The organism is Pseudovibrio sp. WM33 (assembly GCF_001623165.1).
Classification (GTDB): domain Bacteria; phylum Pseudomonadota; class Alphaproteobacteria; order Rhizobiales; family Stappiaceae; genus Pseudovibrio.
On the sequence record NZ_LMCK01000090.1, the window covers coordinates 316,749 to 368,375 of the forward strand.

The window sequence follows — 51,627 nt, forward strand, 5'->3', positions numbered from 1 at the left end:
GTAGCTTTGAGTCCTCGCGGACGCGTAGAGCTTAATGAGTGCACTCTTAATGAAGCTGCGCGTACGCGCGAGTGCGTTGTTTTAAAGGGAATGCAAGCTGAAGTGGTTGCCTGAGAGTTTAAGCTCTATTGAATTAGAGGTTGTGAGAGTGCGTTAACTTATCATATTGCGTGCAGGCAAAAGAAAAGGGCCCGCTGGGGCCCTTTGTATCTGAATAGCTGGCTTTATTTGGTATCGGCGACCAGCTCGTGCACGTTCCCGTCGGGGTCTGCAAAGAAGGCGGTGTATTCGCCCCAAGGCTGCTGCGCAGGTTCTGCGACGCCTTTTACTCCATTTTTTAGGAGGGCTTTGTAGGCGATATCAACCTGTTCCGGATTTTCGTATTTGAAGCCGATACCCAGTCCTGATCCGGTGCGTTTGCCATTCAGCGAGTTTGAGTCCAGGAAAGAGCTCAAGGTTTTATGGCTTGCAAGTGAAAGCCTGAGACCGTTGGACTGGAACTCTACAAACTCTCCGCTATCCGAAACCAGCTCCATCTTCATTTTGTCTTTGAAGAAGGTTTTCATCTCCGGAAAGTTCGCTGTGTGAATGGTGACCATATATATTGTTGGTTGAAGCACTTCAGCTTGAGCTGCAAACTGAGCAAAAAAGAGTGCGAGAATGGCGATAACACCGCGCTTAATGACTGTCATTTGCTGGTTTACCTTTCAGGGCCCAAAGCCACTGTGATTTTGTTGCGAGAAAGTGCTTTTCCAGATGGCTAAATGTTCCGCCTGCATCGGAGAGCTGCAGGCCGTATCCCTTGATGAAGTTTATCAGGTGCATTCTGAGAAAGCAGAGGGCTTCTTCCAGATTGTCCTGCTGCTTGCTTGGCATGCCATACCAAACTAAGGACATGCCTGACACAAAGGCCCAGATGCCTGTTGCAAGATGCTTTAGGTCAGCCTCTGGGCCTGAAATTTCCGAGCACACGCTTTGAAGAAACGAGGATATATCTTTGGCAACAGCTTGGTGACTTTGGTGCCTGAAGCTTTGTGTCTCTTCCCAGAAAGCGGGCGAGGCGCAAGCCATTTCTATCTGGAACACGTCAGGATGAGCGATGTTGAACAGGAAATCCAACATGATTACTCCAAGATATCGCTCGTCCGGCTCTTGAAATTGTTCTTTGACCAACTTCAACTTTTGATGACGCGCATCAAGGGCTCTTGATGCCAGTGCAGCTATGATGTCCTGCTTGCTTTCGAAGTGGCGATAAAGGGTGCCGACAGAGACTTGCGATAGCTTCGCGAGCTCTGGCATCTTCAGGGCACCAGTCCCTTCAGCGATAATGACTTCTCGTGCTTTCTCCAAAATAGCTTCTTCGCGAAGTTTGGTTTTTTGCTGTTTGCCGGAAGACTGCATGGGACTGCTTTCACCGATTTTGTGATTCTGGAATATAATTCGAATAATGTTTCATATTTGATTTTGATTGGGAACTCAAGCTTTAGGTCGGTCTGATGACCGACTGTCGGATCACATTCGAGTGAGGCGTGTTTGTCGTGCAGGCAAAAGAAAAGGGCCCGCTGGGGGCCCTTCGTGATCTTCGGAATGTGAGTGGCGCTAGGCCAGTTCTTCTTCCAGATTTTGGCGGGACAGGCCGTCCATGCTTGGCATCAGGGAGAGGAGCTCCCTGGTGTAAGCGTGTTGAGGTTTGTCGAAGAGGTCTTCGGTGTCAGCAACTTCCAGAAGCTGGCCGTGGCGCATAACGCCGGTGCGGTTACACATCTGCCGGATGACCGCGAGGTCGTGGCTGATGAACAGCATGGTCAGACCTAGCTCGTCCTGCAGGTCTTTGAGCAGGTTGAGGATTTGTGCCTGAATGGATACGTCCAGCGCGGAAGTTGGCTCATCGCAAACAAGGAAGCGAGGGCGTGTCGCCAGGGCGCGAGCAATGGAGATGCGTTGGCGCTGACCACCAGAGAACTCGTGCGGGAACTTGGCAGCAGCTGCGATGCCTAGGCCGACGTGCTCCAGAAGGTCATCAACGATCTGGTTCACTTCGCTGTTGGTGCTGGCGAGTTTGTGGAACTTGATTGGTTCAGCCACAATATCACGCACACGCATGCGGGAGTTCAGGGAGGAGAACGGATCCTGGAAAATCATCTGCATCTGGCGACGCATTGCCAGAACCTGCTTCTTGTCTTTCAGGCTGGTCAGTTCCTGTCCTGCAAAGTGGGCGGTGCCGCCTGCCGGGTGGTAAAGGCCAGTGATGACGCGGGCCATGGTTGATTTACCTGAGCCACTTTCGCCCACGAGGCCAAAGGTTTCACCTGCGTGGATGTCAAAGCTGACTTTATCCAGAGCGGTGAAGTACTGCCTGTTTTTAGAAATCCATGCGTCCTTTGTGAGGAACTTCATGGTGATGTCTTTTACATCAAGCAGTGGGCTATCGACGGATTTGTAGTCACGCGCCTTGCCTAGCCAGTGGGTGCCGATGTCGATTTGCTTGAAGGGCTTTGCTGAGCCTTCAATGTAATCGACCTGCGGGAAGCGGTGTACTTTTACGTCTGGACGCGGAACGGCGGCGATCAGGCTTTGGGTGTATGGGTGCTTTGGAGCGCCCAGTACCTGCTTGGATTCACCGTATTCAACCAGATCACCACGGTACATCACCGCAACGTGGTCGGTGAGGTCTGCGATCACACCCATGTCGTGGGTGATGATGACCATCGCCACGTTCTTCTCTTCACACAGACGCTTCATCAGCTTCAGGATCTGAGCCTGAATGGAAACGTCGAGCGCAGTTGTTGGTTCATCTGCGATGACAACTTCCGGGTCTGCGCAAAGAGCGAGAGCGATCACCACACGCTGGCGCATACCACCGGAGAACTGGTGCGGGTACTGCGCGATGCGTTCTTCCGGATTTGGAATGCCAACCTGATTCAGCAGATCAACCGCATGTGCGCGGGCTTCTGCTTTGGAAAGCGGCAAGTGCAGGCGGATGGTTTCGACCAGCTGGAACTCGATGGTCTGGAGTGGATCCAAAGAGGTCAGCGGATCCTGAAAGATCATGCCGATGCGCTTGCCGCGCAGTTTGCGCATGCTTTCAGCCGCGAGGTTGTCGATACGTTTGCCGTCGAGGTGGATTTCACCTTCGGCAATCCGGCCTGGATTTTCCAGAAGACCGATGACGGCGTTGCCGACGGTGGACTTGCCGGCGCCACTTTCTCCAACCACGCCGAGGATTTTACCGGCGTCTACGGAGAGATTGACATTACGGGACGCTGTGAAGACGTCTTTGCGGCTTGGAAACTCAACAGTGAGGCCGCGAATATCTAAGATGCTCATGGTCTGGCCTCCCTAGCGCAGTTTCGGGTTCAAAGCGTCGCGGAGCCAGTCGCCCAGCAGGTTTACTGCCAGTACGAGGATCGCGAGCGCCAGACCTGGGAAGATCGCGATCCACCACTCACCTGAGAACAGGAAGTCGTTGCCGATGCGGATCAGGGTGCCCAGAGATGGCTGTGTTGATGGAACACCAACGCCAAGGAAGGAGAGGGTTGCTTCTGTGATGATTGCCAGAGCAAGGTTGATGGTTGCAATAACCAGAACCGGACCAAGCACGTTTGGCAGCACGTGGCGGATCATGATGATCCATGCCGGAATGCCAATGACGCGGGCGGCCTGAACATACTCTTTGTTCTTCTCCACCAATGTAGAGCCACGAACTGTACGTGCGTATTGCACCCAGAATGACAGGCCGATGGAGAACGTTAGAATCCAGATTGCCCAGGTCTCACGATCGATGTTGCCAAAGATGCCGTTTGCAATGCCGTCGATGAGCAGTGCCAGCAGGATGGCCGGGAAGGTGAGCTGGACTTCTGCGATACGCATGATGATCGCGTCTGTGCGGCCACCGACATAACCGGAAATCAGGCCGAGGGAGATGCCGAGGACTGCGGCAAATGCCACAGACAGGAAGCCCACTGCCAGAGAAATACGCATTCCATACAGGATGCCAGAGAGCAGATCGCGGCCCTGATCATCTGTGCCCAGCAGGTAGCGTGGGTCGGACCATTCCATACCAATCGGTGGAATGCGTGCGTCCATGATGCTGATCTGAGCCAGATCGAACGGGTTGAACGGTGCGACAAGCGGAGCAAACAGGGCTGCGAGCATCAGCACTACCGTGGTGAAAGCCGCGAGGACTGTCACTTTGGAGCTGAGGAAGCTGTGCAGCAAGTCGCTGTCGAGGAAGCGGGCCATTGCGGAGCGCGGGGCTTCTGAAGCCTCACTGCCGGAAACGGTTGGTGTGTTATCTGTCATGATTATTATCCTTACCGTTTCTTATGCGCGGCCGCGTTCGGTGCGCAGGCGTGGATCAATCACGACGTAGAGAATGTCTACGATGAGGTTGATGAACACGAAGATGAAAGCGGTGAGCAGCAGGTAAGCTGCCATGATCGGAATATCCACGTTCTGCACGGCTTGCAGGAAGAGGATGCCCATGCCCGGCCACTGGAACACGGTCTCGGTGATAATCGCAAAGGCGATGATGGAGCCGAGCTGCAGACCGGTGATGGTGATCACAGGGACCATCGTGTTTTTGAGAGCGTGGATGTAATAGACAGACCGGTTCGGCAAACCGCGAGCGCGGGCGAACTTGATGTGGTCGGTCCGCATCACTTCCAGCATCTCAGCGCGGATCAGGCGCATGATGAGGGTCATCTGGTACAGCCCAAGCGTAATTGCCGGCAGGATGATGGCCTTCAGACCGCTGATGGTCAGGAAGCCTGTGTCCCAGAACGACCCCAGGGCAACGACCTCGCCGCGGCCAAAGCTTGGCAGCCACTGCAGTGTGACTGAGAAGAAGAAGATAAACAGGATGCCGATAAAGAATGTTGGCAGAGAGATACCTACTAGAGATACCGACAGGAACATCTTTGAGAGCCAGGAGTCGCGGTTCAGACCGGTGTAAACGCCCATTGGAATGCCCAGCAGCAATGCAAAAATTGCAGAGGCGAAGGACAGCTCCAGAGTTGCAGGCAGACGGCGACCAATCAGGTCTGCCACAGGCTGCTTGAACTGGTAGGAGTTACCGAAGTCAAACTGGATTGCGCCCAGGACATAACGGAAAAACTGAACGAGAACAGGGTCGTTCAGACCGAGGCGCTGGCGCAAGGCTTCACGCTGTTCCGGGGTGGTCTCAATGCCCACCATCTGGTTTACAGGATCTCCAACAAAGCGGAAGAGCAGGAAGGAGATTAAGGCTACGACAAACATGACCACGAGAGCCATGGCGATACGCCGGGAAATAAAGCCAAACATGGTGTTTTATAGTTGTTCCTGAGAATAGAGGCGCCTGGCGCCGAGGGCGCCGGGCTATTATTTTGTTGGCTAAGCCGTCAACTTAGTTCTTCACTACAAATTTGAAGTGGAACTCGTTATCCGCACGCTGCTTCAGAGTAACCTTGTCGGATACACCCCAAGCCAGACCCTGCTGGTGCAATGGAATGTGAGAAACTTCGTTGTTCAGGATTGTGTAGGCTTCGGAGATCATGCTGTTACGCTTCTCTTCGTCGTTTTCGGAGAGAACCATTTTTGTCAGCTCATCAACACGTGGGTTACAGTAACCACCGAGGTTGAATGGTCCACCAGCACCTTTGTCATCACGGCAGTTGTTGAGGTTGAGCAAAATGTTGTAGCTGTCGAATGAACCTGGGGTCCAGCCCAGCATGTAGAAGGATGTGTCAAAGCCGCCAGATGCCAGGATCTTAGCGAAGTACTTCGCTTTAGGCTGTGCATTCAGGTTTACTTTGATGCCTACGCGCGCGAGGAATGCAGCAGTTGCCTGACAGATTGCTTCGTCGTTGACGTAGCGATCATTCGGGCAGTCCATGCCAACTTCAAAGCCGTCTGCATAACCTGCTTCTGCGAGAAGTGCTTTCGCAGCTGCCGGATCGTACGGGTAGCGAGAGAAGTCACCGGAGTTTGCGAATAGGAATGGTGAGATCATCAGAGCTGCTGGCTCGGACAGACCACGCATGATTTTCGCTTTGATCGCATCAACGTCAATTGCCTGGTAGAACGCCTTACGAACGCGAACGTCCTTGAATGGGTTCTTGCCTTTGATGTTGGAGTAGGTCAGCTCATCACGCTTCTGGTCGAAACCGAGGAAGATGGTGCGCAGTTCAGGACCGGTCAGTGCAGATGTGCCTGCATTGCTGTCCACGCGCTTGATGTCCTGTACCGGGATTGGGAACGCCATGTCCAGCTCGCCGGAAAGCAGAGCTGCAACGCGGGTTGCATCAGATCCGATTGGAGTGAACTCAACGCCTGTCAGGTTGTGTTCTTTTTTATCCCACCAACCGTCGTTTACGGTGAAGGTGGTTTTTACGCCTGGCTCATGCGTTGCGATCTTGAACGGGCCGGTGCCGTTTGTGTTCAAAGATACATAGTTAGGATTGGTGTCAGAAGCGCTTGTCACTTTTACAGCGTTGTTTGCTTCAGTCCATTCCTTATCCATGATGTACCAAGTGGACCACTCGGAGTGCAGGATAGGGTTTGCGCCTGTCAGGACGAAATCAACGGTGTAGTCGTCTACTTTCTCAATCTTGACGTCCGCTGCGATACGGGTTGTCAGGTCAGAGCCTTCAGCGCGAACACGATTTGCAGAGAAAACCACGTCGTCAGCATTGAAGTCGTTGCCGTTGTGGAATTTTACGCCCTTGCGCAGGTGGAAGCGCCAGCGGGTTGGTTCAATAACTTCCCAGCTTTCTGCAAGTGCAGGCTCAATCTGGAGATCTGCTGTACGGCGAACGAGACCTTCATACACATTGCCGTGCATGGCCATGGTGAATGTTTCGTTCAAGCTGTATGGATCTAGCTGATTGTATGTACCTTGAAATGCGAACTTCAGCGTTTCAGCATTTACCTGAGTTCCAGCAGCAAGCGTCATTGCCAATGCAGCGGATGCAATCTTTAAACGCATTCTAAATTAACTCCCCTTTTCCCCTCATGCAGAAAATTAATTGTTCTGCAGGGCCCCTCTCGTTTCGCCGACCACTTATTAGGCGGATTCTGGCGTCTTAGTGATATTACCCATATGAATGAAAGCGTCTAGGGGGCATTGCGTAGTTGAAACGAGGAATTAATGTGGGCGCAGCGCAATTTCATAGCGTATTCAGGTGCTAAGGGATGTATTTCTTGCGGTTTAATGCGTGTCAGTTGAGAGACACATCAACGTTAAGCTGAGTATATTTCATCTAATGATGAGGAAATGAAGGGTTCTGATCTTGTTGATTATGTATGGTATTCGCAATTGCGACAGTGTTCGCAAAGCTCGTAAACTTCTGGATGAGTCTAAAATCAACTACAATTTTCACGATTACAAGAAAAGTGGTGCAGATGAAAATGCACTGATAGAGGCCTGTGAGCGGTTCGGTTGGGACGTTGTTTTGAATAAACGCGGTATCACATGGCGCAAATTGGATGATGAAACCAAGGCTGGTGTCACGGACCAGGCTAGCGCTATCGCCTTGATGGCACAGGAAACTTCATTAATTAAAAGGCCACTTATTACTGGTGGAAAACAGCTTTTGCTTGGATTTGATGCGTCTTTATGGGGCGAAATTTTGGAAAAAGGAGAGCTGTAGAGACAGTTAAACTGTTCTAAGCTCTCCTTAATTGGACGGTAAAGTTTAAGGGTTGGGATCCTTTAGGCTTAGCCATCCTTCCTATGGTATGAGGCGCTGGCAATCACGTAATCTGAAGCGTGGTTGCCAACCCGAAATCTTTTATCTGACGAAGTTTTCTCGAAGCTGACCGCGACATTGAGTAAAAATGCTGCGAGAATTCTTCTGCACCTGCCTCAAGCTCTTCACAGCTCATGTTTTTTGGCTGGTAGACCGCATGGGCACCATCAAATTCTCCCCAATTGTCAGAGAGCAATCTGTCCTCCTCTTCCAGCTGTTTGTAGAAGCGGGAGCCGGGGAAGGGGATGGCGATGGCCGGTGCGGTAATATCTACCCCTATGTCATGATAGAACTTGGCGGTTTCGATGAAAATTTCTGGTGTATGTTCGTCGAAGCCAAAAATAGCCGTGGTGTCGACAATAATTCCATGTGTATGAATGTTAGAAATTTGAGATTTTAAGTTTTCAGGTTTTACAAAACCCTTGCCAGCACGTTTGAGTGCTGCCTTGGATGGGGTTTTTATTCCAATGAGCAAGTACTTCGCACCGGACCTTGCTGCGGCTTCCAGAAGTTCCGGATCATCTGCTATGCGAATAGTGGTTTCGCCCACCCATCTAATCTTGAGCGTTTCTAATGCTTTGAATAATTCCAAAGCGTACTCACGATCCTCCGTCAGGTGATCGGCGTGAAGTTCGACCCAATCGGTTTCCATTTCGGAAATCTCATTGATTATGTCTGGGATCGGACGATAGCGGGTTTTTCCGAGCATGCCGGGGATGAGGCAGAAGCTGCAATTGTGTTTGCAGCCACGGCTGACCAGCACCGACCATTCCCAGCCATACTGCTCTGCGGTGATGAGGTGGCGCGGATATGGGTTAAGCTTGGACATGTCGGCGTAGGTGCCGGTGTATCTTGGTTTGAGGCTTCGGTTTTGCGCATCCTGCAGCAACTCATCCCAGACATTTTCACATTCTCCTGTCATCACCGCATCTGCATATTCGCTGGTTTCTTCTGGCATGAAGGTGGCGTGGAGACCGCCAATCACAATCTGACTGCCCTTTTCCGAGAAAGCTGAGGCGAGCTCGTAGCCTCGGTTGGCATCCGGGGTTGAGAAGAAAAGCACCACGAGGTCGGCGGTCACCTTACGGGGATCGACCATCCTGATGGTTTCGTCATGCATTTCCAGCTGAAAATGGCGGGGGGGTTGCTGCCGCAGCTGAGAAGATGGACTGAGGCGGGCCTCCACGCGCTTTCTTGTAATCTTTAAAATAGCTCGGTGCAGATGCTTTGATGAGACAGATCTTCATTGCCAACCTCTTGTTATAAATTGTCATAAATGACAATTTATAACAAGAGGAATTTTTATGAAGATCTATCTCATTGAAATTACGCCGTTAACTGAGGGTTCGTTCTAGCTTTTGTTGAAGGATGACATATCAAAACGTTGCACATCGCGCAGGAGTTTTATGAACTCCTGAGAGGCGTGAGTGAGGGATGCCTGGCCTTTTTCCGCTGTAGCGAGAGCCGCGTTGCCAAGAGCGCCGGTCTTGTTAAGGTCCTCGCTCATCCAACCATATTGATGGCGACCATGGGCCCGCAGGTAAGCATCATTGTTGATGTGGTCGGTTTGAGTGGAGGTGAAGTCTGTCGCCTGATCCATGCGTACCAGACCAGGACGTAAGGAGAGCATGATGGAGGTTTCGATATCTCCGCCGTGAATGCCGTAGGTGAATTCTTCCTCAGCATAGAGGCCTTCCGGTTGGCCGAAGCGGAGCCAGCTGGATTCCACGGCCAGCATGTTGTGTCTGAGGCGTAGCTCGCGGGTGATGATGTCCATCAGCGGTGAGTTGCCGCCGTGGGAGTTGGCCAGCACCAGCTTGCGGATGCCTGCTCTGGCAACGCATTCTCCAATCTCAATCCAGGCTTTAACGGCGGTTTCCCATGTAAGACTGAGCGTGCCCGGGAACGAGTGGTGCTCGTCTGATTTGCCGACAGCCTGAATGGGCAGGAATGTGACCGGTAAATCATCTGGCAAAAGTTCAATCGTGCGAGCGACTTGCCCCTCTGCGATGCAGGTGTCCGTGTAGACCGGCAAGTGCGGGCCATGCTGCTCAATCGCCGCAATCGGCAACACTGCGATCCACTCGCTGGTGTCATTCTCAGAGAAGTCAGTTGTTGTCATCTCGTGCCAAAAACGGCGGGGCAGGGCGCTCATGTGGTTTTCCGGTGCTTGTTGTCTTGTGTGCAGAGTAGCGTGTTGAAGCACGGACGTCATGGGGGAAGGAACGGGATGCTCTGGTTTTTCAGAGGTAGTGGGTAGTGAGGCGTTTACTCTGGTGATTGGCTGTTAGAGCTATTGGCTCACGTGAGGAGCAGTGCCTCGTCCTTCTTGGTGGCTAATAACAAGAAGGAGAAGCCGATTATGTTTTCTAAAAAGACACGAAAAGGATTGCTTGGCGGTATTGCACTGGCGCTGGCAGGGGTGATGGCTGGTGAGGCTGGAGCTGCGGGAGGAATGCTCATTACTAAAGCATACTGTGACAAATTTACAAATCCACGCGATATCCTATGGGCACATTCTCAGCGAGATCATAACAACCGTCGCGATTACACAAATCTTTTTTACATGAAGCCCAATGGAAACCTCATCAAAGTGTTTGGTGAGAATGCATTTGATGAAGTTGATAAGCTTTTCATCACATCACATGGGACCTGCGCTGGGGTTGGGCGTGTTGGAGGTATGGCAAATGCGGCTTTTGCGCAAAGCATTCGCAACGCGCAGGGTGGTCATGCACGACTGAATGAAATCTTGACGGTCTCGTGCCAGGCTGCGAGCAGAACGGTTGGTGGTCTGGGGCCAAGTTTCCTTAGGTCTTTGGCTGACAATGTGCGAACGAATGCAGCCACCACAATTTCCGGCTGGCCAGGCAATGTGGCGATGGTTGGCGGCAACGGATTGCTTGTCAATTCCATTTATACAGATCAACTTGCTGTGGCGCAGCCTCAAGACTTGGCAAACTTGATATTTGCTGCGTCGTCAATTTCAAAACGTTGGGACAATGAGATTGTACGCATGGAGCTTTTGCCTCAACGGATTTACACGAACTCATTCAGGACGCAGTGTGAAAATATGCTGACAACTTTCGAGGTAGATGGTCCGTCTGCTCTGACTGCAAATCAGCGGGAGCGCATGTTTGAAGAATTTAACAGTGTTGTCAGAACCAAGTTTCTTCCGGCTGATCCATATCGAAATCCGATCAGATCTTTTGCCTATCTTTCAGGCTTGACCAGGAGCACCGCAGACAACAAAGTCACCTGTGGACCAGGTGTTGGTGTAAACTGTCCATAATCATCGAAGAAACTGGCAGATGATGCTATGCGTCTATGATTGGCGCACAGCACTCCATGAAAGGTCATCCAAATGATAAACTCCCCCCTCCTGTCCCTAAATAACATTTCCAAGACCTTTGAGAATGGCACCACTGCTGTTGATGGGTTTAGTCTTGATGTACGGGCGGGGGAGTTTTTGAGTATTCTTGGGCCGTCAGGGTGTGGGAAGTCTACTATTCTGCGGCTCATTTCCGGGTTGGAGGAGCCAAGCTCAGGTGAAATTATCCGATCCGGGCAGGAAGAGGTTGGATTTGTTTTTCAGGAACCAACGCTGTTGCCGTGGGCCAATACCTTTGAGAATGTCTATTGGCCTTTGAAGGTGAAGGGTGTTTCCAAGCGTGATGCGAAGGATCGCGTTGACGAAGCGTTGGAGATGGTCGGGCTTTCCAATTTTGCAATGCATATGCCCTCTGAACTTTCTGGCGGTATGAAGATGCGGGTTTCCATTGCGCGGGCTCTTGTCACCAAGCCGAAGCTGTTGCTGATGGATGAGCCCTTTGCGGCGCTGGACGAGATCACTCGCAATAAGCTGAATGATGATCTGCTTGAGCTGAAGTCTGCCCATGACTGGACGATCCTGTTCGTGACGCATTCTGTTTATGAGAGTGTGTTTCTGTCTTCTCGTATCGTTGTGATGGCGGCGGGGCCGGGGCGTATTACCCACGATATGGCATTGGATGCTTCTTACCCACGCTCGCTGAACTATCGTATGGAATCACAGTACGCGTCGTATTGCCGTGAAGCGGTGGATGCGTTGGAGCGAGCGATGGGACATCGGGTAAAAGTATCCGCGTAACCTCAAAAATCCCACTGAGTAGAACTCAAAGAGCTTAAACGCCTAAGAAATCTCATTAGGTCACTAATTAATCGTCGAACTGTCATCTGGCTTATATATTCGGCGGCTATCATTGCTGTGCACTTGCCTTTTTCGGGCGTTTTACGTTGATTAGGACAGCAGCGAGATTAGTCAGACCATGGGTTTCAATTTTAAGAAAAGCACGACATTTCGTCTTGCGCAGGCAGCGAAGGCGCAGCGGGCGCGTTCTGGGGCACACCTTTCGCGCATTGGATTGCATCCGGGGCAGGAAGCTGTTCTGAAGGTTTTGAGCGAGACTGATGGCAAAACCATGAGCCAGTTGGCTCTGGCGCTTGGTGTTCAGCCGCCAACCGTGACAAAAATGGTGACACGCCTGACAGCCCAGGGGCTTGTGTTCCGCCGGATCTCGGAAACAGACGGCAGGCTTGCGCGCGTGTTCCTGAGTGAGGAAGGCCGTGACCGGATCTTACTGGTAGATCGTGCGTGGAAGCGTCTTGAGAAAGAAGCGCTTGCAGGTATGGATGACAAAGACCGCAAGAAGCTTCGTCGTTTGTTGCGTCAGGTTGAGAAAAACCTGTCGGCCAGTTTTGAAGATGATCCGGATTTGGAAGATGAGCTGGAAAACGAAGATAAAACTGCGCAAGAGCAGGCTGCGAAGAAGGTAGAGCTGGAAGCTGCTGATTAAGCTGAAGGCGCAAGGCCTGTGTTAAACACAGGCCAATGATTTTTTATTGATTTAAGAGTCCTGGCAGAGAAACAGCAGGTCTGTATCTGGTGTTTCCAGTCCAAACTGGGTGAGCAGAGTTGTTATCTGCCCTCTGTGGTGAGTTTGGTGGTTGAAGAAATGCAGCACCAAGTCCCCAAAGTTTTTCGTTGCGGGTATGCCTTTCATGTTGGCATAGGTGAGAGCGTTCTCCGCTTGGGTGGCGGTGATGTCCCCTGCAAATTCTTCAATGATCGCGTCCAGCTTTTGCCGCGCAGCCTTCAGGTCTGACCAGCTGTCGTATGGAATAGATGTGAGTGCTGTTGGCACTGGAAACTGATCAAGTTGCTGCAGGCTCTCATATGTTTGGGAATGCTTTGCGAAACGGCGCAGCCAGGCCAGATCTCCCACCACGATATGATTGAAGGTCGCGAAGACTGATTTGAAGAACGCACCGCGGTTTTCTTTGAGTTGCGCATCGCTCAGTTGTTCCGCGCATTCATAAAGCCGTGCATTCATCCAGGTGTTGTACTGGGCCAATAATTTGAAGTCTGAATACATTTTCTCGAAACCTGTCATCTGCTTATGTATTTCGCTAAAAAATATCAGCATGTTTGATAGGTTTGGCAAGTGGCTAAAACTTGAGAATTCATAATGAATTCTCTTTGTTGGCAGTGTGGAGTATTGCTATTTGCTAATGTTGCTGTGCATAAGTGCTTAAGAATACAAACTGGATCCGGCTGGATATGCGAGGACATCGGCATTGAGCGGCACAGGTAAACCATTGAGATTAGGAGATCTTGCTGAGAAACTGGGCGTTTCGACGGCTACGGTTTCTTTGGCTTTGAGAGATTCCCCTTTGATCGCTAAAGCCACGAAAGCACGGGTGAAAGCCTATGCTGAGGAAGTGGGCTATATCTATAATCGGTCAGCTGCATCTTTGCGGACATCTCAATCCAATATGATTGGGGTGGCGGTTCACGATATTCTCAATCCATATTTTGCCGAGGTGTTTCGTGGGCTGGAAGAAACTCTGGCGCTGCACAACAAGACTATTCTGATTTGTAATCACCGCGATATTGTCGAGCGGCAGAAGCACTTCACCGATACGCTGCTGCAGCATCGGGTTGATGGGCTTATTTTGTGCGCTTCGGTTGGCACGACTGACAAGGACATCAACTCCATTGTGCGGCAAGGGGTGCCGGTCACGCTGGTTTGCCGCGATGTCGCTGGAGCGGATGCGCCTTGTGTTCGTGGTGATGACTTCCTTGGGTCCTACCGCATTACAAAACATCTGATTGAGCAAGGGCATACCCAGATCGCGATGGTTGGTGGCCGGCGTGGCAGTTCTGCCGGGCGTGACCGGAACCGCGGTTGGCGCTCAGCGCTTGAGGATGCGGGGATCAATGCGGATGAGCAGCTGGATATTCCTGAGTTGATGACGCAGGATGATGGCCGATCCATTGCCAAGCAGATTGTGCAGACGGATCCTCGACCAACGGCTGTGGTGTGTTTCAACGACCTTGTGGCACTGGGCGTGATGAGTGCTGTTCGCCGACTTGGTGTCGAGCCAGGGCCGGGCCTGGCAATTGTTGGTTACGATGACACCGAGGGTACGGAAAATAGAACACCAGCCCTGACCACTGTGGACAATGGGGCCGGAACCATTGGTGTGAATGCTGCAGAACTCATGCTTTCACAGATGAATGGCGAGAAGCTCAGTAATGAACTGACGTTAATCGAGCCTAAGCTGCGAATTCGTGAGAGTGCGCCGCCTCCGGGTGAGCGACTGGTGTCAGTGGACGGGCTGTGCGCGAACCCTGAGTAACCGCCATTTGAAACCAAAAGGCAGTTTGGTGATCGTGAAACTGCCTCATTGAAACTCTATGTTTACTATGCCGCGCTTATCTAAGCGGCATCTTGTATTGCGTTTGGAGTTTCGTCATGGTCAGTTCTCGTGGAAGTATCGAAGATCATAAAGACTTGAAGATGTTTGGTTTTTTTACACTCGCCATGACGTGTATGGTTCTTCTCGTTGGCTAACTCTCTAAATCGACTCGCTTCGCTAGGTTGAGAGGACTGCTCATTTTGAGTGCTCCTCGCGGTGGCCTTTGAGTTTTGGTTGGCTTGCCTTGCTTGGTTGTCTTTTGATGCGAAATGCAAATCACCTAAAACGAGTGCGTTTTGCACTTCATGTAAATAATAACTAGTATGTAATTAGATTTATTTTAGATTGTATCTGTACTCAACAAGTAATGCGTGTATTTGTTTTTGAGTTAAATCCATGAATAATTTATGTTTTTAGATCTGTTATCTCTCACTTAATTTCCTGTTAACCTTGAGTTAACTGATTACGCCCAGAATCTGTACATAAAACAGATCCTGGAGGCTGTTCGTATGCATGGGATTTTGAGAAAAACAGTAGTAGCTGCCGGCGCAACCCTGGCGTTAGCTAGCTTTGGCGTCCTATCCGGTCAAGCCAGTGTAATTTCTGGTCACTGGTCAATTTCTGATGTGTTGTCGTCTAAAACCTGCTCTGCGCAGCTTGGTTCTGAGCCTGCTGCGAGTGGATATGGCAACTCGTTTGAGACCAAGAATTGTCAGGGACTTTATGCGCCTATCTCCAAAGCCACAGCGTGGCAGTGGAGCTTTGATGATGGTTTATCACTGCTGGATGCAGATGGGAAAGTCGTGCTCCAGTTTGATATTGATGAGCTTGATGGGTTGACCTCGGTTGGGCCTTCCTCTCTGTTCCTCATCATGCAGCCTGTGAATCAGGACAGTAATGCCTCAGACCTTTCCGACTTGATCGAAAAGGCCATTGTGGTGACAGCGCAGCGTTAGAGCTTTCCTACTTGGTGTGGGTGCTTAGGAAATCACCCACACGGCTTAATGCACGGCTGATGTTCTCCTCTGAATTGGCATAGGAGAAGCGCAGATATCCTTCTCCCAGGACACCAAAATCAGGTCCGCCGATGAGCGCAACACCGGCTTCCTCCAAGAGTGCTGAAGCTAAGGGTTTGGCTTGCCATCCTGTTTCTTTGATATTCGGGAATGCGTAGAAGGCGCCTTTGGGTGTATTGCAGGAGATGCCGGGTAGGGCGTTTAACCCCTCCACTACGAGCTTACGTCGGCGGTCAAAAGCCAACATCATCTGATCAACTGCATCCTGTGGGCCTTCGATGGCGGCAATGCCTGCGTATTGGCTGGGTGTGTTGACGCATGACCAGCAGTTCACGGCAAGCTTGCGGGCTTTATCAATGAGAGAAGCTGGCCAGACGGAATATCCCATGCGCCAGCCTGTCATAGCCCAAGTCTTGGACCAGCCATTGAGCAGGATGAGTTGGTCTTTGAGCTGCTCGAACTCCATCAAGGATGTGTGCTTGAGCCCATCATAGGTCATGCGGGAGTAAATCTCGTCAGATAGGACTGGCAGGTTTGGATGGTTTTCTAATCCCTTCACCAGCTTCTCTATCTCTGCCCGCGAGGTGACGCCGCCAGTTGGGTTGGCTGGGGAATTGAGAATAAGCAGTGTTGTGCGTTTATTGATCAGATTGAGGGTTTCTTCCGCAGAAAAAGCGAAGTCGTTTTCTTCACGGATTGGCACTGGGATTGGGGTTGCTCCAGTGAACTCAATCATGGAGCGGTAGATCGGGAAGCCGGGATCAGGATAGAGGATCTCTTTGCCAGGCTCACCAAACATCAGGATTGCCATAAACATGGTGACCTTGCCGCCGGGAACGACCATCACGTTGTCTGGTGAGACATGCGTGCCAGTTTCAGCATGCAAGCTTGCTGCGATGGTTTCGCGGAGTGGGAGAATACCCGCTGCACCGGTGTAACCGTGATGGCCATCGCGTAACGCTTTGACGGCTGCTTCCGCGATGTGTTCTGGTGTTTTGAAGTCTGGCTGACCGATGCCGAGATTGATGATATCGCGACCCTGCTGAGCGAGCTCAGTAGCCCGTGCCAAAACGGCAAATGCGTTTTCATCCCCGATGCGGTCAAACGCCTCTATGGTTTTCAGCATGATGGTTGGCCTCCCAGTTCCCCAAAACGATCGGCTGGATGGTAGGGGATGGAAGCGATTGAATGCAAACGGAAATTAGTTGAGTGGGTTGAGCGCTGGAGGTTGGGTGTTCCTGTTTAAGCCATCGGTGCTGGCTTCTTGCTTCTGTCAAATAACGAGCCTAGGATCACCTTATATTTTGAATGGAGATTTTTATGAGTGGTCTTCGTGTGCCTGAGAAGATCAGGTCTTTGGGTGTTTTTCAGTTTGTGACGAGAAGCCCGGCGCGCATTGTTGTGACAATGGCGATGATGATTTTGATTTATATGTTTTTCTTCTCTCCCTTGCTGAACAGCAGTATGCCGGTTGCCATTAGCTTTGCGGTGTTCTTCATCATTTTTTGCATCGGTTTTCTGCTTGTTCTGGAGCTTCGGCGCAAGCTTGGATTGTGACGTGGGCTAGATGGTGGTGCCAATTCCTGGGGGACAGAAGGTGCGATAACAGCTAATCCGCAGCTAGGGTCTTTTGCTGGCAGAGCAACTGTCTATATTGAGGGCAAGAGATTATCGCATAGCTGCGTTCATTTGCATGAACGCGCCATGCTCTAACATTTTTATCGGAGCGAACGCGTTCCAAGTGCCAGCTGAGTGCGAGCGCACACCCATCCAAGGAGACGTAAATGTCCGAGGCTGCTGATAGCCGTATTCCTGTTACCGTGCTGACCGGATATCTGGGCGCAGGTAAAACCACTTTGCTGAACCGTATTCTGAGCGAAAACCATGGCACGCGCTATGCTGTGATCGTCAATGAGTTCGGCGAAATTGGTATCGACAATGACCTTCTCGTTGAGTCTGACGAGGAAGTTTATGAAATGAACAACGGCTGTATCTGCTGTACAGTTCGTGGTGATTTGATCCGTACCGTTGAGAACCTGATGAAACGCAAGGGTGCGTTTGATGCGATCATCGTGGAGACCACGGGTGTTGCTGATCCGGCTCCTGTTGCACAGACGTTCTTCATGGATGATGACGTGCGCGATGCGGCTAAGCTTGATGCTGTTGTTGCGGTTGTTGATGCCCGCCATGTCCAGCAGCGTTTGAAAGACACTAAGGAAGCAGAAGATCAGATTGCGTTTTCTGACGTGATTTTGCTGAACAAGACCGATCTTGTTTCAGCAGAGGAACTGGCTGGTGTTGAAGTAGCGATCCGTAAGATCAACCCGTATGCGAAGATCCACCACACAGAGCGTTGTCAGATCGCGATTTCTGATGTTCTGGATCGTGGGGCCTTTGAACTGGATCGTATTCTTGATCTTGATCCGGAGTTTTTGAAAAAAGCTGAGCACGCGCATGATCATGAGTGCGGCCCGGACTGCGATCACGACCATGATCACCACCACCACGACCACAAACATGATCATGACCACCCTGACCATGAGTGCGGCCCAGATTGTGATCACGATCATGAAGGCACGCATTCTGTGAAGTCCTATTCCTTCACGGTTGGTGATCTGGACCCGAAAGTCTTCTTTGACTGGATCAATCAGATTACGCAGATTCAAGGACCGAACATTTTGCGCATGAAGGGTATCCTGTCGTTCAAGGATGATCCACAGCGCTATGTGGTGCAAGGCATTCATATGATCGTAGAGGGCAACCATCAGCGCGACTGGCGAGATGATGAAAAGCGTGAAAGCCGCATTGTCTTCATCGGCCGTGAGCTGGATGGTGCTGCACTGAAAACTGCGTTTGAAGCTTGTGTTGCGGAGTAAGTTCTGGTGCCTGTAACTGCTCCTCTTGATACCGATGGATTTGTTGTTTCTGCGACATTTCTGGGTGATGTAGCTGCCTTTGCCAGTGGTGAAGGTTCTGTCTTTTTTGCTGGTGGGCCGGAAACCCAGACACCGGTTCACAAAAACGGCCTGCTTTGTGCAATGCCTTCTTTAGATGGCAAGTCTCTGATCACCGGTGGTGGTGATGGCAGGATTTGTAAAGTTAGTGCTGATGGAAGTGTTGAAGAGCTAGCTGAGCAGCCGCGGAAATGGATCGACATTATTGCAGCTGGCCCACAGGACAGTGTGGCCTATGCATCTGGTCGTACGGCTTGGGTTCGCCTGAAGAGCGGCGAGGTCAAAGAATTTCAGCTGCCACGTGCCTTTGCTGGTTTGGCGTTTGCGCCTAAAGGGATGCGCCTTGCTGCATCCCGCTATGATGGCGTGACGTTGTTTTGGGTGAACGCCGCTGGTGATCCTCAGGAACTGAGCTGGAAAGGTGCGCATAGTCTGGTCACGTATTCTCCTGAAGGAAAGTACCTTGTGACCACTATGCAGGAGAACGCTCTGCACGGATGGCGTTTGGCTGACAGTCAGGACATGCGCATGACCGGTTATCCGGGCAAGGTGAAGTCCGTGAGTTGGTCTGCCAAGGGTAAGTATCTAGCGACCTCTGGCGCTCAGGCTGCGATCCTCTGGCCGTTTATGGGCAAGAGTGGTCCTATGGGGCAGGCACCTCTGGAGCTTGGCGTGCGCGGGGACAGCATGGTGACGACTGTTTGCTGCCATCCAACTGAAGAAATGGTGGCGATTGGCTATCAGGATGGCATGGTAATGGCCGTTCGGTTCCACGATAATGCTGAAGTGCTGTTGCGCCGTCCAGGTGCTGGTCCTGTTTCTGCCCTTGCCTGGGATAAGAAGGGGAACCGGCTGGCATTTGGTACGGAAGAAGGTGCTGCTGGAGTGATCACTCTGGTCGATTAACTTAGAGGGGAGGTTTGCAATGATGTTTGCAAGGGTATTGACGCTTGGCGTTGCGCTTGTAAGCGGCACTGTGACCTCTCAGCTTCCTGAGTTCGCCCAGCAATACCGTCAGCGTATGGGCGGCGCTATTGATGCGCTGGAGGAAGTGAAAGCCGATTTTGTTGCGGATGCGACTGCGACCAACAAGACCGCATCCTCTGCATTAACGCATATGGCACAGAGCGCGGATGAGTTTGTGCAGTTGCGCGGGATGAGTGTTGAGCGGTCATTGGATCGCCTTGAGGCTTTGAAAGAACAGCAACTGGCGATGGAAACCGCTGCTGTGTTTGAGCGCGTCTGGATCTTTATGAAAGAGCCAGACACCAAACTTTCCAAGGCAACCTGGGAAGATTTTGAGCCTGCTGTGCCTGTGACCATTGAAGGTGGAGTGCTGGCTGGACTTGGGTTTGCGGCGGGTTTGTTTCTCTTGCGGATGGTTGGCATTACAGGACGTGTGAGACGTCGCCGGAAGCGCCTACAAAGACAACAGGCTGATGCTCGTTGACTGCGACCACCTATGAGGTTTGATCGATGGATTCCATCACACGAATTAGATGTTTTTTGCAGGTGGTAGAAAGCGGTGGCTTTTCGGCTGCAGCACGGGATATGGGGCGCTCCAAGGCGCTTATTTCCAAGTATGTGAGCGAGCTGGAAGACGAACTGGGCGTGCGCCTGCTGAACAGGACGACCCGCCAGATTTCTCTGACCCAGGTTGGTGAAGCCTACTTCCGTGAAGCCGGTGAGCTGTTGCAGCGGTTTGATGACCTGAAAGATGCGGTGCAGCAAGACCATCGGGAGGTGCGTGGCCGGTTGCGGCTGAGTGCGCCGCGTTCCTTTTCTGAGGCGACGCTGGGCAGAGTGCTTGCCTCGTTTTTGCAGGCACATCCGCGCGTTGAGCTGGATATTGAGATGGAAGATCGCTTCGTCGATATCGTCGAGGAAGGATACGATGTTGCTATCCGTGTGGCCGAGCTTGAGGATTCCAGCCTGATTGCGCGGAAGATTCGTGACGTTCGTGTCGTGGTTTGTGCTTCTCCTGCGTATTGGGAAGCACATGGTATGCCTGAGAAGGCAAGTGATCTGGCGAGTATGCCCTGCATCATTGATACCAACTACAAGCACAAGACCAACTGGATGTTTCTGGCAAATGGAGAGCGGTTTTCTGTTCCCGTTAAAGGGCCGATGCATGTGAACAGTGCGAAGACTGCGGTTGCGGCGGCGCTGGCAGGCCTCGGCGTTGTGCGTTTGCCGATCTTTTATGTGCTGGAAGAGTTGATGGCAGGCACGCTGATACCAGCATTAGAAGACTACGAAGTGCCGGGACCTGCGATGTACGCGGTCTATCCGCATCGTAGGCATCTGTCAGCCAAGGTGCGTGCCTTTGTTGATTACATGGTCAACTGGCACAAGCAATTGGAGCAGCATGGTGACTGCCCCAAAATGCTTGATGGACCTTTGCCAAAAGAGGGCTAGATCAGCCCTCCGTTTTAAGCTGGATTATGGTGATGCTGGAAGCGCTCTTCAGCCAACTCATCTGCGATGATGTTGGTTGGTCGCTTTTCTGCATCGGCCCGATCGAAGATCTGAGCAAGCGTGCCACCAATCGCGAGGGTCTTCTGACGCACGATTGAGTCTGATGCACCAGGCTCGCCCAAAGCGACAGAGATTACACCGCCTGCGTTGATGGCGTAATCTGGAGCGTACAGAATGCCGCGCTTCATGAGTGCTGCGCCATCTTCCTGTGTTTCCAACTGATTGTTTGCAGCTCCTGCGACCACAGCTACTTTCAGCTCCGGGATAGTTGCAGCATTCAGGCCACCGCCAAGCGCACATGGGGCAAAGATATCCGCTTTGACGAGATGTGCGTCGTCTGGAGACACGCTGGATGCACCGAGCTCTTCGATTGCGCAGGTCACTGCCGGATCATAGATGTCGGAGACAATCAGGTTAGCGCCTGCTTCATGCAACTGACGTGCTACGTCATATCCCACATGACCCAGTCCTTTGAGTGATACAGTCAGGCCTGAGAGGTCTTCAGAGCCAAATTTGTGCTTGGCAGCTGCTTTGATCCCAACGAAGGTTCCCAGTGCAGTGTACGGCGATGGGTCGCCAAAACCAGTGGCATCAGTCCCACGGGCGAACTGAGTTTCGCTGCCAATGATTTCCATATCGTCTGAGCTGATGCCCACATCTTCTGCAGTGATGTAGCTGCCGGAAAGGCGATTGATGTGTCTGCCGAACGCTCTGAGAAGCTCCGGGGTCTTATCAGTGCGCGGGTTTGCGATGATGACTGACTTTCCTCCTCCCAAAGCAAGGTCAGCCAATGCATTCTTATAGGTCATGCCTTTTGAGAGGCGGAGAACATCAGTCAGAGCTTCATTTGCGCTTGCGTAGTTCCACATGCGACATCCACCGAGACCGGGACCGCGGTTGGTGTTGTGAACCGCGATGATCGCTTTCAAGCCCGTTTCGTTGTCTGTTGCAAATACGATTTGCTCGTGGCCAGCGAATTCTGGATGATCCAATGGGGTCATGTAGGTATCGATCGTTATTTTATTATGCAATGGCACGTTCATTCAGCCCTCCCAAACGAAATTGAACAACAAGCGTTGCCGGGATATTGGTTTATTCTTAAAGCAATATCCGGTTTATTTCGTAGGTCATGAGCATCAAATTCGGAAGAATTATCCGAATGATTCTAAATTACGGGAAAATCGTATCTCAGGGCCTTCAATAAATGGGTCTTGAATTTGCCGTTATTTTATTACACTTGTCGTGTCGGGTTCTCACATATTGTTAAGGCACCATGTCTCATAAGCTCCTACGGTTTTTGACCGCATTCTGCATGCTGTTGGTATTTCTATTGCCTTCTCAACAGGTTGCAGCGCATCCGCATATGTTTGTGCAGGCGCGCGCCGAATTGGTGTTTGATGATGATGGGTATCTGACTCATATTCGGCACAAATGGTTGTTCGACGACCTGTATACAGCCTATGCCGTGCAGGGATTGGATGCCAATCAGAATGGATTTTTCGAGAGAAATGAGCTGGATGAGCTGGCCAAGATCAACATTCAGGGTCTTGGAGAATATGGCTACTTCACTTTTGGGGATGATAGCAAAGCGGAGATAGATTTCTCTGAGCCATTTGATCCGTCCATGAAAATGATCAAGGTGGCCTTTGATGATTACTGGTTGATCAGCGATGAAGACCGAGAAGCAATTGCTGAAGAGATTACAGCTGGACGCAGCAAGCCAGACACGAGCCCCGTGTCATTGGTGGAGTTGAGCTTCACACTGCCGCTCAAAGAGAAGATCAAGGCTGACAAGCCGATCACACTCGATGTTTATGACCCAACCTACTACATCGACTTCAAGTGGCCTAAGGCAGATATGGCCGTGACACTGAAGAATGCTCCCGGAAAATGCTCTGTTGAACTAGTCCATCCACCTGAGTTGGACGGGCAAATTGCTGCTCAGTTGGCAACCATCGGTGCTGACCAGCGTAATGTTCCTGAAAATTTGCAGGGGTACACAGCAGCACTCGTTAATCAGGTGATTGTGTCGTGCGATGGTGTGGCGATTACAACAGCTTCTACGGGCAATACGAAATTCATTTCCGAGATTACACCTGGACCAGTTGAGAGCGCTCCTGTGTCTGCAGAAGATGCAGTGGCAGCGCTTGCGCAGGGTGGTGGGCCGATGACGCTGTCTTCCGTTTCTGAGCGTGAGAGTGCGGATTCTGCAGAGCTTCGTAGTCCGGATATGAATATCTTCCAGCAAGGCATGGCGACTGTTACCCGGTTGCAGAATGAGTTTTATCTTAAGCTGACAAGCGCGCTGAGAAACTTCCGCAACAACCCTTCTGCCGGGTGGCTTCTGATGCTGATCAGCTTTGCCTATGGTGTGTTCCACGCTGCAGGACCGGGGCACGGCAAGGCAGTGATTTCTTCTTATGTGATTGCAGATGAGCAGACTTTGAAGAAAGGGATCGCGCTCTCCTTTGCTTCTGCCTTTGCGCAGGCGGTGACTGCTATTGTACTGGTTGGCGGGGCAGGCGTTCTTTTGCATCTGACCAGTACGGCTATTAATGCAACAGCCCGTTGGTTTGAGCTTGGCTCTTATGTGCTGGTCTTCCTGCTTGGTCTCTACCTTGTTTGGCAACGTGTTCTGAAGCCATGGTTTGGTAAAAAGCCTGCTTCGAGCTGCGGGCATTTTGATGACCACGATCACGACCATCATCACCATAAGCACTCAGAGCATGGAGAGGTTTGTTCCAGCTGTGGGCATGCGCATGCGCCTGATCCGAAGATGGTTCAGAACTCAGCCATGACACTCACAAGCATCTGGTCGATCATTCTGGCAGTGGGGCTTCGGCCATGTACCGGTGCTTTGATCGTGCTTGCGTTTGCGTTTTCTCAGGGCATGATTTGGGCAGGTGTGGCCTCCACACTTGTGATGGCACTGGGGACAGGTATTACCGTTTCGGTTCTGGCGAGTCTCGCAGTGCTCTCACGTGAAGTCGCCTTGCGGATCTGGGGTGCTGACAGTCAGGCTGGTACGGTTATTCTGCGTGGTTTTGAGGTGGTTGGCGCTCTGACGATTTTGCTGATGGGAACGTTGATGCTGATTGTCGGGCTGAATGGTGGCGCAACGGCAGGTCTGTTCTAGATTACGGCAGTTTTTGGAAGAATCGCTCTCGAAATGCCTGAGAAACTTGCTTTCAAGCAATTTCGTATGGAGGTTTGCGAAGAAATTCGCGCTATCGTTAATGCACGAACGTGTAGAAAATCACACCTTCGTGTGGATAGCTGTTTGTACGTCTGAGCGCATCTTTGAATGTTAGCTGTCTTTGCTTTGCAATGCCGACCTGATTGAGGTCTAAGGCCTTCGATTTATCGGGCGGCATCGCGTCTGCATGCCTCTACTCGGTTTCAGCTGAAACTGTAGATTAGTTTCCTCTAAATTATTGTATTTTAAAGCATCTACCACCTATGTGGCTTAATTCACCCAGAAAATTAATGGAGCAATGCTCAAGTCAGTTAGGTCATGTAGACTGACTTATTAACATTGAAATAAAAGGCTATGAATTCCGATTTTGGAGGTTGATTGTTAGCCCTCAAGGGCGGAGATTCCTAAAAATGTTTCGATAGTTACGTTGCGGCTGGTTTCGGTTGATAACGCATAGATGAGGTACGCTCAGTTGATCCAAGAATAATTAATTTGTCCAATAGGGTGCAGATTTCCTTGTATTTTCACGTAGTTTTAGGGTTATAAGAAGTTGGTCATGTTGTCGCAGAGATCTCAATGGAAGAGGTTCAATTCTGCGGAGGCATAAAGAGATTTGATTTAAGAAGCTCTTGGGAGGAGTTTTCATGGACCGCCGTAGTTTTCTGAAAAATGCTGGTTTGGCAGGTGCAACCGCTGGCGCAGCTACTCTTGCAGCTCCAGCACTCGCAGCTGGCAAGCGCGAACTGAAAATGGTCACCACCTGGCCTAAGAACTTCCCAGGTCTTGGTACTGGCGCACAGCGCATCGCTGACCGCATCACTGCTGCCAGTGAAGGTCAGCTGACTGTAAAGCTGTTTGCTGCCGGTGAACTCGTTCCTGCATTTGAGAGCTTCGACGCTGTTTCCAATGGTACAGCTGACATGTACCACGCTGCTGACTACTACTGGCTCGGCAAGCACAAAGCATTTGGCTTCTTCACTGCCGTTCCAATGGGCATGACAGCTGCTGAGCTGGAAGCATGGATGCACTTCGGTGGCGGTCAACAGCTCTGGGATGAGCTGGCTGGTCAGTTCAATGTTAAATCCTTCCTGGCTGGTAACACTGGTCTGCAGGCAGGTGGCTGGTTCAATAAAGAGATCAAATCTCTTGAAGACCTCAAAGGCCTGAAAATGCGTATGCCTGGTCTGGGTGGTGAAGTTCTTCGCCGTCTGGGTGCATCAGCTGTTGCGCTTCCTGGCTCTGAAATCTTCCCAGCAATGCAGTCCGGCGCGATCGACGCAACCGAGTGGGTTGGCGCATGGAACGACATGGCGTTTGGTTTCTATAAAGTTGCTAAGTACTACTACACCAAAGGCTTCCATGAGCCCGGTGCTGGTCTGTCGTTCGGCATGAACAAAGGTGTTTGGGAAAGCTTCACACCTGGTCAGCAGGAGCTGATCCGTTCTGCGTGTATGGCAGAGAACAACTACATGTTCGCTGAGTACAACCACAACAACGGTGCTGCTCTGGAAACTCTCCTGACCAAGCACAACGTTCAGGTTCGTGACTTCTCTGATGACGTGTTCGATGCAATCGGCCGTAAAGCTGAAGAAATTGTTGCTGAAGTGGCTGAAACAGATGACCTCTCCAAGCGCATCTACGAAAGCTACCTCAAGTCTCGTAAGGAAACCTCTGCATGGTCCAGCCTTGCTGAGCGTAACTACCTGACAGCTCGCGATCGTATCCTGGGTTAATTTTACTTATTGCTGCACACGCTCTCCGCAATCCTTGCGGGGAGCTTTTCTTTCAAGAGCTCTATCTTGGCCTTTGGGGCCCAATAATAATCCTAGAGGCTTGGTGTAGACCAAGACGAAGAGGCGGGCATGCGCGCCCTAATGAACCTGATTACCTCAGTCAATCGTGGCATCGGCAAGAGCTGCGCCTGGCTGACTTTGGGCATTGTGCTTGTCCAATTTACAGTGGTGGTGATGAGATACGTTTTCGGTATCGGTTCCATCTGGATGCAAGAATCCATCACCTACATGCACGGTTTCCTGTTTATGTCGGCTGCTGCTTATACGCTAAGCGTAGATGGGCACGTGCGGGTCGATATCTTTTACCGGGATGCTCGCCCACGTATCAAAGCAATGGTTGATCTGTTCGGTTCGGTGTTCTTCCTTCTTCCGATGTGTGCGGTGATTATTTACTGGTCCTGGGGCTATGTGCTCAGTTCCTGGGCAATCTGGGAAGGGTCTCAGGAGGCATCCGGCATTCAAGGACGGTATCTTCTGAAGAGTGCGATTATTGCCTTTGCTGTTCTGGTTTCCTTACAGGGTGTCGCCATTATTCTTCGAAGTGTTCTTGCCCTTCGCGGTGACAAGAAGGCACTCGACTCATTTCGTCAGATCCAGGAGTAATCGGAGATGGATGGACTTCTTCATACTCTTGATATTTTGATGTTTGCGGTTGCCTGTATTTGTTTGTTGGCGGGCTTCCCTGTTGCATTTACTCTTGCTGGTGTCGCACTGATTTTCGCTCTGATCGCGTCGTTCTTTGGCGGCAGCGTGACGCTAGGCGCAATTCCGAGCCGAATTTTCGGCACCATGTCCAACGAAACCCTGATTGCGGTTCCGCTTTTCATCTTTATGGGTGTGATGCTGGAGCGTTCCAAGGTTGCGGAAGAGCTGCTGGAAACCATGGGCCGGTTGTTTGGGCGTATGCCGGGCGGTCTGGGGCTTTCTGTAACGATTGTGGGCGCTCTGCTTGCTGCCTCAACCGGTATTGTTGGCGCCACTGTGGTCACCATGGGGCTCTTGTCTCTGCCGACCATGCTGCGTAACGGTTACAGCCCGCGTCTTGCCTGCGGTTCGATTGCAGCCTCCGGTACGTTGGGGCAGATTATTCCGCCTTCCATCGTGCTTGTGTTTCTTGCTGACCAGCTTTCCAACGGCTACCAGATCGCTCAGCGTGAGATGGGTAACTTTGCTCCAGATCCGTTCTCTGTAGGGGATTTGTTTGCAGGGGCGCTTATTCCAGGTCTTGCACTTGTTGGCCTTTACATTGTGTACCAGCTGTTTGTTGCGTTCACACAGCCGCACAAAGCGCCTCCAATGCGTGATGATGGATCTGCGGGACCAACCCTCAGTCAGGTTCTTCATGCTCTTGTGCCGCCAATCGCGCTTATTATCGCGGTGCTTGGTTCAATTCTCGTAGGTATTGCGACACCAACTGAAGCTGCTGCTGTGGGGGCTGTTGGTGCGTTGCTGCTTGCTGGATACCGCATGGAAGAAGACAAACCTTGGCCGGTGTATCTGGCTGTGCTTTCTCTTGTTGTGATGTTGGTTCTGACATCCTTCATGGACCTGCGTGTGGCACGTACCGTGATCCCGACTGGTGATATGATTGGTATCTGGGTTGCAGGGCTTTCCTGTGCAGTGCTCGCTTATGGATTGCTCGTCTCGCTCTACCGTGTGATGGCGAAGAAAGTGCTTATGCCAGTGATGCAGTCGACGACACAGATCACCTGTATGGTGTTTGTGATCCTGATCGGCGCAACGTTCTTCTCCCTGATCTTTCGTGATCTGGGTGGCGAAGAACTGGTGAAGGAAGCGCTGACCGGTCTGCCGGGTGGTGCGCTGGGTGCTATCATTGCGGTTATGGCTGTAATGTTCGTGCTGGGCTTCTTTCTGGACTTCCTGGAAATCGTGTTCGTGGTTGTTCCACTTGTTGCGCCAATTCTGCTGCAGCTTGAGATGCCTAATGGTGAACCGATGAGCCCTGCATGGCTGGGTGTGATGATGGCTGTAAACTTACAGACATCGTTCCTGACGCCTCCGTTTGGCTTTGCGTTGTTCTACCTGCGGGGTGTGGCGCCGCCGTCAGTGAAAACCTCAGACATTTACTTCGGTATCATCCCGTTTGTTCTCATTCAGGTTCTGATGCTGATCATCCTGTGGTACCTGCCGGAAATGGCAACATGGTTGCCAAAAGTGATCTACGGCTAAAAGTATTAATCGCTTAGTATATGTAAGGGGCGCGAGTATTCGCGTCCCTTTTTTTGTTGCAGTGCCACTAACCCAAAGTAGTGATTCTTTTTTGACTTAGTCCAATGATCTACAAAAAGGAATTGAAACCTAATCAAAAGTATTGTGCATTGATTTACCTATAGTATTTCGCTTATGCGTGACAAATATAATGCATGTATACCTTAGTATAGACTTTTTTGAATGTAACTCGTTGAAATATCACGGTTTTGCATTGCACAAGTGTTCAAGGTTGCAACGCGCAATGAATAAAACCCATTAAAAAAGCTTTCGTATCTTGCTAAGAATAAGTCCAGGGAGGAGCTCGCAGGTGGAGGACTTGCGAGGCGGGGCTATTAGTCTTTCGTATTTCCTCAGAGTAAACAGGCAGACCAAAGGCACAAGATGACCTTTGGTGAGAGGTGATTCAAAGATGCAGGTGCCTCCGTCAGCGGGTATGGACACATTTCCGCAGTTGCTTATTCGGAATGCGCGGGAATGGGGGGATCGTCCCGCGTATCGCGAAAAGGACCTCGGGATCTGGCAGAGCTGGACCTGGCGTGAGGTCCTTGGAGAAGTGCGCAAGCTTTCTCTTGGGCTCCAGAGCCTTGGGTGCAAAGAGGGCGACAAGGTTGCGGTGATTGGTGCAAACCGTCCGCATCTTTATTGGGTTTTTGCCGCAGTGCAGGCGTTGGGTGGTATTCCGATCCCAGTCTATTCTGATTCAGTGGCAGAAGAGATCGGCTACGTGCTTGGCCACGCAGAAGTGCGCTTTGCGGTTGTTGAAGATCAGGAGCAGGTTGATAAGCTGCTTGAGATGTCCGAGAAGCTGCCGCTGCTCGAGCACATCATTTACGAAGACCCTAAAGGCCTTCGTGATTACGACCACACAAGCCTTCATCGTTACCTGAGCGTTCAGGAAGCAGGGCAGACCCTGCTCGACAACGATGAGAAGCTAGCGGATGACTGGTTTGATGCCGTCAGTGCTGGCAAGAGTGAAGACGTTGCTGTGATCCTTTACACCTCCGGTACGACCGGTCGTCCAAAAGGGGTGATGCTGACCTTCAATAACCTGGTTGTTGCTGTTCAGAATGCGAACAAGTTTGATAATCTGGATGAGAATGCAGACACAGTTGCGTACCTGCCGATGGCATGGGTGGGTGACCATGTGTTCTCTTACGCACAGTGTCTTACAGCCGGGTACTGCGTGAACTGTCCAGAAGGTCCGGAAACAGTTTCGATTGACCGCAAGGAGATTGCCCCAACTTACATGTTTGCACCGCCGCGAGTGTTTGAAGGCATGCTGACGCACATCACAGTTCGCATGGAAGATGCGGGCAAGATGAAGAAGAAGCTGTTTGACTACTTCCTCGCTTATGCGAACCAGGTTGGTGAGCGCATTCTGAACGGAGAGAAAGTCTCTCTGTTTGAGCGCATGAAGTATGCTGTTGGTGAGTTCTGCGTGTATGGGCCGCTGAAGAACGAGATGGGTTTTTCCCGTGTTCGTGTGGCTTACACCGCGGGTGAAGCGATTGGTCCGGAAATCTTCAAGTTCTACCGCTCAATCGGCCTAAACCTGAAGCAGCTTTACGGGCAGACGGAATCTTCCGTGTTCATTACCTCACAGCCTGATGGCCAGATTTATGCTGATACGGTTGGCGTTCCTATGCCAGATGTTGAGGTGAAGATCGCGGAGAGTGGTGAGGTTATGTATCGCTCGCCGGGCGCGTTCCTTGGTTATTACAAGAACGGTGAGGCAACGAAGGATACCAAGACTGAGGATGGCTGGGTTCACACTGGTGATGCTGGCATGTTCCTTGAGAATGGGCACCTGAAGATCATCGACCGTGCTAAGGACGTGGGCAAGCTGACTGACGGCTCCATGTTTGCGCCGAAGTACATTGAGAACAAGCTGAAGTTCTTCCCGAACATCAAAGAAGCTGTGACCTTTGGGAATGAGCGCGACTACGTTTGTGCCTTTGTGAATATTGATCTCGTTGCGGTTGGTAACTGGGCTGAGCGGAACAATATTGCATATGCTTCCTATCAGGAACTGGCCGCGCATCCTGACGTTTATAAGACAATCCAAAGCCATGTGGATCAGGTGAACAAGGATCTTTCTGAAGAGCCAATGATGGCTGGTGCTCAGATCAAACGCTTCCTTGTTCTGCATAAAGAGTTGGATCCGGATGATGGCGAGCTGACACGTACTCAGAAAGTACGTCGTAACTTCGTTGCTGACCGTTATGCGCCTCTGATTGAAGCATTCTATACGGGTGAGACCTCCAAGCATGTGGTGACCGAGGTGACTTTTGAAGATGGCCGTCAGGGCTCCATTGAAGCCACCGTCGAGATCCGGAACTTGGACACCCATAGTGCTAAAGCAATGTCCGCGACTGGGGAGGCGGCAGAATGACTGTAATGGATCCAACGCTCGAAGAGGTCAAAAAAAGGGCCGAGGAGCGCGAGGTTCTGCTGGATCTTGAGAACGTTTCTCTCTCCTTTGGCGGCGTCAAAGCAATTACGAATATCTCCTTCAACATCAAGAAGGGGGAAATTCGCGCGATCATTGGTCCCAATGGTGCTGGCAAGACGTCCATGCTCAACGTGATCAATGGTTTCTATCAGCCTCAGGAAGGTGTGATCACCTTCAACGGTGAACGCCGAAAATCCATGAAACCGCATCTTGCGGTTAGTCAGGGTATCGCTCGAACTTTCCAGAACGTTGCTTTGTTTAAGGGTATGTCCACGCTGGATAACATCATGGCTGGTCGTGCAACACGCATGAAGCAGAACATATTCTGGCAAATGCTCTATTGGGGCCCTGCTCAGCAGGAAGAAATCGAGCACCGTAAGAAGGTCGAGGAGATCATTGATTTCCTCGAAATCCAGCATATCCGTCGTACTCCCGTGGGGACGCTTCCTTACGGCTTGCAGAAGCGTGTTGAGCTTGCTCGTGCTTTGGCGATGGAGCCAGAACTGCTGCTGCTCGATGAGCCGATGGCAGGGATGAACCTGGAAGAGAAAGAGGACATGAGCCGCTTCATTCTGGATGTGAATGATCAGCTCGGCACTACGATTGCTCTGATTGAGCATGACATGGGTGTTGTGATGGACCTTTCCGACCGTGTCGTTGTTTTGGACTATGGCCGCAAAATCGCAGATGGCGTGCCAGAAGAAGTACAGAGCAACCCAGAAGTTATTGATGCCTATCTGGGCGTGTCACACTAGGGAGCACCCCATGGAAACACTTTATAATGTGCTAATTGATCCATTTGTTCAGATGTACGGAATGCCGGACTTCTTTCTGCAGGTGTTGTGGGAAGGTCTTGTCTCTGGTGTTCTTTACGCGCTGATTGCACTTGGTTTCGTTCTCATCTTTAAGTCCTCGCGTATCTTCAACTTTGCGCAAGGCATCATGGTTGTGTTTGCTGCGCTGTCTTTGGTTGGCCTGCATACCTTCCTGGTTCCGTTTGTTGGCAACGAGTTTGTTGCTGCTGCAATCGCGATGCCGCTTACTCTTGGTATCATGTATGCGTTGGCAATGAGCGTTGAGCGTGTTGTGCTTCGTCCGCTTGTCGGGCAGCCAGACATTATTCTGTTCATGGCAACCATCGGTATCACCATGTTCCTCATCGGTTTTGGTGAGTTCGTGTTCGGTGGTGAGAACAAGGTGATGATCACCGAAGCGCTTGGTATTCCAACCGGTGCTATTGAATTTGAACCGTTCGGCGGCTTCCTGCTTCTGGAAGAGAAAGACGTGTTCGCGGTTGTTATGGCGATCGTGCTGGTTATCAGCCTGCTGGTGTTCCTGAACAAATCCGCGATGGGTCGTGCGATCCGTGCACTGGGTGATGATCATACTGCAGCGCTGTCTGTCGGTATCTCCCTCAGCACTATCTGGGTTCTGGTCTGGTTTATTGCAGGTGTGATTGCTCTTGCCACTGGTGTCGTCTGGGGAGCTCGTGCGGGTGTGTCTTTCGCTTTGGAAGTGATTGCGTACAAGGCCTTGCCAGTGCTGATGCTTGGTGGTCTGGAATCTGTATCAGGCGCGATTATCGGCGGCATTGCCATCGGCCTTCTTGAAAAAGTCTTCGAAATCTACTGGGGTCAGCCTCTGTTTGGTGGCAACACCGAAACCTGGTTCGCCTTCATCTTTGCTTTGATTGTTCTGCTGTTCCGTCCGCAAGGGCTGTTCGGTGAGAAAATCATCGAGCGCGTGTAAGGGAGGCCTGACGTGTTTTACAGAACTTCTGGTCAGTTCAAAACGACCTATGAAAGTGATCAGGCGCTCTTCCCAATCAAGCAGGATATGGTCCTGCTGGTTGTGATCCTTGCCGCTATGTATGTGGTCTTTCCGATGTTCGCATCGGAGTTCACCTACAAGGCTCTGCTTGTGCCTGTGCTGATTTATTCTCTGGCCTCGCTTGGCCTGAACATTCTGACTGGTTATGCCGGGCAGCTTTCGCTGGGGACTGCGGGCTTCATGGGCGTTGGCGCTTATGCTTGCTACAAGATCACTACGATCTTCCCGGAAATGAACATCATTGTTGCGTTGTTCCTTTCTGGCTTCTTCTCAGCTGCGGTTGGGGTTGCGTTTGGTTTGCCGTCGCTGCGCATTAAAGGTTTCTACCTTGCGATTGCGACGCTTGCTTCGCAGTTCTTTCTGGTGTGGCTCTTTGAGAAGTGGGCGTGGCTTTACAACTACAATGCATCCGGCGCGATTGAAGTGCGGACCATGGACATCTTCGGTCTTGTTGTGACAGGTCCGAATGCGTTGCCTATGGTTCAGTACTACTTTGTTCTTGGCATCGTATCCGTTGTGACCTTTGCGATGATCAACCTGACACGTGGCCGGTATGGCCGTACGTGGAAGGCTGTTCGTGACATGGATATTGCTGCGGAGCTGGTGGGCATCAACCTGATGCGTGCAAAGCTGTCTGCCTTTGCTGTCAGCTCCTATATCGTGGGTATTGCCGGCGCGCTGATGGTGTTCTTCTGGAAAGGTGCTGCTGAGCCAAACCTCTTTGACATTCCAATGAGTTTCCAGATCGTCTTTATCGCGATCATTGGTGGCCTTGGCAGTGTGATGGGGAACTTCCTCGGAGCGATCCTGATTGTAGCTCTGCCAGTTGTGCTGAACCTTCTGCCAGAAATGCTTGGCCTGAGTATCGGTTCTGCCACCATGGAACATGTCAACGTTATGGTGGTTGGTTCTCTCATTATCATGTTCTTGATTGTCGAGCCTCACGGTCTTGCGCGGTTCTGGGCGCTTATTCGTGAAAAGCTCATCATTTGGCCATTCCCTCACTAATAAAGAACTGCGGGAGCAGCTGGGGAATAGAGGAAATGGTCCGCGGCGGGAGCCGCAAACGCGGAGGAAAATATGAAACACTTTACGAATTTAGGTAAGGCTGTTGCAGCAGGTGCCCTAGCAGTTGCCATGAGCACAGCTGCAATGGCAGCAGACGGTCTTAACTTTCCAAACCTGACATACCGTACTGGCCCATTTGCGGGTACTGGTACGCCAATCATGAACGGCCAGCGTGACTACATGCTCATGCTGAACGAGCGTGATGGTGGTATTGGCGGCGTGCCAATCGATTACATCGAGTGTGAAACCGGTTACAACACCAACAAAGGCGTTGAGTGCTACGAGAAGACTAAGGGAGCAGCTCTCGTAACGCAGCCATGGTCAACCGGTATCACTCTGCAGGTTATGCCTCGCACCAACGTGGACCGTATTCCTATTCTGGCACCTGGCTACGGTTTCTCGCCAATGTCAGACGGTGATACGTTTGCGTGGGCGTTTAACCCGCCAGTGTCCTACTGGGATGGCGCATACATGATCCTCGACTACATTGCTGGTGGTGACATGTCTTCGCTGAAGGGTAAGAAGATCGTTCTTCTGCATCTTGACCACCCATTCGGTAAAGAGCCAATTCCGCTTCTGGAAAAACTCGCTGAAATGCATGACTTCAAGCTGGTTCCGATCCCTGTTGGTCTGAAAGAAATGCAGAACCAGTCTGCGCAGTGGTTGCAGATCCGTCGTGAGCGTCCAGACAACGTCGTAATGTGGGGTTGGGGTGCTATGAACGCCGGTGCGATCACCGAAGCGGTTAAGACACGCTACCCAATGGAAAACTTCATCGGCATCTGGTGGTCTGGCTCTGATGCTGACTTGCAGAACGTTGGCGCAAAAGCAAAGGGCTACAAGTCTGTCAGCTTTAACGTTCCAGGTAACTATCCAGTTCTTGAAGACATCCGTAAGCATATAGTTTCCAAAGGCAACTCAGAGATCAAATCTGAAGCTGACATGGATACTGTCTTCTATCAGCGTGGTGTTATCATCTCCATGATCCTGGCTGAAGCAGCGAAAACTGCTCAAGATCATTTTGGTGAGAAGAACATCAATGCTGAACAGCTGCGCTGGGGCCTTGAAAATCTGGACATCACTGCAGCTCGCCTTGAAGAGATGGGTATGAAGGGCATGACACCTCCACTGAAGATGGCTTGTGACAACCATACAGGTCACTCTGGTGCATGGATGCTTGAGTGGAACGGCGAAGAGTTTGTACAGGCAAGTGACCTGCTGACTCCAAACCGTGAACTGATCAAGCCGCTTGAGCTGGAAAAAGCTGCTGACTACGCGAAAAACAATGCTCCTTGGCCTGGTCGTGGCGACCTCGCTTGTAACTAAGCCTTGTTGTTTTGGTCGGGCGCGGTGGTGCCCGGCCAATCTATCGAATTCAAACAATCGGAATGTTCGCAGGTTAAGGCTGATCTCATGAACGCAATTGCAGAACAGACATCAAAATCTAAGGCACCAGCCGCTAACCTGCAGGTTGCGGAAGACATTTTGTCTATCAACAACATCGAAGTCATTTACGACCACGTGGTTCTGGTTCTCAAAGGTGTTTCTTTGACCGTGCCTAAGGGTGGTATTGTTGCTCTGCTGGGTGCGAACGGTGCCGGTAAGACAACGACCCTGAAAGCGATCTCCAACCTGCTGCAAGCAGAACGTGGAGAAGTGACGAAGGGCAATATTGTTTTTCAAGGAAAGCAAGTTCAGGCGCTTTCTCCGAACGAACTGGTTCAGCGTGGATGCATTCAGGTCATGGAAGGCCGTCGCTGTTTTGGTCACCTTTCCATTGAAGACAACTTGATGACGGGTGCTTACACCCGTAAAGATGGTAATGCCGAGATCAAGCGTGATCTGGAAATGGTGTATGACTACTTCCCGCGTTTGCGTGAGCGTCGGGGCTCCCAAGCAGGTTACACCTCTGGTGGTGAGCAGCAGATGTGTGCAGTGGGTCGTGCCTTGATGAGCCGCCCAGACATGATTTTGCTGGATGAGCCAAGCATGGGCCTTGCTCCACAGTTGCAGGAAGAAATCTTTGAGATCGTGAAGAAGCTGAACAAGAATGAAGGTGTGTCCTTCCTTCTTGCTGAGCAGAATACCAACGTTGCGCTTAAGTACGCGACCTATGGGTACATCATGGAAGCTGGCCGTATCGTGCTGGATGGTGATGCTGATTCTTTGCGCGAAAACGAAGACGTGAAAGAGTTCTATCTAGGTGTTGGCGGAGAGGGGCGTAAATCCTTCCGTGATGGCAAACACTACAAACGCCGCAAACGGTGGTTGGCGTAATCTACACTAATTGAGAACTTGCCCCTAAAATAGTGGGGGTGAACTGTCACAGGAAGTCAATGTATCTGGTTTTGAATAATCTGCATGCTGCTTATTGCTGCAAAAGGTATTTTGGAGGACCACATGCATTTTCTTTCTAAAGTGATTGTCGGGGCTGCGCTTTTGAGCGTGGCCTCTGTTTTGCCTGCTGCTTCTCAAGTGAAATTGGACGGTTTCTTTCTTGCAGAGGAAGCCTGTCCAGCATTTCAATCTATTCGTAAGCAGACAAATCCTGGAAACGTTCATGTGGAACGGATGCGTGCCTATGAACTGCTTGGGAAGAACAAGTCGCAAGCATCTCATTACTTCATTCGCATGAATGGCGTAAATCCAGCTGAGCGTTGGGTGGATGTTTCCTGTGGTCTGCATCTGGTTGAAGCTGATGGTAGCGGGCTGAATACTGGCAATGGTTCTGGAGGTTCTGCCGGATCAAATGTGGTTCGCCCTGCTGTCAAAGGGCCTTCGGCAGACGCTGAGTTCCTGCTTGCTGCGAGCTGGCAGCCTGCTTTTTGTCAGACACACCAAAATCTGCCGGAATGTATCAACCAGACCGGTGAGCGCTATGATGCGGACCATTTTGCTCTTCACGGGCTGTGGCCACAGCCGAGGGGGAATTTCTGGTGTGGGGTTACTGAAGCGCAGAAAAACCTGACGGACCGTGAAAATCGTCATCGGTTGAACTCAATCCGCTTAAGCGATCAGACGAGAGCAGAACTGAACAGGGTCATGCCAGGGGCGCAGTCCTATCTGGATCGTTATGAATGGGTCAAACACGGCACTTGTTACAGCGATAGTGCAGAAGAGTATTACGCGGAATCTCTTGATCTTATGGAGCAATTGAACGGTTCAGCTGTCCGTGATCTGTTTGCTGCCAACATCGGTGAGGTTCTGACCACAGCGCAGGTTCGTGCGGCGTTTGATGAAACCTTTGGCGCTGGTGCAGGGAACCGCGTTCAGGTGCGTTGCAAAGGTGGTTTAATTACCGAGCTTTTTATCAATCTGAAGGGCAGGGTTGAGCCAGATACCCCGATGAGTGAGTTACTGTTGGCCGCGAAGCCAGTGAAATCTGATTGTCAGGGCCGCGTTGATCCTGTCGGATTTAACTAGAGTACCTGTCCAATAAATTTGCGGGAGGCTTTCGTCTCCTGCTGGGAAGATGTTTGAGGCCATGGGAGGGCTTCTATGGGAAACCAATATTTTGATGAGTTGGAGATCCGGTCCCCAGAGGAACGAGAAGCTGATTTGATGGCTCGGCTGCCGGGGCAGATCGCCATGGCAAAGAACGAGGCGTCTGGTTGGGCAAAGCATCTGGCAGATGTTGACCCAGCTGAAGTCACGAGCCGTGAAGCTTTGGCTAAGCTCCCTGTTCTCCGAAAGTCGGACCTTCTTGCGGCTCAAGCTGAAGAGCCCCCACTTGGTGGGTTCGCTGCTGGTGACTTTTCTACATACAAACGCATCTTTATGTCTCCGGGACCAATCTGGGAACCGCAGGGATCCGAAGCTGATCCATGGAAATCAGCGCGTGCGTTCCATGCGACTGGAATTCGTCCGGGCGATATCGTTCACAATGCGCTGTCCTATCACATGACACCGGGTGGGTTCATTCTGGATCAGGGCGCACGTGCATATGGCTGTGTGGTGTTTCCTGCTGGTATCGGTAATACGGACATGCAGGTTTCTGCGATCTCGAGCCTGCGCCCGACGGCTTATGCCGGTACTCCGGACTATCTGAAGGTTATTCTGGACCGTGCTGTCGAGTTGGGGGCGGATGTAAGCTCCATTAAGCATGGTCTTGTTTCCGGTGGTGCGCTTTATCCGAGCTTGCGTGAGGAATACGCAAGTCGCGGCGTGAAAGTTCTGCAAGCCTATGCAACGGCTGATCTAGGTATCGTGGCTTATGAAAGTGAAGCCATGGAAGGTCTGATCGCCAACGAAGATTTCATTATTGAAATCGTTCGCCCTGGAACGGGAGAGCCTGTTGCTCCGGGTGAAGTTGGTGAGTTGGTAGTGACGACATTCTCGCCAACCTATCCGCTTATTCGTTTTGCAACGGGAGATTTGTCTGCAGTGCTACCGGGCATTTCGCCGTGCGGTCGTACGAATATGCGCCTGAAAGGGTGGATGGGACGTGCAGACCAACGTACCAAAGTGAAGGGCATGTTTGTTGACCCGGCACAGATTGAGCGTCTGCGCAAAAACGCTGGTGATGAGGCCGGGCGTGCGCGTCTCTCAGTCGTGCGCCAGGGTGAGCAGGACCATATGATCCTGAAGGTCGAGACTGAAGCTGCAAGTGATGATTTCATTGCGGCTTTGAAGAAATCTCTGAGAGAGCACACTGGCCTCAATGGTGATGTGGAGCTGGTTGCCCCCAATACCTTGCCAAACGATGGCAAAGTGATTTCTGACGAACGTGAAGTGACTGCATAGCAGCTCTTGGTTTGATCGATTTTGAGAATGCCAGTTTGCGTTTGTGGGCTGGCATTTTTCTATTTTGGGTAGTTTCACGGTAATAATCAGAAAATCACAGGGTTTGACCTTGGCGCGGGCATTGGGAAACTCTATTTAGCAATTGGATTGGATCTGATGCGCATAGGGGTCTCATGAACCAGAGCACAAGCGGTAACGCAACAAAGCAAGAAAACCACCCTCCGGTCTCCTTTGGGAAAGTGGGTGTGCTTCTTGTAAATCTTGGGACACCAGACGGGACAGATTACTGGTCCATGCGTCGTTATCTGGCAGAGTTTCTCTCAGATCGCCGCGTCATTGAGTGGTCGCGTTTTCTCTGGTTGCCCATTTTGCATGGAATTGTCTTGAGCAAGCGCCCGCAAAAGTCCGGTGAGGCCTACAAAGAGATCTGGAACAACGAGCTGGATGAAAGTCCGTTACGCACCATTACACGGAGCCAATCTGACAAGCTTTCTGAGATGCTTTCGGGTCTGGGTGACAATGTTGTTGTCGATTGGGCTATGCGTTATGGCAATCCATCCATTGCAAGCCGTCTTGATGCGCTGAGGGAAAAGGGTTGCGACCGTATTCTCGTCTTCCCGTTGTATCCGCAATACTCAGCTTCGACGACGGCGACCGTAAACGATGAAGTCTTTCGTTCACTTTTGAAGATGCGCTGGCAGCCGACCATTCGTATTGTGCCGCCTTATCATGATGACGATACTTACATTGACTCGCTTGCTGCTTCGATCAAGAACAAGCTCAGTGAGCTGGATGAAGAACCAGAGATGGTTCTCGCGTCTTTCCACGGCATTCCGCAGAGCTACTTTGATAAGGGCGATCCGTACCACTGCCATTGTCAGAAAACGACTCGCTTGTTGCGTGAGAAGCTTGGGTGGGATGAGACGAAGCTTCAGATCACCTTCCAATCTCGCTTTGGTCCAGAAGAATGGTTACAGCCTTACACGGACAAGACAGTTGAGAAGCTGGCGAAAGATGGTGTGAAACGGATTGCCGTTTTGAATCCGGGCTTTGTAGCTGACTGCCTTGAAACTCTGGAAGAAATCGCTGGTGAAGCAGCAGAGATCTTTGAAGAACATGGAGGGGAGCAGTTTACCCATATTCCATGCCTCAATGATGCTCCTGAAGGTATGGCTGTGCTGGAGAATGTGGTTCGCCGTGAGCTTCAGGGTTGGATCTAGAAGTTAAGTTTTAATTTACTATGTAAAGAAGAGCACTCGTTTCTTTTAGGAAGCGGTGCTCTTTGGCATTTATTCGTGCAGTTTTCTCTGGTTTTAATGGGACAAAGCTACGATAGTTAAGGCAAATTCCTCCAAAGGATTAATAGATATGGATATTTTGACAGGTAGTTCGATTACTGTCCTCATTTTAGTGGCTGTGATCATTTTTGTTGTATTTGCTGGCGCGAAGATGGTTCCTCAAGGCTACAACTACACAGTTGAACGCTTTGGAAAATACCGGAAGACACTGCATCCGGGTCTGAACATCATCATCCCGTTTATTGACCAGATTGGTCATAAATTGAATATGATGGAGCAAGTGCTTGATGTTCCAGCACAGGAAGTGATCACCAAAGACAATGCAACGATTACTGCCGATGGTGTGACTTTCTATCAGGTGTTGAGCGCTTCTCAGGCAGCTTATGAAGTTCTGGGCTTGCAGAATGCGATTCTGAATCTGACCATGACCAACATTCGTAGTGTCATGGGGTCCATGGATCTGGACGAGCTGCTCTCTAATCGTGATGAAATCAATGCTCGTTTGTTGCGTGTCGTTGATGCGGCTTGTGAGCCATGGGGCGTGAAGATCACTCGTATTGAGATCAAGGACATCAACCCTCCGAACGATCTGGTTAATGCGATGGGGCGTCAGATGAAAGCTGAGCGTGAGAAGCGTGCTTCGATTCTGGAAGCTGAGGGTGCCCGGCAGGCCGAGATTGCTAAGGCAGAGGGTGTGAAGCAGTCACTCATTCTGGAAGCGGAAGGCCGCCAGCAAGCTGCTATGCGCGATGCTGAAGCACGTGAGCGTCTGGCACAAGCTGAAGCTAAGGCTACCATGATGGTTTCTGAGGCAATTGCCAAAGGTGACATGGGCGCGATCAACTACTTTGTTGCTAACAAATACGTTGAAGCGTTCGGTGAACTTGCGAAGTCTCCAAACCAGAAAACTCTCATCCTGCCTATGGAAGCAACTGGGATGATCGGAAGCCTTGCTGGTATTGCTGAAATAAGCAAAGAAGTACTGAGGGACAACGAACACCGTCGTTCCAGCCGTATTCCAAACACCGGTAGTTCAGAGGGCTGATCGATATGCTGATTGAGCTGTTCCAAAACAGTATCGAACCTTGGGTTTGGTTTGCCTCCGGGCTTGTTCTTATTGGGCTTGAGTTAGCTGTTCCTGGCTCATTCCTGATCTGGTTTGGGGTAGCGGCTCTCGTTGTTGGCGCTCTGGTTGCATATTTTGATATGGACTGGCGCTGGCAGCTTGTGCTGTGGGGTGTCTTGTCCGTCAGCTTCCTCCTTATTGGTCGTCGTTTGACTGTTAAAGATGATGACAAAGAAAGTGATCCGCATCTCAATAAAAGAGGGAGCCGATATCAAGGACATGTGTTTGTGTTGAAGCAGGCACTCGCTCATGGCAAAGGCACGCTTGAGATTGGTGACTCTATATGGCGTGTAAATGGCCCTGATTTGCCAGCAGGAGCCCATGTGAAAGTCGTTGGCCAAGAAGGCACAACGCTCATCGTGAAAGCAGCTTCAGAAGGCGAAGAGGCCTAAGGCCTATTGATATGGATTGAAATCTGGTGGCAGCGGCGGTTCTTCTGCCATCAGTAGAATTGAGATACGGCGATTTGCTGCAAGATATGGGTCATTCGGGAAGAGAGGCTCAGAATCAGCTTTTCCCACTACAGAGTGAATGTTGTTAGAAGGCAGGCCATATTCGGATAGGATCTGCCGCGCTGTGTTTGCGCGATCTGCTGAGAGCTCCCAGCCAGTTTCACTTGGAGCGGTGATGAGCTGTCCTGTCGTCGTGTGTCCGGTAATGCGGACACGGTTTGGCATTTTTGCCAGAACAGGCGCCATTTTAGCGAGTAGCTGCCTTGTTATCTCATAAGGGTACTTTGACCCTTCCGGATACATTGAACGGCCTTCCTGATCCACGATCAGGATGTTAAGGCCTTCATCGGTTTCTTCAAGAATGATGTTGTTGGAGATCTCTGTGATCTCAGGCATTTCCTGAAAAGCCTGCCGGAGCGAAACAACTGCAGTTGCAAACTGTCTCGGCTTCTCGATGTCTGCCTTTTTGGTGGTGTGAGTGTTTGCTTCCGGGCCTTGTTTCCGTTTTTCCGGATGGCTTTCAGTCGCAAAATCAGCGTCTGTAATCTGCTTCTCGTAGGTGATGTCTTTCATAAAGTCGCGTAGTGGCACGCCTTCGATTTCAAGAACGCCTGCGCGTTTGGTCACCTGTTTGATGCCGAATGCGTCTTTGATAGAACCTGCAACGACTTGAAGTTTCTGCTTGTCCTGTACGGAAAACGAGATAATCAAAACAAAGAAGCACACAAGAAGAGACATCAAGTCAGCAAACGTAAGCATCCATGCGGGTGCGCCTGCGGGAGCTGATTTTTTTCTGCCTGCCATTGTGTTTCTCCCTTGCCCGAAGGACTAAGCTGCCGCTTCGATCATATCGCTGCGGCCTTTTTCTGGGATGTAAGCGAGCAACATTTCGCGGATCAGCGATGGGCTTTTGCTTTCACGAATCTGCAAAACGCCGTCGATGACGAGGGTTTGATTTAGCTCTTCCTGCTCAAATTTGGAGTCCAGTTTATCGGCAACCGGGATGCACACAACGTTTGCGATGAGTGAGCCGTACAGCGTTGTCAGAAGCGCAATTGCCATGGAGGGGCCGATTGTGGATGGATCATCCATAGTCGCTAGCATCTGTACCAGACCGACAAGTGTCCCGATCATGCCAAAGGCAGGAGCTGAGTCGCCAAGCGCGCGGTATACGCGAGCGCCTTCATTCAAGCGGGTCAGGTAGAGGTCTCGCTCTTTCTCCATGGAGTCGCGAATGAGATTGTAGTCGTAACCATCAGCCACATATTGCATACCTTTGGCGAGGGTCGGTTCCTCAATCTCGACATTCTCCAGACCGAGTGGGCCTTCCTTACGAGCCGTTTCTGCAAGATGAGCGATATTCTCGACAAGCTCGCGAGGCTCGATCTTCTTATGGGTGAAAGCGAGTTTTGCTCCCATACCAAAAGCACTGAGCAACCCATTTAGAGGGAATCTCACGAGTGTGGCTGCGAGACCGCCACCAACCACGATCAAGATGGAAGGAAGGTCAACGAACTGACTGAAGCTTCCACCCAGAAAGATAGCTATCAGCACAGTTACGCAAGCAGCGATAACGCCGATTATCGTGGCTAGATCCATTTAGCTTACCCGAATGTGCGCCTTTGATGAGGCAATTTAACTAGTGTTAATTTGGGGTATTAAGGCTAACCAAATCCTAATAAATGGGAAAAATAGGGTGGGGCTGTTGGAAGATGTGAACCAACGATGGCCTTGAGAAACAAAATGCCCGAGGATGAGGACCTCTCGGGCATTGAAGAGTTTGTTCTAAGAACGAATCAGGCCGCGCCGATTTTCAGAAGATCGAGTGTGCGTATGATGCCAACCGGCTTGCCATTACTGACAATGAAGAGTGAGCTGATCTTGAGAGAATTCATTATTTCCAACGCGGATGGCGCCAAGAGTGTTTCTTCGATCGTTTTTGGGTTGTGCGTCATGACATCCTCGACCTTCTTATCCAGAAAGTCCGGGCTGATATGGCGGCGTAAGTCACCATCCGTGATGATGCCAATGAGTACTCCGTCATTATTGGTGATGCCAAGAACGCCAAACCCTTTTTGGGTCATCAAGACGAGAGCCTCTTTCATGAGCATACCATTTTGAGCGACCGGTAAATGGTCACCCGTGTGCATGACATCTTTTACATGCATCAGGCTTGCACCTAGTTTGCCACCAGGATGGTAGACCTTAAAGTCTTGAGCTGTAAAACCTTTTGCTTCCAACAATGCAATTGCAAGCGCATCGCCTAGTGCCAGCTGAATCAAGGTGCTGGATGTTGGAGCTAATCCATGAGGACAGGCTTCTGGTACTTTAGGCAATGTCAGGCAGATATCAGAGGCTTGACCGAGTGCGCTAGCTGCGTTGCGGGTGAGAGCAATCAACGGAACCTTAAAGCGGCGTGTGAAGCCGAGCAGACTTGCAAGTTCCTGGGTTTCGCCAGACCAAGACAAGGCAATGACCACATCATCTTCGGTGATCATGCCAAGATCACCGTGGCTTGCTTCACTTGCATGTACGAAGAAAGCGGGTGTTCCCGTGGACGCTAACGTTGCAGCCAGTTTGGTACCAATGATCCCGCTCTTGCCAATACCAGAGACGATTACGCGGCCTTTTGAATGAGCGATTGTCTCTACCGCTTTCGTGAAAGGTTCTGCCAAACCGTTGGAAAGACTTGCCTGTAACGCGTTGAGCGCAGCAATCTCAGTTTCAATCGTCTTTGCAGCGGAGTGTATCCACTCATCAGCCGGGCGCAGAGGACGGTCTTCATGCGTTAGAAATGATGGCATATGCATTTGGCACTACTTCTTAGCTTTGCTCTCAGGAGCACAATGACGCTTTTGCAGCAAGATTCCTGCACTAAATAAGAGTGCATTGTGAACACTCTGGGGCAAGACTTGGTTTCCCCTCTACCAAATCTGAATGGATAAAACAATCAGAGGTAGAGAGTCTCTTTGCAAGGAAACGTTAACCATGTTCGGCGAGTGTGGGGCTTGTTGAATTTCCTTCATTTGAAGGTGGATTGCTGGAATATTTTATGTGGTTGCGCCCAGACGTTTTGAAGAGCATTCAAAGCAGGTCAATTTTGGCCTGTGTTTTGATGCTGGGCGCATTTCCGTGGTGCTATGCTGTTGCGCAAACCAGTGATCTGGAGTTCAGGGATAGCCTCGCTTTTGAGAATGATCCGAGTGCGGATTTTGAAAATCCCTCAGAAACGGATGCAGCGCCCTTTGAACAATTGATTGAAGAAGGGCGACCACGCACCGCAACTCAGCCTCCCGTTTCTACTGTTAGCCAGCAACTCACTGGTGCTAGTCGCAGTAGTAGGGCGGCCAAGTTTTCGGAGAGAGTCGCAGCTGCCTCGCGTCTTTCACGACCGCTTGGTGGAGGCGGGAATGCTGATGAAGGTATCTTTGATGGTGAGACTATTCAGGATCGACCTGTTGGCATTCAACTGGGATCATTGCGACTGACACCATCGTTTGATGCCGGGCTTGGTTGGACCGACAATGCTGAGCAAGCAAATGGCGGTACACCAGATGGGTTTTATGAAGTTGATGCGGCAGTTGGTGTGGTTTCTAATTGGGAGCGGCACGGACTCGGGTTGGAGCTTCGAGGTAGCCTTCGCGCTTTCTTTAGTGAACCTGACAATAACCAGCCTGTTGTCACCGGTCGTGGGAATGTGCGTCTTGATCTGAGTGACCTGACAACTGCCAATATTGATGGTGTTTACTCATTTTCGAGAGAGGAGCGGTCCTCTGCTGAGAATGAGGCGTCGACCGGGCGTACCAATTCTGTGCAGGAAATTGGTGGCAGATTCTCACTCAGTAGGCAAGTTTCATTGGTTCAGCTGCGTGGCGGCATTGGTGTAGACCGTACGGTTTACGGCGGGCAAATGAGCAGTTCGCAGCCTCGCGATAATACTGTGTTTGATGTCACTCTGCGTACATCATTTGATAATGGAGCTGCATTTGAACCTTACTTGGAAGGTGGATTTCTAGTCCGAAAATACGATCAAGATTGTAGTGGTGATCCATCCTGCTTCGACAGAACATCGCGCGGCTACTTTGTAAGATCTGGTGTTCGTGTTGATCGTGGGCCTAAGCTTCGGGGGCAGTTTGGGGTTGGTTATCGGGCTGAGTATCTGGATGACAATCGCCTTGACGCTTTGCAGGGGCTGATTTTTGATGGAGCTTTTGTTTGGTCTCCTACACGCCTGGATACCGTGACTGTTAGTGGAGCAACCAGCTTTAGCGGTACGAATATCAGTGGAGCTTCTGGTTCAATTCTTTATGCGGGTGATGTTCGGTATGCGCATCAGTTTACTCAGGATCTGGTTGGTGATGTCCAATTTGGCTACACTTACAGGACGTATCAAGGGGTAGATATTGTTGAGCAGGAGGGAACTGGATCCTTCGGCTTGGTGTGGGCTTTCTCCAAGGATGCAGCTCTGCTTTCTCGCTATACGTTCCGTGCGTTTGAGAGCTCCTCGCCAAATAGCAACTACACGAGCAGCCTCATTGAAGCTGGCCTTCGGATAAGACGCTGAATTCTTGAAGTGTTTCAGAGTGCGTTAATTTTTCAAAGACGCATCTAGTAAGAATTGACAAGCTTAAAAAGGGGTTTTGATTAAAAACGGCCTTTTTTTTACCATGGTTGACAGTCATGGCAGTAATGCCTCCGAGGGCTAAGCAAAAAGACTGCGCAAAGTGCGCCTAACAAACTCCCATTCGGGTGACCGGAGAAAGCAGTATGCGATTTTCTTCTTTGCCAGCTGTCTTGTGCGCTGGGTTTCTATTTTTCAGTAACTCCTACGCCTTTGCTCAGGGGGGTGATTTTCAAAAATGGATTGCAAGCTATAAGCGGACGGCTGTAGCTCAAGGCGTTAATGCTCAACTATACGACCGTGTCTTCAAGGGGATGACACCTGATCCGCGAATTAAGAAGAGTGCAGAGAACCAGCCTGAGTTTACGCGTGCTATCTGGCAGTATCTGGATAGTGCAGTCTCAGAAGACCGCGTGCTTCATGGACGCCGTATGGTGGATGAATGGTCTGGCTGGCTTGATAGGATTGAGGCTAAATATGGCGTGAACCGCCATGTTGTGCTGGCGATTTGGGGAATGGAAAGTTCGTATGGGCGTATTCTCGACAATACATCGATTGTTCGTTCAACGCCCCGTGCTCTAGCTACACTGGCCTATAATGGTGGTCGTCGCGGAAAGTATGCGCGCAAACAGCTTATTGCTGCTCTTAAGATCCTTCAAAATGGTGATGTTTCGCCTGCGCAGATGCGGGGGTCCTGGGCGGGTGCCATGGGACATACCCAATTCATTCCAACAACTTACCAAGCTTATGCGGTCGATATTACAGGCGATGGTAAAAGGGATATCTGGAATAGCATTCCTGATGCATTGGCTTCAACGGCAGCCTATCTCAATAAGATGGGTTGGCAGTCCGGGCAGACCTGGGGCTATGAAGTTACTCTGCCGAAAAACTTTAATTACCGCTTGAGCAACCAACGTAAGCAGCAATCTGTTGCTAATTGGGGCAAACTTGGTGTGAAGCGAGCAAATGGCTCGAAGTTCCCACGTGGAGCTGACATGGCGCGGCTTTATACACCTGCGGGAGCTAATGGCCCTGCGTTCCTGTTGCTCAAAAACTTCTACGTGATCAAACGCTACAACAACTCTAGTGCTTATGCGCTTGGGGTTGGGCACCTTTCTGATCGTTTACTCGGGCTTTCTGGTTTTGCTGTGGAATGGCCGCGCGGCGATCGCCCTTTGACATTTAGCGAGAAAAAAGCGTTGCAGAAGGGGCTTTCCGATAAGGGGTATAAACCTGGAGCTGTAGATGGAAAGATTGGCCAAAGAACTCGTCAGGCTATTCAGGCTTATCAAAAAGCATCGGGACTGGTTCCAGATGGTCACGATTCAATAAAGCTTCTTAATAGGTTGCAAGGTAGAACATAATCGGGTTTCCTAATGGCAGGAAACCAATGCTGGTGGTTGGTTCCTGTTGGAGACTCGCGATTATGCAACGATCCTTTTTGTCCTTTGCGTTTGTGGCACTGATAAGCCTTTGCTTTGTCAGTGTTTCTGTTATTCCCGTTGAGGTTGCAGCTCAGGTGCGAACCAACAGCACAGGCGCCCCTAAAAAAGGCAACAAGTCATTCTTTGGCTGGTTGTTTGGTGGGGGGAATAAAAGAATTGAGCAGGCGAATCCTACCAGGAAGAAGCGACGCAGAAGCACAACGCGCAAAAAACGTAGTGCTGGCGTTGCCGCAGTGAATACTCCCAAGATCGTTGAAAAAGAAAAGAGTAAGGACGCTAAGGTCCTTCTGGTCATTGGCGATAATCTGGCGATGGGATTAGCTGATGGTTTGAAGGCCGTGTATGCTGAAACGCCTTCGATTAAGGTCAAGAAGCTTGTCTATCCCCGAACTGGCCTTGTTGCAGATAAAAAGCCGGACTGGCCGGAAGATGTGACAGCTGTGTTGAAGAGTGAAGACGTAGGTCTTGTGGTGGTTTCTCTGGGCGCGCGCGATAACCGGAATATCAAGGTTGTTGGACAAGGCGTTATTGATGGGCAGCTTGCCAACTACGCTGAAGAACTGCAGTTTCAAGGGGAAGAGTGGAAGAAAGAATACCGCTTCAGGACAGCGTCCTTGGTTGCAGCCGTCCGGAATGAGCAATTGCCTCTGATTTGGGTGGGGCTTGCTCCGGCTGAAGAGTATCTGACGAGTGCTAACTTCAGCTATCTCAATGATTTGTTCAAAGAGCAAGTTGAACCAGCTGGAGGTATCTTCGTTGATATTTGGGCTGCCTTCCAAAGTGAGGAGGGAGAGTATACGCCTCATGGACCAGATATTACCGGTAAGCGCCGCCGATTGAGGGCGACGGACGGGGTCTACTTTACCTGGGCTGGATACCGGAAAGTTGCTTACTTTGTGGAGCGAGAAATCGCGCGCATATTTGGTAGTGCGACGGCCTTCATTTTTGAAGGTGTGAAAGATGATCCGAACTTTATTGTTCTGACTGGACGCTTAACTTCTCCCGAAACCAAGCTTATCGGACCTGACGATAAAGGCGGGAAAGCTGCAGCGGGGAGTGATCTGTTCAAACTGACTGTCTCTGGAGAAGCATTGCCAGAGGTTTCTGGTCGTGCTGACGACACGCGTTGGACCGGATTTTAATATTTGAAGTATTCTTTGCCAGTTATGCCTTGAATATTGGCTGAGATTCAGAAATGTCTGCAGAAAATTAAATTTTATCGCTGTTTTTTCGAAAATGTATGCAATTCATAGCCTCATGGTAGTGTTCTGTTTACATACATGGGTAACATTACTCACATTAAACTTATGGGTGAAGTGGGGCTATTGATGGTTACCCAACCGCATGTTTTTAAGCTATCGATGGTGGGCAAGTTTGTCTTGGTCGTATTTCTGGCCATGTCAATCATGTCACTCGGTACGCTATTTTCCTTTGTTACAATATACGATGTGTTGACGTCTGCTCTGGGAGATGAGGCTTTAAGGTCGCAGCTTATGTCTGATCATGGTCAAAGCGCGCTGGAGACGCTGCTTGTCGACAATCTTATGTACATTGTGATGGTCTGTGCACCTGTAGGGGCTCTGTTCTTTGTTGTGGCTGTTGTCATTGCAAGGGGCATGAGAAACAACATGGCTGCGTTGCAACGTGGTCTGGACGCGCTGGCTAAAGGCGCGTTGGATACTGAGATCAAGTGCATAGAGCGGGGGGATGAGATTGGTGCAATTGCTCGTTCTATTGCCCAGTTCCGTGTTGTGCTGAAAGATAAAGCTGAAGCTGATGCAAAAGCCAAGATACAGCAGGAGCTGGAACTTGCAGATGCACGCAAGCATGCCTTAGCCAGCGTTGCACAGGAGTTTGAGGCTTCAGTTGGTCATGTGGTGCATGATTTGCTGGAGATCAGTCAGGCCGTGGAGACACGCTCCAGAGAGCTGGATGCAAGTGTGCAAGGTGCCCACAGTGCCATGACATCTTCCAGTGATGTGGCGCAAACCACGCAAACCTCCGTGAAAGCATTGGCTGAAGCGGCAGAAGGTGTGTCGCGTTCTTCGGGGATGATTGGCGATAACACTACACAGGCTGCCCGCTTTGCGCAGGATGCAGCAGTGCATGCGCATAAGACCAATGAGATTGTTGGGCGTTTGGCGGAAAGTGGGAAGGCGATTGGTGAGGTGATCGAGCTGATTGATCAAATTGCTGACCAGACCAACCTATTGGCGCTGAATGCGACAATTGAAGCGGCGCGTGCTGGGGAAGCTGGGCGTGGCTTTGCTGTGGTCGCAAGTGAGGTGAAAAACCTTGCTGGTCAAACCTCCAAAGCGACTGAGGAGATTTCTACGCAGGTTGAGTCGGTGCAGAAGGTTGCTGAGCAAGCTGTGATAGCAATCCGTTCAATCGGTGAGACGATTGAACAGATCAACTCCTTGTCGACTGGCATTAATGAAGCTGTTGGTGATCAGAAGCAGGCAACTGAAAATATTTCCCGAGATCTGAATAGCGCGCACTTGAATGTGTCACAGGTCGCGACAGACATGCTGGATCTGGACAGTGAGTTTCAGGGAACAAAAGATGCTTCGAATGATCTGCATCAGGCTGCTGGAAAATTGGGTCATCTCTCCGAGAACTTGCGGGCTGAAGTTGCCAGTTTCCTTGAGAACGTGAAAGCTGCCTAAGCAGCTTTCAACTCCTAAGGGAGAAGCGATCAAACAGTGAAAATTAGAGATTGCGTCGTGAGTTGTTATAGAAATCAGGCTACTTTTTGAATCTTCTAATTAAAGGTTCTGAGTTCTATACAGAAGCTCCAGATGTGAGATGAAAATTAAGTATCACTCAAAAAAAGAAGGGGGGCTTTTGCCGCTAATCGTGCAAACTGACACGAGCAGGGTAATGTTTGCCGGAGGAAGTGTTCAAAAACGCACCAGTCCTCAGAGTGACACTTTATTTTCATCCAACAGTTGAGGTGCGCTACACTCAGGTCTTCCTGTTTGGAGACCTTTTTTTTCGTTTAAACACAACGCCCTGACAAGCATCGAATGCTCTCTCATCGATTGTAGTAATTACGCTGGCTGTAGTCCGCTGCGCCAAAGTGTGCCTTCGTGACGTTCAAGGCTCTGGAAGACATGGAGAAAGACGGAATCAAAATGGCCTGAGACATGTTCGAGAGTTCAAAGACTCGGTGTGTCGCTCGGACCGCATTTCCGCCATAACCGCTGATGTAACAAGGGAATCTTCCATGCCTGTGAATTCTCGAACATTCTGCGGCGGCTTCCGTTGGTAGTTGCACGAGGTAGATTACCGCTCCACTGTGAAATGAAGTTCTAACCCATAATGCCTACACGACGAAGGAGCCGTGGATGTTTCCTGTACCGTTGGACGCTGTAATATTTGATATGGATGGCTTGCTGTTAGAGACTGAAAGGCTTTATCGGTCGGCCATCTTCGGTGCATGCGAGGACCTTGGTCATAACATGCATGATATTCTTCATCTCAGCTTGATCGGCTCTCCCAAAGAAATAGGGGACGCGAAGCTGAAGGCGCACTTTGGTGATGAATTTGCGATCGATAAATACCATGAAAAATGTCGGGATCGGTTTCGCGTCTTGTGCGCGAAGAATATTCCATTGCGCCCGGGTGCAAGCGAAATACTTGATTGGTTGAAGGAGTTTAACATTCCGAGAGCCGTAGCCACCTCCACCCCTCGAGCGCTGGCTCTAGATCATCTGGACAAAGCGGGGATCATTGATCGAATTGATGCTGTCGTAACCCGAACGGATGTCGAATTCGGCAAGCCGCATCCTGAGACTTTCTTAAAGGCTGCTGCTGCAGTGGGCGGCCGACCTTCACAATGCCTTGCTTTGGAGGATTCCCATACCGGTATCCGTGCGGCTACCGCCGCAGGCATGGTCACGGTCATGGTGCCAGATTTATTGAAGCCAACGGAGGAAATCCGATGTCTGGGCATTTCTGTCGTTGAGGGCCTTGATTGCTTGCTTTCAGAATTGCGGTCCAGTGTTGGTCTGTCTGAGCGGCATTGCCATCTATGAACTCGCCCCGGATTTGTGGGAGTTTAAATTTTGTCCTGGAAATGTTGGGTGATTTATAAAGGGCATTTTCCAAAAACTTATCCCCCTCGCGCAAATATGCCCTCATACTAATTCTATGCCCACGTGACGGGCTGCTGGCGGACCGTCCGTCGGTGTGTCGTGGGCTGGGTGGGGCTTTTGTGAGGGGTAACGCATCTTGCAAAGGTTCGGTGGAACCGATTTTCAGGCGTGACTGCATGGTCTGAGAGGAAGGACCCAAGCCTGAAGGGCATCACGCAGTGGCATTTGCTGGTCAGAGCGGTAGATGTCAGAGGCAATGGACCTGTTTGGATGCGGAAACTTATCCGAGCAAAGCCGTTGTCTTTTCGGGAAACCGGCTATCGTGTCTTTCAGGATAAGAGGCGATGTTGTCCAT

46 protein-coding genes are annotated in these 51,627 nt (G+C 50.8%); 31 read left to right on the forward strand and 15 right to left on the reverse strand.

Translation table 11 applies throughout. From position 1 onward, the window contains the following. Positions 1-224: 224 nt before the first annotated feature. From PsWM33_RS16785 to PsWM33_RS16810, 6 genes are all read right to left on the reverse strand, one after another. Positions 225-692, reverse strand: coding sequence for a VOC family protein (locus tag PsWM33_RS16785; RefSeq protein ID WP_063298581.1), 468 nt, complete (start codon positions 690-692; stop codon positions 225-227). Continuing rightward, positions 679-1,401: a TetR/AcrR family transcriptional regulator gene (locus tag PsWM33_RS16790; protein WP_063300969.1), complete on the reverse strand. Its 723-nt coding sequence runs from the start codon at positions 1,399-1,401 to the stop codon at positions 679-681. The genes PsWM33_RS16785 and PsWM33_RS16790 overlap by 14 nt, the downstream gene beginning before the upstream one ends. Before the next feature lie 198 nt (positions 1,402-1,599). After that, on the reverse strand, positions 1,600-3,327 hold the full coding sequence (locus PsWM33_RS16795) for an ABC transporter ATP-binding protein (RefSeq protein WP_063300970.1): 1,728 nt from the start codon (positions 3,325-3,327) through the stop codon (positions 1,600-1,602). A gap of 12 nt (positions 3,328-3,339) precedes the next feature. Continuing rightward, on the reverse strand, positions 3,340-4,302 hold the full coding sequence (locus PsWM33_RS16800; protein WP_063290307.1) for an ABC transporter permease: 963 nt from the start codon (positions 4,300-4,302) through the stop codon (positions 3,340-3,342). A 21-nt stretch (positions 4,303-4,323) separates the two neighbouring features. Next, positions 4,324-5,304 (reverse strand): ABC transporter permease, encoded by a 981-nt coding sequence (locus PsWM33_RS16805; RefSeq protein ID WP_057461862.1) that lies wholly within the window; start codon positions 5,302-5,304, stop codon positions 4,324-4,326. A gap of 82 nt (positions 5,305-5,386) precedes the next feature. Next, entirely contained in the window at positions 5,387-6,967 is a 1,581-nt protein-coding gene (locus PsWM33_RS16810) for an ABC transporter substrate-binding protein (RefSeq protein ID WP_063300971.1), read from the reverse strand. A 313-nt stretch (positions 6,968-7,280) separates the two neighbouring features. Here PsWM33_RS16810 and PsWM33_RS16815 point away from each other — a divergent pair, with 313 nt between their 5' ends. Next, positions 7,281-7,631: an ArsC family reductase gene (locus PsWM33_RS16815; protein WP_063300972.1), complete on the forward strand. Its 351-nt coding sequence runs from the start codon at positions 7,281-7,283 to the stop codon at positions 7,629-7,631. Positions 7,632-7,734: 103 nt separating this feature from the next. Here PsWM33_RS16815 and PsWM33_RS16820 read toward each other — a convergent pair whose 3' ends face one another. After that, positions 7,735-8,850: a B12-binding domain-containing radical SAM protein gene (locus PsWM33_RS16820; RefSeq protein ID WP_153039959.1), complete on the reverse strand. Its 1,116-nt coding sequence runs from the start codon at positions 8,848-8,850 to the stop codon at positions 7,735-7,737. Positions 8,851-9,081: 231 nt separating this feature from the next. Then, a complete protein-coding gene (locus PsWM33_RS16825; protein WP_063300973.1) occupies positions 9,082-9,885 on the reverse strand; it encodes a creatininase family protein in 804 nt (267 codons plus the stop codon). Between the two features lie 207 nt (positions 9,886-10,092). Between PsWM33_RS16825 and PsWM33_RS16830 the strand changes: the two genes are divergently transcribed. The 3 genes from PsWM33_RS16830 (at position 10,093) to PsWM33_RS16840 (ending at position 12,562) form a co-directional block, all read left to right on the forward strand. Beyond that, positions 10,093-11,019 carry a hypothetical protein gene (locus tag PsWM33_RS16830; protein ID WP_063298573.1) on the forward strand — a complete coding sequence of 309 codons (927 nt, stop codon included), beginning with the start codon at positions 10,093-10,095 and terminating at the stop codon, positions 11,017-11,019. 72 nt (positions 11,020-11,091) lie between these two features. Continuing rightward, entirely contained in the window at positions 11,092-11,856 is a 765-nt protein-coding gene (locus PsWM33_RS16835) for an ABC transporter ATP-binding protein (protein WP_063300974.1), read from the forward strand. Between the two features lie 178 nt (positions 11,857-12,034). Further along, the gene (locus PsWM33_RS16840) at positions 12,035-12,562 is read left to right on the forward strand and encodes a MarR family winged helix-turn-helix transcriptional regulator (RefSeq protein WP_057461855.1); all 528 of its coding nucleotides are present in this window, start codon (positions 12,035-12,037) and stop codon (positions 12,560-12,562) included. Positions 12,563-12,613: 51 nt separating this feature from the next. On the opposite strand, the gene PsWM33_RS16845 is transcribed toward PsWM33_RS16840, so the two are convergent. Then, positions 12,614-13,159 (reverse strand): DinB family protein, encoded by a 546-nt coding sequence (locus PsWM33_RS16845; protein WP_244276706.1) that lies wholly within the window; start codon positions 13,157-13,159, stop codon positions 12,614-12,616. A gap of 184 nt (positions 13,160-13,343) precedes the next feature. Here PsWM33_RS16845 and PsWM33_RS16850 point away from each other — a divergent pair, with 184 nt between their 5' ends. Then, a complete protein-coding gene (locus PsWM33_RS16850; protein WP_063290301.1) occupies positions 13,344-14,408 on the forward strand; it encodes a LacI family DNA-binding transcriptional regulator in 1,065 nt (354 codons plus the stop codon). A 569-nt stretch (positions 14,409-14,977) separates the two neighbouring features. Then, positions 14,978-15,424 (forward strand): AprI/Inh family metalloprotease inhibitor, encoded by a 447-nt coding sequence (locus tag PsWM33_RS16855; RefSeq protein WP_063300975.1) that lies wholly within the window; start codon positions 14,978-14,980, stop codon positions 15,422-15,424. Positions 15,425-15,431: 7 nt separating this feature from the next. On the opposite strand, the gene PsWM33_RS16860 is transcribed toward PsWM33_RS16855, so the two are convergent. Further along, positions 15,432-16,610: a pyridoxal phosphate-dependent aminotransferase gene (locus tag PsWM33_RS16860; protein WP_063300976.1), complete on the reverse strand. Its 1,179-nt coding sequence runs from the start codon at positions 16,608-16,610 to the stop codon at positions 15,432-15,434. A gap of 194 nt (positions 16,611-16,804) precedes the next feature. Here PsWM33_RS16860 and PsWM33_RS16865 point away from each other — a divergent pair, with 194 nt between their 5' ends. The 5 genes from PsWM33_RS16865 (at position 16,805) to PsWM33_RS16885 (ending at position 20,856) form a co-directional block, all read left to right on the forward strand. Further along, positions 16,805-17,041, forward strand: a complete 237-nt coding sequence (locus tag PsWM33_RS16865; protein ID WP_057461851.1) for a hypothetical protein — start codon at positions 16,805-16,807, stop codon at positions 17,039-17,041. Positions 17,042-17,268: 227 nt separating this feature from the next. Continuing rightward, positions 17,269-18,360, forward strand: a complete 1,092-nt coding sequence (locus PsWM33_RS16870) for a CobW family GTP-binding protein (protein WP_063300977.1) — start codon at positions 17,269-17,271, stop codon at positions 18,358-18,360. 6 nt (positions 18,361-18,366) lie between these two features. Beyond that, the gene (locus PsWM33_RS16875) at positions 18,367-19,344 is read left to right on the forward strand and encodes a WD40 repeat domain-containing protein (RefSeq protein ID WP_063300978.1); all 978 of its coding nucleotides are present in this window, start codon (positions 18,367-18,369) and stop codon (positions 19,342-19,344) included. Between the two features lie 19 nt (positions 19,345-19,363). Continuing rightward, entirely contained in the window at positions 19,364-19,888 is a 525-nt protein-coding gene (locus tag PsWM33_RS16880; protein WP_063298567.1) for a DUF2937 family protein, read from the forward strand. 26 nt (positions 19,889-19,914) lie between these two features. After that, positions 19,915-20,856, forward strand: coding sequence for a LysR family transcriptional regulator (locus tag PsWM33_RS16885; protein WP_063300979.1), 942 nt, complete (start codon positions 19,915-19,917; stop codon positions 20,854-20,856). Between the two features lie 14 nt (positions 20,857-20,870). Here PsWM33_RS16885 and PsWM33_RS16890 read toward each other — a convergent pair whose 3' ends face one another. Further along, entirely contained in the window at positions 20,871-21,959 is a 1,089-nt protein-coding gene (locus tag PsWM33_RS16890; protein WP_063300980.1) for a Glu/Leu/Phe/Val family dehydrogenase, read from the reverse strand. A gap of 230 nt (positions 21,960-22,189) precedes the next feature. Here PsWM33_RS16890 and PsWM33_RS16895 point away from each other — a divergent pair, with 230 nt between their 5' ends. From PsWM33_RS16895 to PsWM33_RS16965, 15 genes are all read left to right on the forward strand, one after another. Then, positions 22,190-24,052: a HoxN/HupN/NixA family nickel/cobalt transporter gene (locus tag PsWM33_RS16895; protein ID WP_063300981.1), complete on the forward strand. Its 1,863-nt coding sequence runs from the start codon at positions 22,190-22,192 to the stop codon at positions 24,050-24,052. A gap of 704 nt (positions 24,053-24,756) precedes the next feature. Continuing rightward, the gene (locus tag PsWM33_RS16900) at positions 24,757-25,845 is read left to right on the forward strand and encodes a TRAP transporter substrate-binding protein (RefSeq protein ID WP_063300982.1); all 1,089 of its coding nucleotides are present in this window, start codon (positions 24,757-24,759) and stop codon (positions 25,843-25,845) included. Positions 25,846-25,974: 129 nt separating this feature from the next. Next, entirely contained in the window at positions 25,975-26,508 is a 534-nt protein-coding gene (locus PsWM33_RS16905) for a TRAP transporter small permease subunit (protein WP_063300983.1), read from the forward strand. Positions 26,509-26,514: 6 nt separating this feature from the next. Further along, positions 26,515-28,095 carry a TRAP transporter large permease gene (locus PsWM33_RS16910; protein ID WP_057461841.1) on the forward strand — a complete coding sequence of 527 codons (1,581 nt, stop codon included), beginning with the start codon at positions 26,515-26,517 and terminating at the stop codon, positions 28,093-28,095. Between the two features lie 451 nt (positions 28,096-28,546). Further along, positions 28,547-30,529 carry an AMP-binding protein gene (locus PsWM33_RS16915; protein ID WP_063300984.1) on the forward strand — a complete coding sequence of 661 codons (1,983 nt, stop codon included), beginning with the start codon at positions 28,547-28,549 and terminating at the stop codon, positions 30,527-30,529. A gap of 5 nt (positions 30,530-30,534) precedes the next feature. Then, positions 30,535-31,344: an ABC transporter ATP-binding protein gene (locus tag PsWM33_RS16920; protein ID WP_063301125.1), complete on the forward strand. Its 810-nt coding sequence runs from the start codon at positions 30,535-30,537 to the stop codon at positions 31,342-31,344. Between the two features lie 10 nt (positions 31,345-31,354). Beyond that, the gene (locus PsWM33_RS16925) at positions 31,355-32,338 is read left to right on the forward strand and encodes a branched-chain amino acid ABC transporter permease (RefSeq protein ID WP_057461839.1); all 984 of its coding nucleotides are present in this window, start codon (positions 31,355-31,357) and stop codon (positions 32,336-32,338) included. A gap of 12 nt (positions 32,339-32,350) precedes the next feature. Beyond that, the gene (locus PsWM33_RS16930) at positions 32,351-33,427 is read left to right on the forward strand and encodes a branched-chain amino acid ABC transporter permease (protein ID WP_063300985.1); all 1,077 of its coding nucleotides are present in this window, start codon (positions 32,351-32,353) and stop codon (positions 33,425-33,427) included. A 72-nt stretch (positions 33,428-33,499) separates the two neighbouring features. Next, positions 33,500-34,813 (forward strand): ABC transporter substrate-binding protein, encoded by a 1,314-nt coding sequence (locus PsWM33_RS16935; RefSeq protein ID WP_063300986.1) that lies wholly within the window; start codon positions 33,500-33,502, stop codon positions 34,811-34,813. Between the two features lie 87 nt (positions 34,814-34,900). Next, on the forward strand, positions 34,901-35,764 hold the full coding sequence (locus PsWM33_RS16940) for an ABC transporter ATP-binding protein (RefSeq protein WP_063300987.1): 864 nt from the start codon (positions 34,901-34,903) through the stop codon (positions 35,762-35,764). Positions 35,765-35,887: 123 nt separating this feature from the next. Next, the gene (locus tag PsWM33_RS16945) at positions 35,888-36,910 is read left to right on the forward strand and encodes a ribonuclease T2 family protein (protein WP_208994598.1); all 1,023 of its coding nucleotides are present in this window, start codon (positions 35,888-35,890) and stop codon (positions 36,908-36,910) included. A 75-nt stretch (positions 36,911-36,985) separates the two neighbouring features. Then, positions 36,986-38,230, forward strand: coding sequence for a phenylacetate--CoA ligase family protein (locus tag PsWM33_RS16950; RefSeq protein ID WP_063300989.1), 1,245 nt, complete (start codon positions 36,986-36,988; stop codon positions 38,228-38,230). Positions 38,231-38,403: 173 nt separating this feature from the next. Further along, a complete protein-coding gene (gene hemH, locus PsWM33_RS16955; RefSeq protein ID WP_063291077.1) occupies positions 38,404-39,450 on the forward strand; it encodes a ferrochelatase in 1,047 nt (348 codons plus the stop codon). 148 nt (positions 39,451-39,598) lie between these two features. Further along, positions 39,599-40,573 carry an SPFH domain-containing protein gene (locus PsWM33_RS16960; protein WP_057461832.1) on the forward strand — a complete coding sequence of 325 codons (975 nt, stop codon included), beginning with the start codon at positions 39,599-39,601 and terminating at the stop codon, positions 40,571-40,573. 5 nt (positions 40,574-40,578) lie between these two features. Beyond that, positions 40,579-41,046: an NfeD family protein gene (locus PsWM33_RS16965; protein ID WP_063300990.1), complete on the forward strand. Its 468-nt coding sequence runs from the start codon at positions 40,579-40,581 to the stop codon at positions 41,044-41,046. 3 nt (positions 41,047-41,049) lie between these two features. Here PsWM33_RS16965 and PsWM33_RS16970 read toward each other — a convergent pair whose 3' ends face one another. From PsWM33_RS16970 to PsWM33_RS16980, 3 genes are all read right to left on the reverse strand, one after another. Next, entirely contained in the window at positions 41,050-41,910 is an 861-nt protein-coding gene (locus PsWM33_RS16970; RefSeq protein WP_057461830.1) for an OmpA/MotB family protein, read from the reverse strand. Positions 41,911-41,934: 24 nt separating this feature from the next. After that, complete coding sequence (locus PsWM33_RS16975) at positions 41,935-42,705, reverse strand: motility protein A (protein ID WP_008551696.1); 771 nt, start codon at positions 42,703-42,705, stop codon at positions 41,935-41,937. Positions 42,706-42,902: 197 nt separating this feature from the next. After that, the gene (locus PsWM33_RS16980) at positions 42,903-43,916 is read right to left on the reverse strand and encodes a KpsF/GutQ family sugar-phosphate isomerase (protein ID WP_063300991.1); all 1,014 of its coding nucleotides are present in this window, start codon (positions 43,914-43,916) and stop codon (positions 42,903-42,905) included. A 242-nt stretch (positions 43,917-44,158) separates the two neighbouring features. On the opposite strand from PsWM33_RS16980, the gene PsWM33_RS16985 reads away from it, so the two are divergent. The 5 genes from PsWM33_RS16985 to PsWM33_RS17005 all read left to right on the forward strand — a co-directional run bounded on the left by PsWM33_RS16985 (position 44,159) and on the right by PsWM33_RS17005 (position 51,212). Continuing rightward, positions 44,159-45,670 (forward strand): outer membrane beta-barrel protein, encoded by a 1,512-nt coding sequence (locus PsWM33_RS16985; protein ID WP_208994599.1) that lies wholly within the window; start codon positions 44,159-44,161, stop codon positions 45,668-45,670. Positions 45,671-45,873: 203 nt separating this feature from the next. Next, the gene (locus PsWM33_RS16990) at positions 45,874-47,091 is read left to right on the forward strand and encodes a lytic murein transglycosylase (RefSeq protein WP_063300993.1); all 1,218 of its coding nucleotides are present in this window, start codon (positions 45,874-45,876) and stop codon (positions 47,089-47,091) included. Between the two features lie 62 nt (positions 47,092-47,153). Continuing rightward, positions 47,154-48,314, forward strand: coding sequence for an SGNH/GDSL hydrolase family protein (locus tag PsWM33_RS16995; protein WP_208989204.1), 1,161 nt, complete (start codon positions 47,154-47,156; stop codon positions 48,312-48,314). A 351-nt stretch (positions 48,315-48,665) separates the two neighbouring features. Beyond that, complete coding sequence (locus PsWM33_RS17000; RefSeq protein WP_208994600.1) at positions 48,666-49,841, forward strand: methyl-accepting chemotaxis protein; 1,176 nt, start codon at positions 48,666-48,668, stop codon at positions 49,839-49,841. A gap of 681 nt (positions 49,842-50,522) precedes the next feature. Then, positions 50,523-51,212, forward strand: coding sequence for an HAD family hydrolase (locus PsWM33_RS17005; protein WP_063300995.1), 690 nt, complete (start codon positions 50,523-50,525; stop codon positions 51,210-51,212). Positions 51,213-51,434: 222 nt separating this feature from the next. Here the strand turns inward: PsWM33_RS17005 and PsWM33_RS27720 are convergent. Next, on the reverse strand, positions 51,435-51,627 hold a 193-nt coding region (locus PsWM33_RS27720; protein WP_206599008.1), incomplete at its 5' end, for a hypothetical protein.

Bases quoted from the DNA above. Each gene is read 5' to 3' on its own strand.
- PsWM33_RS16990 (WP_063300993.1), top strand. From the start codon at position 45,874: ATGCGATTTTCTTCTTTGCCAGCTGTCTTGTGCGCTGGGTTTCTATTT.
- PsWM33_RS16905 (WP_063300983.1), top strand. From the start codon at position 25,975: ATGCGCGCCCTAATGAACCTGATTACCTCAGTCAATCGTGGCATCGGC.
- PsWM33_RS16855 (WP_063300975.1), top strand. From the start codon at position 14,978: ATGCATGGGATTTTGAGAAAAACAGTAGTAGCTGCCGGCGCAACCCTG.
- PsWM33_RS16900 (WP_063300982.1), top strand. From the start codon at position 24,757: ATGGACCGCCGTAGTTTTCTGAAAAATGCTGGTTTGGCAGGTGCAACC.
- PsWM33_RS16790 (WP_063300969.1), bottom strand. From the start codon at position 1,401: ATGCAGTCTTCCGGCAAACAGCAAAAAACCAAACTTCGCGAAGAAGCT.
- PsWM33_RS16935 (WP_063300986.1), top strand. From the start codon at position 33,500: ATGAAACACTTTACGAATTTAGGTAAGGCTGTTGCAGCAGGTGCCCTA.
- PsWM33_RS16785 (WP_063298581.1), bottom strand. From the start codon at position 692: ATGACAGTCATTAAGCGCGGTGTTATCGCCATTCTCGCACTCTTTTTT.
- PsWM33_RS16860 (WP_063300976.1), bottom strand. From the start codon at position 16,610: ATGCTGAAAACCATAGAGGCGTTTGACCGCATCGGGGATGAAAACGCA.
- PsWM33_RS16825 (WP_063300973.1), bottom strand. From the start codon at position 9,885: ATGAGCGCCCTGCCCCGCCGTTTTTGGCACGAGATGACAACAACTGAC.
- PsWM33_RS16840 (WP_057461855.1), top strand. From the start codon at position 12,035: ATGGGTTTCAATTTTAAGAAAAGCACGACATTTCGTCTTGCGCAGGCA.
- hemH (WP_063291077.1), top strand. From the start codon at position 38,404: ATGAACCAGAGCACAAGCGGTAACGCAACAAAGCAAGAAAACCACCCT.
- PsWM33_RS16795 (WP_063300970.1), bottom strand. From the start codon at position 3,327: ATGAGCATCTTAGATATTCGCGGCCTCACTGTTGAGTTTCCAAGCCGC.
- PsWM33_RS16805 (WP_057461862.1), bottom strand. From the start codon at position 5,304: ATGTTTGGCTTTATTTCCCGGCGTATCGCCATGGCTCTCGTGGTCATG.
- PsWM33_RS16920 (WP_063301125.1), top strand. From the start codon at position 30,535: ATGGATCCAACGCTCGAAGAGGTCAAAAAAAGGGCCGAGGAGCGCGAG.
- PsWM33_RS16815 (WP_063300972.1), top strand. From the start codon at position 7,281: ATGTATGGTATTCGCAATTGCGACAGTGTTCGCAAAGCTCGTAAACTT.
- PsWM33_RS16865 (WP_057461851.1), top strand. From the start codon at position 16,805: ATGAGTGGTCTTCGTGTGCCTGAGAAGATCAGGTCTTTGGGTGTTTTT.
- PsWM33_RS16985 (WP_208994599.1), top strand. From the start codon at position 44,159: ATGTGGTTGCGCCCAGACGTTTTGAAGAGCATTCAAAGCAGGTCAATT.
- PsWM33_RS16870 (WP_063300977.1), top strand. From the start codon at position 17,269: ATGTCCGAGGCTGCTGATAGCCGTATTCCTGTTACCGTGCTGACCGGA.
- PsWM33_RS16800 (WP_063290307.1), bottom strand. From the start codon at position 4,302: ATGACAGATAACACACCAACCGTTTCCGGCAGTGAGGCTTCAGAAGCC.
- PsWM33_RS16965 (WP_063300990.1), top strand. From the start codon at position 40,579: ATGCTGATTGAGCTGTTCCAAAACAGTATCGAACCTTGGGTTTGGTTT.
- PsWM33_RS16830 (WP_063298573.1), top strand. From the start codon at position 10,093: ATGTTTTCTAAAAAGACACGAAAAGGATTGCTTGGCGGTATTGCACTG.
- PsWM33_RS16945 (WP_208994598.1), top strand. From the start codon at position 35,888: ATGCATTTTCTTTCTAAAGTGATTGTCGGGGCTGCGCTTTTGAGCGTG.
- PsWM33_RS16915 (WP_063300984.1), top strand. From the start codon at position 28,547: ATGCAGGTGCCTCCGTCAGCGGGTATGGACACATTTCCGCAGTTGCTT.
- PsWM33_RS16895 (WP_063300981.1), top strand. From the start codon at position 22,190: ATGTCTCATAAGCTCCTACGGTTTTTGACCGCATTCTGCATGCTGTTG.
- PsWM33_RS17000 (WP_208994600.1), top strand. From the start codon at position 48,666: ATGTCTGATCATGGTCAAAGCGCGCTGGAGACGCTGCTTGTCGACAAT.
- PsWM33_RS16910 (WP_057461841.1), top strand. From the start codon at position 26,515: ATGGATGGACTTCTTCATACTCTTGATATTTTGATGTTTGCGGTTGCC.
- PsWM33_RS16970 (WP_057461830.1), bottom strand. From the start codon at position 41,910: ATGGCAGGCAGAAAAAAATCAGCTCCCGCAGGCGCACCCGCATGGATG.
- PsWM33_RS17005 (WP_063300995.1), top strand. From the start codon at position 50,523: ATGTTTCCTGTACCGTTGGACGCTGTAATATTTGATATGGATGGCTTG.
- PsWM33_RS16890 (WP_063300980.1), bottom strand. From the start codon at position 21,959: ATGAACGTGCCATTGCATAATAAAATAACGATCGATACCTACATGACC.
- PsWM33_RS16845 (WP_244276706.1), bottom strand. From the start codon at position 13,159: ATGACAGGTTTCGAGAAAATGTATTCAGACTTCAAATTATTGGCCCAG.
- PsWM33_RS16810 (WP_063300971.1), bottom strand. From the start codon at position 6,967: ATGCGTTTAAAGATTGCATCCGCTGCATTGGCAATGACGCTTGCTGCT.
- PsWM33_RS16995 (WP_208989204.1), top strand. From the start codon at position 47,154: ATGCAACGATCCTTTTTGTCCTTTGCGTTTGTGGCACTGATAAGCCTT.
- PsWM33_RS16885 (WP_063300979.1), top strand. From the start codon at position 19,915: ATGGATTCCATCACACGAATTAGATGTTTTTTGCAGGTGGTAGAAAGC.
- PsWM33_RS16950 (WP_063300989.1), top strand. From the start codon at position 36,986: ATGGGAAACCAATATTTTGATGAGTTGGAGATCCGGTCCCCAGAGGAA.
- PsWM33_RS16975 (WP_008551696.1), bottom strand. From the start codon at position 42,705: ATGGATCTAGCCACGATAATCGGCGTTATCGCTGCTTGCGTAACTGTG.
- PsWM33_RS16835 (WP_063300974.1), top strand. From the start codon at position 11,092: ATGATAAACTCCCCCCTCCTGTCCCTAAATAACATTTCCAAGACCTTT.
- PsWM33_RS16940 (WP_063300987.1), top strand. From the start codon at position 34,901: ATGAACGCAATTGCAGAACAGACATCAAAATCTAAGGCACCAGCCGCT.
- PsWM33_RS16880 (WP_063298567.1), top strand. From the start codon at position 19,364: ATGATGTTTGCAAGGGTATTGACGCTTGGCGTTGCGCTTGTAAGCGGC.
- PsWM33_RS16925 (WP_057461839.1), top strand. From the start codon at position 31,355: ATGGAAACACTTTATAATGTGCTAATTGATCCATTTGTTCAGATGTAC.
- PsWM33_RS16820 (WP_153039959.1), bottom strand. From the start codon at position 8,850: ATGCATGACGAAACCATCAGGATGGTCGATCCCCGTAAGGTGACCGCC.
- PsWM33_RS16960 (WP_057461832.1), top strand. From the start codon at position 39,599: ATGGATATTTTGACAGGTAGTTCGATTACTGTCCTCATTTTAGTGGCT.
- PsWM33_RS16980 (WP_063300991.1), bottom strand. From the start codon at position 43,916: ATGCATATGCCATCATTTCTAACGCATGAAGACCGTCCTCTGCGCCCG.